62 protein-coding genes, 2 tRNA genes and 1 pseudogene are annotated in these 51,139 nt (G+C 43.6%); 28 read left to right on the plus strand and 37 right to left on the minus strand.

Annotated features, from left to right (window positions below):
* Window positions 1–130 precede the first annotated feature (130 nt).
* The gene (locus VJB08_05845; protein ID HLD43476.1) at window positions 131–328 is read right to left on the minus strand and encodes a hypothetical protein; all 198 of its coding nucleotides are present in this window, start codon (window positions 326–328) and stop codon (window positions 131–133) included.
* Between the two features lie 383 nt (window positions 329–711).
* On the opposite strand from VJB08_05845, the gene VJB08_05850 reads away from it, so the two are divergent.
* From VJB08_05850 to VJB08_05860, 3 genes are read left to right on the plus strand one after another with little or no spacing between them, the layout of a single operon-like run.
* Window positions 712–1,782 (plus strand): hypothetical protein, encoded by a 1,071-nt coding sequence (locus tag VJB08_05850; GenBank protein ID HLD43477.1) that lies wholly within the window; start codon window positions 712–714, stop codon window positions 1,780–1,782.
* Window positions 1,783–1,793: 11 nt separating this feature from the next.
* A complete protein-coding gene (locus VJB08_05855; protein ID HLD43478.1) occupies window positions 1,794–2,486 on the plus strand; it encodes an alpha/beta fold hydrolase in 693 nt (230 codons plus the stop codon).
* Window positions 2,487–2,489: 3 nt separating this feature from the next.
* Window positions 2,490–3,350, plus strand: a complete 861-nt coding sequence (locus VJB08_05860; protein ID HLD43479.1) for a M24 family metallopeptidase — start codon at window positions 2,490–2,492, stop codon at window positions 3,348–3,350.
* Window positions 3,351–3,407: 57 nt separating this feature from the next.
* Here the strand turns inward: VJB08_05860 and VJB08_05865 are convergent.
* Window positions 3,408–3,530: transfer RNA gene (locus tag VJB08_05865), tRNA-Glu, on the minus strand.
* Window positions 3,531–3,799: 269 nt separating this feature from the next.
* Between VJB08_05865 and VJB08_05870 the strand changes: the two genes are divergently transcribed.
* A complete protein-coding gene (locus VJB08_05870) occupies window positions 3,800–4,864 on the plus strand; it encodes a tetratricopeptide repeat protein (protein ID HLD43480.1) in 1,065 nt (354 codons plus the stop codon).
* Window position 4,865: 1 nt separating this feature from the next.
* Here the strand turns inward: VJB08_05870 and VJB08_05875 are convergent, their stop codons facing one another.
* From VJB08_05875 to VJB08_05885, 3 genes are all read right to left on the minus strand, one after another.
* Window positions 4,866–5,675 (minus strand): hypothetical protein, encoded by an 810-nt coding sequence (locus VJB08_05875; protein HLD43481.1) that lies wholly within the window; start codon window positions 5,673–5,675, stop codon window positions 4,866–4,868.
* Window positions 5,676–5,747: 72 nt separating this feature from the next.
* A complete protein-coding gene (locus tag VJB08_05880; protein HLD43482.1) occupies window positions 5,748–6,719 on the minus strand; it encodes a hypothetical protein in 972 nt (323 codons plus the stop codon).
* 139 nt (window positions 6,720–6,858) lie between these two features.
* Window positions 6,859–6,973, minus strand: a tRNA-Ser gene (locus VJB08_05885).
* A gap of 77 nt (window positions 6,974–7,050) precedes the next feature.
* On the opposite strand from VJB08_05885, the gene VJB08_05890 reads away from it, so the two are divergent.
* Both VJB08_05890 and VJB08_05895 read left to right on the plus strand, forming a co-directional pair.
* The gene (locus VJB08_05890; protein HLD43483.1) at window positions 7,051–7,686 is read left to right on the plus strand and encodes a DUF120 domain-containing protein; all 636 of its coding nucleotides are present in this window, start codon (window positions 7,051–7,053) and stop codon (window positions 7,684–7,686) included.
* On the plus strand, window positions 7,686–7,880 hold the full coding sequence (locus tag VJB08_05895) for an NUDIX domain-containing protein (protein HLD43484.1): 195 nt from the start codon (window positions 7,686–7,688) through the stop codon (window positions 7,878–7,880). Before VJB08_05890 ends, VJB08_05895 begins: the two co-directional genes overlap by 1 nt.
* Here VJB08_05895 and VJB08_05900 read toward each other — a convergent pair.
* The 12 genes and pseudogenes from VJB08_05900 to VJB08_05955 form a co-directional block, all read right to left on the minus strand.
* On the minus strand, window positions 7,860–8,237 hold the full coding sequence (locus VJB08_05900; protein HLD43485.1) for a response regulator transcription factor: 378 nt from the start codon (window positions 8,235–8,237) through the stop codon (window positions 7,860–7,862). The genes VJB08_05895 and VJB08_05900 overlap by 21 nt on opposite strands.
* Window positions 8,238–8,331: 94 nt before the next feature.
* Window positions 8,332–8,643: a 30S ribosomal protein S10 gene (gene rpsJ / locus VJB08_05905; protein HLD43486.1), complete on the minus strand. Its 312-nt coding sequence runs from the start codon at window positions 8,641–8,643 to the stop codon at window positions 8,332–8,334.
* Between the two features lie 65 nt (window positions 8,644–8,708).
* On the minus strand, window positions 8,709–9,995 hold the full coding sequence (gene tuf / locus VJB08_05910; GenBank protein ID HLD43487.1) for a translation elongation factor EF-1 subunit alpha: 1,287 nt from the start codon (window positions 9,993–9,995) through the stop codon (window positions 8,709–8,711).
* Between the two features lie 431 nt (window positions 9,996–10,426).
* On the minus strand, window positions 10,427–12,610 hold the full coding sequence (locus VJB08_05915; protein ID HLD43488.1) for an elongation factor EF-2: 2,184 nt from the start codon (window positions 12,608–12,610) through the stop codon (window positions 10,427–10,429).
* Between the two features lie 3 nt (window positions 12,611–12,613).
* The gene (gene ndk, locus VJB08_05920) at window positions 12,614–13,093 is read right to left on the minus strand and encodes a nucleoside-diphosphate kinase (protein ID HLD43489.1); all 480 of its coding nucleotides are present in this window, start codon (window positions 13,091–13,093) and stop codon (window positions 12,614–12,616) included.
* A 183-nt stretch (window positions 13,094–13,276) separates the two neighbouring features.
* A complete protein-coding gene (locus tag VJB08_05925; GenBank protein HLD43490.1) occupies window positions 13,277–13,909 on the minus strand; it encodes an MBL fold metallo-hydrolase in 633 nt (210 codons plus the stop codon).
* The gene (locus VJB08_05930) at window positions 13,906–14,082 is read right to left on the minus strand and encodes a 50S ribosomal protein L24e (GenBank protein ID HLD43491.1); all 177 of its coding nucleotides are present in this window, start codon (window positions 14,080–14,082) and stop codon (window positions 13,906–13,908) included. Before VJB08_05930 ends, VJB08_05925 begins: the two co-directional genes overlap by 4 nt.
* Window positions 14,082–14,294 (minus strand): annotated as a pseudogene (locus VJB08_05935) (30S ribosomal protein S28e). The gene VJB08_05930 and the pseudogene VJB08_05935 overlap by 1 nt, the downstream one beginning before the upstream one ends.
* A gap of 193 nt (window positions 14,295–14,487) precedes the next feature.
* Window positions 14,488–14,823 carry a ribosomal L7Ae/L30e/S12e/Gadd45 family protein gene (locus VJB08_05940; protein HLD43492.1) on the minus strand — a complete coding sequence of 112 codons (336 nt, stop codon included), beginning with the start codon at window positions 14,821–14,823 and terminating at the stop codon, window positions 14,488–14,490.
* A gap of 334 nt (window positions 14,824–15,157) precedes the next feature.
* Window positions 15,158–16,201 carry a hypothetical protein gene (locus VJB08_05945; protein HLD43493.1) on the minus strand — a complete coding sequence of 348 codons (1,044 nt, stop codon included), beginning with the start codon at window positions 16,199–16,201 and terminating at the stop codon, window positions 15,158–15,160.
* Window positions 16,202–16,267: 66 nt separating this feature from the next.
* The gene (locus VJB08_05950) at window positions 16,268–17,233 is read right to left on the minus strand and encodes a GTPase (protein ID HLD43494.1); all 966 of its coding nucleotides are present in this window, start codon (window positions 17,231–17,233) and stop codon (window positions 16,268–16,270) included.
* Between the two features lie 73 nt (window positions 17,234–17,306).
* Window positions 17,307–17,912: a Yip1 family protein gene (locus VJB08_05955; protein ID HLD43495.1), complete on the minus strand. Its 606-nt coding sequence runs from the start codon at window positions 17,910–17,912 to the stop codon at window positions 17,307–17,309.
* Window positions 17,913–18,159: 247 nt separating this feature from the next.
* Between VJB08_05955 and VJB08_05960 the strand changes: the two genes are divergently transcribed.
* Window positions 18,160–18,474, plus strand: a complete 315-nt coding sequence (locus tag VJB08_05960; GenBank protein HLD43496.1) for a YbjQ family protein — start codon at window positions 18,160–18,162, stop codon at window positions 18,472–18,474.
* 1 nt (window position 18,475) lies between these two features.
* Window positions 18,476–19,228: a slipin family protein gene (locus tag VJB08_05965; GenBank protein HLD43497.1), complete on the plus strand. Its 753-nt coding sequence runs from the start codon at window positions 18,476–18,478 to the stop codon at window positions 19,226–19,228.
* Window positions 19,229–19,460: 232 nt separating this feature from the next.
* On the opposite strand, the gene VJB08_05970 is transcribed toward VJB08_05965, so the two are convergent.
* The 5 genes from VJB08_05970 to VJB08_05990 form a co-directional block, all read right to left on the minus strand.
* Window positions 19,461–19,787, minus strand: coding sequence for a hypothetical protein (locus VJB08_05970; protein HLD43498.1), 327 nt, complete (start codon window positions 19,785–19,787; stop codon window positions 19,461–19,463).
* A 185-nt stretch (window positions 19,788–19,972) separates the two neighbouring features.
* Window positions 19,973–20,224: a hypothetical protein gene (locus VJB08_05975; GenBank protein ID HLD43499.1), complete on the minus strand. Its 252-nt coding sequence runs from the start codon at window positions 20,222–20,224 to the stop codon at window positions 19,973–19,975.
* 146 nt (window positions 20,225–20,370) lie between these two features.
* Window positions 20,371–21,033, minus strand: coding sequence for a hypothetical protein (locus tag VJB08_05980; protein HLD43500.1), 663 nt, complete (start codon window positions 21,031–21,033; stop codon window positions 20,371–20,373).
* A gap of 66 nt (window positions 21,034–21,099) precedes the next feature.
* Window positions 21,100–21,642 carry a hypothetical protein gene (locus VJB08_05985; GenBank protein HLD43501.1) on the minus strand — a complete coding sequence of 181 codons (543 nt, stop codon included), beginning with the start codon at window positions 21,640–21,642 and terminating at the stop codon, window positions 21,100–21,102.
* Entirely contained in the window at window positions 21,639–21,827 is a 189-nt protein-coding gene (locus tag VJB08_05990) for a hypothetical protein (protein ID HLD43502.1), read from the minus strand. Before VJB08_05990 ends, VJB08_05985 begins: the two co-directional genes overlap by 4 nt.
* A 175-nt stretch (window positions 21,828–22,002) precedes the next feature.
* On the opposite strand from VJB08_05990, the gene VJB08_05995 reads away from it, so the two are divergent.
* Both VJB08_05995 and VJB08_06000 read left to right on the plus strand, forming a co-directional pair.
* Window positions 22,003–22,518: a 30S ribosomal protein S6e gene (locus VJB08_05995; GenBank protein HLD43503.1), complete on the plus strand. Its 516-nt coding sequence runs from the start codon at window positions 22,003–22,005 to the stop codon at window positions 22,516–22,518.
* Window position 22,519: 1 nt separating this feature from the next.
* Window positions 22,520–23,749, plus strand: coding sequence for a translation initiation factor IF-2 subunit gamma (locus tag VJB08_06000; protein HLD43504.1), 1,230 nt, complete (start codon window positions 22,520–22,522; stop codon window positions 23,747–23,749).
* A gap of 13 nt (window positions 23,750–23,762) precedes the next feature.
* On the opposite strand, the gene VJB08_06005 is transcribed toward VJB08_06000, so the two are convergent.
* Both VJB08_06005 and tpiA read right to left on the minus strand, forming a co-directional pair.
* Window positions 23,763–24,272, minus strand: coding sequence for a hypothetical protein (locus VJB08_06005; protein ID HLD43505.1), 510 nt, complete (start codon window positions 24,270–24,272; stop codon window positions 23,763–23,765).
* A 128-nt stretch (window positions 24,273–24,400) separates the two neighbouring features.
* Window positions 24,401–25,138 carry a triose-phosphate isomerase gene (gene tpiA / locus VJB08_06010; GenBank protein ID HLD43506.1) on the minus strand — a complete coding sequence of 246 codons (738 nt, stop codon included), beginning with the start codon at window positions 25,136–25,138 and terminating at the stop codon, window positions 24,401–24,403.
* 233 nt (window positions 25,139–25,371) lie between these two features.
* On the opposite strand from tpiA, the gene metG reads away from it, so the two are divergent.
* Genes metG through VJB08_06050 form a run of 8 tightly spaced genes read left to right on the plus strand, consistent with a single transcriptional unit; the run spans window position 25,372 to window position 34,239 of the window.
* Window positions 25,372–27,081 (plus strand): methionine--tRNA ligase, encoded by a 1,710-nt coding sequence (gene metG, locus VJB08_06015; protein HLD43507.1) that lies wholly within the window; start codon window positions 25,372–25,374, stop codon window positions 27,079–27,081.
* 12 nt (window positions 27,082–27,093) lie between these two features.
* Window positions 27,094–28,770 carry a pyridoxal-dependent decarboxylase gene (locus VJB08_06020; protein HLD43508.1) on the plus strand — a complete coding sequence of 559 codons (1,677 nt, stop codon included), beginning with the start codon at window positions 27,094–27,096 and terminating at the stop codon, window positions 28,768–28,770.
* Complete coding sequence (locus VJB08_06025; protein HLD43509.1) at window positions 28,767–29,627, plus strand: hypothetical protein; 861 nt, start codon at window positions 28,767–28,769, stop codon at window positions 29,625–29,627. The genes VJB08_06020 and VJB08_06025 overlap by 4 nt, the downstream gene beginning before the upstream one ends.
* Complete coding sequence (locus tag VJB08_06030; protein HLD43510.1) at window positions 29,620–30,651, plus strand: hypothetical protein; 1,032 nt, start codon at window positions 29,620–29,622, stop codon at window positions 30,649–30,651. The genes VJB08_06025 and VJB08_06030 overlap by 8 nt, the downstream gene beginning before the upstream one ends.
* 2 nt (window positions 30,652–30,653) lie before the next feature.
* Window positions 30,654–31,802, plus strand: coding sequence for a glycosyltransferase family A protein (locus VJB08_06035; protein ID HLD43511.1), 1,149 nt, complete (start codon window positions 30,654–30,656; stop codon window positions 31,800–31,802).
* Window positions 31,799–32,815, plus strand: a complete 1,017-nt coding sequence (locus VJB08_06040; GenBank protein ID HLD43512.1) for a PHP domain-containing protein — start codon at window positions 31,799–31,801, stop codon at window positions 32,813–32,815. Before VJB08_06035 ends, VJB08_06040 begins: the two co-directional genes overlap by 4 nt.
* A gap of 5 nt (window positions 32,816–32,820) precedes the next feature.
* On the plus strand, window positions 32,821–33,654 hold the full coding sequence (locus VJB08_06045; protein HLD43513.1) for a class I SAM-dependent methyltransferase: 834 nt from the start codon (window positions 32,821–32,823) through the stop codon (window positions 33,652–33,654).
* A gap of 36 nt (window positions 33,655–33,690) precedes the next feature.
* The gene (locus VJB08_06050) at window positions 33,691–34,239 is read left to right on the plus strand and encodes a 2'-5' RNA ligase family protein (protein HLD43514.1); all 549 of its coding nucleotides are present in this window, start codon (window positions 33,691–33,693) and stop codon (window positions 34,237–34,239) included.
* A 3-nt stretch (window positions 34,240–34,242) separates the two neighbouring features.
* Here the strand turns inward: VJB08_06050 and VJB08_06055 are convergent, their stop codons facing one another.
* The 5 genes from VJB08_06055 to VJB08_06075 all read right to left on the minus strand — a co-directional run bounded on the left by VJB08_06055 (window position 34,243) and on the right by VJB08_06075 (window position 38,022).
* A complete protein-coding gene (locus tag VJB08_06055) occupies window positions 34,243–35,019 on the minus strand; it encodes a dihydroorotate dehydrogenase electron transfer subunit (GenBank protein ID HLD43515.1) in 777 nt (258 codons plus the stop codon).
* A complete protein-coding gene (locus VJB08_06060) occupies window positions 34,998–35,831 on the minus strand; it encodes a Bro-N domain-containing protein (protein HLD43516.1) in 834 nt (277 codons plus the stop codon). Before VJB08_06060 ends, VJB08_06055 begins: the two co-directional genes overlap by 22 nt.
* A gap of 162 nt (window positions 35,832–35,993) precedes the next feature.
* Window positions 35,994–36,416 (minus strand): HEPN domain-containing protein, encoded by a 423-nt coding sequence (locus tag VJB08_06065; GenBank protein ID HLD43517.1) that lies wholly within the window; start codon window positions 36,414–36,416, stop codon window positions 35,994–35,996.
* Window positions 36,413–36,937, minus strand: a complete 525-nt coding sequence (locus VJB08_06070; protein ID HLD43518.1) for a nucleotidyltransferase domain-containing protein — start codon at window positions 36,935–36,937, stop codon at window positions 36,413–36,415. The genes VJB08_06065 and VJB08_06070 overlap by 4 nt, the downstream gene beginning before the upstream one ends.
* A gap of 314 nt (window positions 36,938–37,251) precedes the next feature.
* Window positions 37,252–38,022: a DpnI domain-containing protein gene (locus tag VJB08_06075; protein ID HLD43519.1), complete on the minus strand. Its 771-nt coding sequence runs from the start codon at window positions 38,020–38,022 to the stop codon at window positions 37,252–37,254.
* A gap of 96 nt (window positions 38,023–38,118) precedes the next feature.
* Here VJB08_06075 and VJB08_06080 point away from each other — a divergent pair, with 96 nt between their 5' ends.
* From VJB08_06080 to VJB08_06105, 6 genes are all read left to right on the plus strand, one after another.
* Complete coding sequence (locus VJB08_06080) at window positions 38,119–38,340, plus strand: hypothetical protein (protein HLD43520.1); 222 nt, start codon at window positions 38,119–38,121, stop codon at window positions 38,338–38,340.
* Window positions 38,341–38,463: 123 nt separating this feature from the next.
* The gene (locus tag VJB08_06085; protein ID HLD43521.1) at window positions 38,464–38,643 is read left to right on the plus strand and encodes a hypothetical protein; all 180 of its coding nucleotides are present in this window, start codon (window positions 38,464–38,466) and stop codon (window positions 38,641–38,643) included.
* Between the two features lie 111 nt (window positions 38,644–38,754).
* The gene (locus tag VJB08_06090) at window positions 38,755–39,711 is read left to right on the plus strand and encodes a Fic family protein (protein HLD43522.1); all 957 of its coding nucleotides are present in this window, start codon (window positions 38,755–38,757) and stop codon (window positions 39,709–39,711) included.
* Between the two features lie 165 nt (window positions 39,712–39,876).
* On the plus strand, window positions 39,877–40,077 hold the full coding sequence (locus VJB08_06095; protein HLD43523.1) for a hypothetical protein: 201 nt from the start codon (window positions 39,877–39,879) through the stop codon (window positions 40,075–40,077).
* Window positions 40,074–40,316 (plus strand): hypothetical protein, encoded by a 243-nt coding sequence (locus VJB08_06100; protein ID HLD43524.1) that lies wholly within the window; start codon window positions 40,074–40,076, stop codon window positions 40,314–40,316. The genes VJB08_06095 and VJB08_06100 overlap by 4 nt, the downstream gene beginning before the upstream one ends.
* Window positions 40,309–40,950, plus strand: coding sequence for a hypothetical protein (locus VJB08_06105; protein HLD43525.1), 642 nt, complete (start codon window positions 40,309–40,311; stop codon window positions 40,948–40,950). Before VJB08_06100 ends, VJB08_06105 begins: the two co-directional genes overlap by 8 nt.
* 3 nt (window positions 40,951–40,953) lie before the next feature.
* On the opposite strand, the gene VJB08_06110 is transcribed toward VJB08_06105, so the two are convergent.
* The 5 genes from VJB08_06110 to VJB08_06130 all read right to left on the minus strand — a co-directional run bounded on the left by VJB08_06110 (window position 40,954) and on the right by VJB08_06130 (window position 45,723).
* Window positions 40,954–41,871 carry a dihydroorotate dehydrogenase gene (locus VJB08_06110; protein ID HLD43526.1) on the minus strand — a complete coding sequence of 306 codons (918 nt, stop codon included), beginning with the start codon at window positions 41,869–41,871 and terminating at the stop codon, window positions 40,954–40,956.
* 43 nt (window positions 41,872–41,914) lie between these two features.
* Window positions 41,915–42,448, minus strand: coding sequence for a hypothetical protein (locus VJB08_06115; GenBank protein HLD43527.1), 534 nt, complete (start codon window positions 42,446–42,448; stop codon window positions 41,915–41,917).
* Entirely contained in the window at window positions 42,441–43,040 is a 600-nt protein-coding gene (locus VJB08_06120; protein HLD43528.1) for a hypothetical protein, read from the minus strand. Before VJB08_06120 ends, VJB08_06115 begins: the two co-directional genes overlap by 8 nt.
* 364 nt (window positions 43,041–43,404) lie before the next feature.
* Window positions 43,405–44,250, minus strand: a complete 846-nt coding sequence (locus tag VJB08_06125; protein HLD43529.1) for a hypothetical protein — start codon at window positions 44,248–44,250, stop codon at window positions 43,405–43,407.
* A 54-nt stretch (window positions 44,251–44,304) separates the two neighbouring features.
* Window positions 44,305–45,723 carry a dihydroorotase family protein gene (locus VJB08_06130; protein ID HLD43530.1) on the minus strand — a complete coding sequence of 473 codons (1,419 nt, stop codon included), beginning with the start codon at window positions 45,721–45,723 and terminating at the stop codon, window positions 44,305–44,307.
* On the opposite strand from VJB08_06130, the gene VJB08_06135 reads away from it, so the two are divergent.
* From VJB08_06135 to VJB08_06145, 3 genes are read left to right on the plus strand one after another with little or no spacing between them, the layout of a single operon-like run.
* On the plus strand, window positions 45,716–45,970 hold the full coding sequence (locus tag VJB08_06135) for a hypothetical protein (GenBank protein ID HLD43531.1): 255 nt from the start codon (window positions 45,716–45,718) through the stop codon (window positions 45,968–45,970). The genes VJB08_06130 and VJB08_06135 overlap by 8 nt on opposite strands.
* Window positions 45,971–46,015: 45 nt before the next feature.
* On the plus strand, window positions 46,016–46,588 hold the full coding sequence (locus tag VJB08_06140; GenBank protein HLD43532.1) for a nucleotidyltransferase domain-containing protein: 573 nt from the start codon (window positions 46,016–46,018) through the stop codon (window positions 46,586–46,588).
* A gap of 31 nt (window positions 46,589–46,619) precedes the next feature.
* A complete protein-coding gene (locus VJB08_06145) occupies window positions 46,620–47,099 on the plus strand; it encodes a HEPN domain-containing protein (GenBank protein HLD43533.1) in 480 nt (159 codons plus the stop codon).
* A 73-nt stretch (window positions 47,100–47,172) separates the two neighbouring features.
* Here the strand turns inward: VJB08_06145 and infB are convergent, their stop codons facing one another.
* The 3 genes from infB to VJB08_06160 form a co-directional block, all read right to left on the minus strand.
* Entirely contained in the window at window positions 47,173–48,912 is a 1,740-nt protein-coding gene (gene infB, locus VJB08_06150; protein HLD43534.1) for a translation initiation factor IF-2, read from the minus strand.
* A 197-nt stretch (window positions 48,913–49,109) separates the two neighbouring features.
* Entirely contained in the window at window positions 49,110–49,652 is a 543-nt protein-coding gene (locus VJB08_06155; GenBank protein ID HLD43535.1) for a HEPN domain-containing protein, read from the minus strand.
* On the minus strand, window positions 49,640–50,272 hold the full coding sequence (locus tag VJB08_06160) for a nucleotidyltransferase domain-containing protein (protein HLD43536.1): 633 nt from the start codon (window positions 50,270–50,272) through the stop codon (window positions 49,640–49,642). The genes VJB08_06155 and VJB08_06160 overlap by 13 nt, the downstream gene beginning before the upstream one ends.
* Window positions 50,273–50,739: 467 nt before the next feature.
* Here VJB08_06160 and VJB08_06165 point away from each other — a divergent pair.
* Window positions 50,740–51,139 (plus strand): ATP phosphoribosyltransferase (locus VJB08_06165; GenBank protein ID HLD43537.1); only part of this gene is annotated, 400 nt, incomplete at its 3' end.

The raw sequence follows: 51,139 nt of genomic DNA on the forward strand, positions 1-51,139 counted from the left end.
TCGCTCGGCAGCGCCAGGTTCGCCATGCGCAAGTCAGGCAGAATAGCGACATTCTCCGAGGGAGGCGACCCTCTTGTCGCTGTGCCGCCGCTCCGTTATAATGGCTTACAAGAGGGCGCTGCATGACTTTTCAATGCCACCGGTTCCCCTGGCTCAGTAGAAAGTCCGGCATCATTTTTGCGAACTTCTTCAGTTTCATCAGCACTGCTGACAGAGGGTAGGCCCCTTCGGGGGTGTCAGCAATCACAGATACAATCACAAGCGAGCCTGATGCCGATTGACTTTCTACTGAGCCGGTTCCCTGGCTCTGCAGAAACTCTTTTCTCATTTTGGCTGTACCCGCTTATTTGGAAACTTGCTGCTTTAGATTTAACCCAATCAACTGCATTCAAAATCTGCTCCGCAGCTGCCGCCAGCTCGCAATATGCTAATCCCTTTGTATAAATCGGCATTCGCCCCGTAAGGGACTTCCCCCCGATGTCGATGCGATGCTTTTGGTTATTGAAAATTCGGGGTTTAAGACGCGGGGTTTAGCCCGAATTTTCAATCCCGAAAACCGCACGATCAAAAACCCCGACCTTTAGGTCGGGGATTAGTGCGGTTTTCGTTATTTTGCTCGCACAAAAGGCGGCAGCCCTGATTTTGAATGCAGCTTAACCCAATCAAAAACCTTATATAACCTCGGCGTGTAGGCCAAGTCAGAGGTGAATTGTGAGGATCACTGATAAGCTTCTTATCACTCCAAAGGAGATTGAGCCTTCATTTTCAGAGTGGAAAGTCCAGGGAGTCTTTAATCCTGCAGCAGTCAGGCTGCCTGATGGAAAAATCCTGCTGATGGCCAGGGTTGCTGAGCAGCATCTTCATAATGGAAAGGTCATCCACTGCCCGATGATCACTGACAGCGGTTTCTCCTCAGAAGCAATCCCGATGAAGATGGTGAGAAAAAGAACAAAGACGCATGTGTACCTCAGAAACGGGGTTTGCCGCCTCACCACCTTTTCGCATTTTCGAACCATCACCCTCAATGAGGATGGCCTTCATGTTGAGCATGCAGGCAGGAATCCTGCATTCACCGGCTTGCCTGGAGAGGGAGAATATGGAGTAGAGGATCCAAGGCTCACAAAGCTGCAGCACAGGTATGCCATGACCTATGTTGGGGTTTCCAGAAGAGAAGGTATCTCCACGTTCCTGGCGCTTTCTGACGACCTTATATCCTGGAAGAGGCAAGGAATCATCTTCAGGGAGCAGAACAAGGATGCAGTGCTGTTTCCTGAGAAGATCAAGGGAAAGTATGTTGCTTTGAACAGGCCTGAAGGGACATTTGCCAAGCCCTCAATCTGGATTTCGTATTCTCCTGACCTCATCTACTGGGGCAGGGAGAAGAGCCTGCTGCAGCCAAGGAGCGGCTGGGAGGAAAGCAGGATCGGAGCAGGCACGCCTCCGCTCAAGACCCCAGAAGGCTGGCTCTGCATCTACCATGGCATGCGTGAGCAGAAGCAGCAACATAGGATTATTCGGAGCTACAGCGCAGGCGCTTTTCTGCTTGACCTGAAGAATCCTGAGAGGGTGCTTGCGCGATCATCAAAAGACATCCCTCTCATAAAGCCGAACAAGCCCTATGAGCAAAAGGGATTTATCGCAAATGTTGTGTTTCCGACAGGAGCAGTCATGGGCATCAATAAGAAGGATCTTTTGATCTATGCAGGCGGAGCTGATGCTGTGATCAGCGTGAAAAAGATCCGCTTGAAGGACATCTTTAACCACATGGAGTGGGCAAGGTGAGGCAAGCCCTCATGCTCTTGGTATCGGCAGTGCTTCTGTTTGGCTGCAGCCAGGGCAGAGAGATGCAGGAAGCTGGGAAGGGCGTGAACATGGGCAGCATCAAGGATATTCAACTCATAACAGAAGATGGAATCAGGCTTAAGGCAACTGTGTATGAGGCTGATGGGCCGGGTGTTGTTCTGCTGCACATGCTTGATAAGAACAGGCATGACTGGGATGCTTTTGGAAGGCAACTGCAGTCTCTTGGTTATCACGTCGTCTCTGTTGACTTGAGGGGCCATGGAGAAAGCGATTTGACCTGGAAGGATTTTTCTCCAAAAGAGTTCAATGATATGGTTTTGGATGCTAAGGCAGCTCAGCAGTATCTGGGAAAGGATGTTGCTGTAATCGGAGCGAGCATCGGAGCAAATATTGCATTGAATTTTGCCTCTGATGATTCTGTGAAAACTGTGGTCCTGATGTCTCCTGGATTAGAGTACAAAGGTGTGAAGAGTGAGGAAAGCATTGAAAATCTAGATAAGTCTGTCCTGATCATTGCTGCTGAAGGCGATACCTATGCTGCTGAGTCTTCCAGGAAGCTGCATTCTTTGAATTCAAATGCAGAGCTGAAGATATACGATGGAAAAGAGCATGGAACAGGGCTGTTTGGGAAGACAGATGTTGATAACGTTATGATTCAATGGCTGAAGGAGCATATTAGGTAAGTGATGGACATGTGGACAAAGCAGCAGATTAATGATCATACAAAAGCTGCAGAAATCTTAGTAAAGATAGTTAACGAGGCTTTCGGTATTCTTCGGCAAGGAATCAGCGAATACCAGGTTATGCAGTTTATTCTCAAAAGGTTTAAGCAGGAAGGCCTGAAGACAGACAGGAAGGTTGTCATTGTTGCCTTCAATGCAAGCGCTGCTCACCCTCACTACTATCCAACTCAGAAGAAATCCAAGAAGCTCAGGAGGAATTCTTTGGTTTTGATTGACATCTGGGCAAGGCTGAATAAAAGAAAGGCTCCATTCGCAGACATCACCTGGATGGGATGGTATGGCGATAAAGTTCCAAAAAAAATTAAAAAATTATTTAATCTAATTATTGAAGGGAGGAGCAACGGGGTAGATCTCATTGAAAAAAAACTAAAAAATAAAACGATGCCGACAGGGTCAGAAATTGATTTGGAGGTATATCGGCTCATTCCAAAAAAATATAAAAAAAACATCCTGCATCGGACTGGCCACAGCCTTGGAACAACATCTCCTCATGGGATTCATGGAAGAGTGAGGTATTCGAATAAGAAGGCGCTGCATACGAATTTGGGGTATACCATTGAGCCTGGGCTGTACTTCAAGGGAAAATACGGGTTCAGGACCGAGATTGATTTCTATATAACTCCTGAGTATAAGCTCGTGGTTACTGGCGAGGCGCAGAGGGAGATGGTCCTCTCGGGAAAGAAGCCCCTCTCTTATTTTTATGGAGTGCTGAGCAAAAAATCTGCCGCAGAACGCGAAAAGAACATGAAGATATTCAGAAGGAGTTTCAACAAAAGGTGTCTGAAACGCATCTCTGATGCATGATCTTGGATACTTTTCCTATCGTCGAGATTCTTTAGGAAGAACTTAGCTAAAAAAGAATGCTCCCGCCGGGACTTTCACTCACTTCGTTCGTTCCGTCCATTTCGGAACGCCGAAATAGATTTGAACCCGGGTCGAAGCCTCGAGAGGGCTCCATGATTGACCGGACTACACTACGGGAGCATATGCCGGAAAAGTCGATGTTGGTTTATAAGTGTTTTTATCCGGCGCCATTGAAAAGCCGCTCACTTCGTTCGGCAACGCCGATTTCGCCATGCGCAAGTCAGGCAGAATAGCGACATATCCCCGAAGGTGGCAACCCCCTTGTCGCTGTGCCAACTTCTGTTTCAATGGCTCACAAGGGGCGTTGCATGACGTTTCAATGCCGCTTGCGCCATGTATCTCCTGGAGAATAATTAAGTTTAAATAGATTCTTCTCTTGTCGTGCAGCCATGGTTATCAAGATGCTGAAGTCTGCGCTGGACAATCAGAAACGGAAGTGGAAGGAGTCCCAGCTTGAGAAAGAAAAGGTCAAGCAATACCAGGAAAACGAGCAGATCCAGGCAGCAGAGCAGATCAGGAGGGACGCAAAGAGGCTTGCTGTCCTGAAGCAGTATGAGACTGCCATTGCTGAGTTCGGGAAGGCATTGGAACTCTATCCTGTGGCAGATCCTTCCAGGAACAATACTCAAGACGACATCATGATGAAGGATGTTAATCTGTTCTATTTCAAATGCTATTACAATATGGCTTTGTGTTACTCCTACCGCCAGGACGTAGACCAGGCCATCAAGTTCTATGACCAGGCCCTGAACCTGAATGTGGATGAGACAAGCAAGATCATGGCTCTGCTTGGAAAAGGAACTGAACTTTCAAAGAAGCGCAACATTCTCCTGGAAAAAGGGGATACGCTGGCAAAGGCGCATAAACTCCTCCTCTCCGAGGCCTATACATGCTTTTCCGAGATTGTGAACACGGACAGGAACCACATCGATGCCTGGTATCAGAAGGGCTATCATGAATACCTTATGGGAGAAGTGCGGGAATCTGTAAAATCCTTTGACGAGGTGCTTCGCCTGAACAAGAGGTATGAAAACAAGGCAAATATCCCTTTGTTTGACTCAATGAAGCGTGAAAAGGGCATCAAGGTCAAGTCTACCTATGAGCAGGAGCCGTCAGAAGCCTTCTTCAAGACTAAATCAGGCCATCAGGTCAGGAACAGGGCAGAGATGATGATCGCAAACTTCCTCTTTGACAACAACCTTCTCTTCCAGTATGAGACTATTGCTGGCTGGGCAGATGCTTCTGATTTCCGGCCAAGCTTCTACCTGCCCAAGTTTGACCTGTACGTCGAGCATTATGGCTACGACAATATGAAGGGCTACAAGAAGATGATGCAGCAGCGTATACGGGAGTTTGAGAAAAAGAACAAACGGATTGTCTATACTGTCTCTGCGGATGAAAGGCAGATGGAAGATGCCCTCCGGTCAAGGCTGAAGCCGTATCTTGGCGGCTGAGTCACTCTTCTTCGGCAAAGAAATCAATCATCTTTGAAAAAAGGCCTTTGCCTTCCGGCTTGGCAGCATTGGATCCTGCAGAAGGCCTGCGGCTTTTCTTGCTGGCAGGTTCAATTTTGGCTATACTTTTAGAATCCAGCCTCTTCCCAAGAGCCTCAATCGCCTTTTCAGCTGCCCTTGCCTGAGCCCGTGTATCTTGAATATCAGCTTCCTCATCCTTGATGCTTTTCTCAACATCCTCGATCCTTCTTAAAATGCTCTCATCAGGCTTGGAGACTTTTTCCCGCTTCTTGGCCTCAGATTGCTTGGCCAGCTGATCCCAGATCACTTTAAACTCGTTCTCTGTGGATGATTTGAATTCATTGATGCCTGCTTCAATGGCTTTCTGGCTCTTCATAGCCTTCTCGATTGCCTCAATCCTCGCAGTATCCGGAGACCTATTCCTGAGGCTCTTCTCGATTGCCTCAATCCTTGCAGTATCAGGAGCAGCTTTCCTTGCCCTCACTTCTTCCCATACCCCTGCCAGATCCTTCTCTAGAGATGCCTTGAAATCCTTGAGGCTGGCTTCTGTGCCCCTTCGCTTCTTTTCCATATCCTGGATCCACTGCATCTGCTCATCGCTTGGATACTCCCGAAGAACAGAGTCTGAAACAGTCTTTTGGACCTCTTCAATCCTCTTGCCGAGATCCTTGACGTCTTTCTTGATGCCGGAAAAAGCCCTTTGGAGACTTGCATCCCTCCTGGCATCTCTCTCCCGGAGTTCAATGATATCTCTCTTCACAGCATCAAATGCAGCTTTGACAGGTTGCATAACTACTCTGGAATAGTATATAAATATATAAAGATATCGGAAGAATCAGAGAGCCTGAGAAGAAGAAACCGCTCATGCATCCGGTTTCTGCAGATGGGTTGTAGACGGAGGATGCCCTGAAGGCGAAGCTGAAGGCGTATTTGGGATGGCAGAAATGCGGTTCCTTAGGATTCCCTTTATTCTTAGATTTTGAAGATCATTATTTGCCATGACCATATCTTGAATAAAATACTTCTGAAAAGAGGGGCCCTCCAATATAAGTGCATATGCATCATGGTATTCATGGGGAATTCGATTGAAGCCAAGCAACGAGTAGAATTCATTAAGCTGAGCCATAAGAACCGAATTCCAGATAGCATGAGTTGATTGGGACATAACACCTAGTTTATAGTACGATGCAAGCGCTTGCAGGGACTGAATGGGTTCGTTCAAAGACTCGAAAGCACCTGACAAATAGCTGCACATCCGGTTATGATAATCGGGAATGTGCAGTGGGTGAGGAAAAGATACGACAGCATCCTTAGTATGTTGAAATCCACGGATAATGCATGCATCTGACGGAAGTAACGGAGGGCGATCGACATAGGTGACTTGATACTCAATTCCGGCACATCTAAACAGTTTTCTTGGAGGATCTTGTATCCAAGGCTCGTCTGAAAATGAATCCTCTAACTGCTGCGCTCGTTGGTGAACTTCTCTAAGGCGATTTTCTTTAAGCGTAATAAATAATCTGTTTGTACGTCTCAGTTTTCCCAGATGTTTGTTGTGAGAAAATCCTACCTTTGATCGCCCACTGTAGAGCCGATTCCCATCCTTGCCGCTGCCTGCTATCTCATGGCACCATAATATCCATTGGGTGAATGCGCTCGCTTCTGAAACAATTTCTTTCCAACAATCAAAAGAAGAGGACAAGAAGTCAGAAAGATCTACCATATTTGTCATGTAGTTATAGGGAACAGATTCTAAAGACTGGAGGTCTGGGCATCGAACCATTGACTCGTAGGGAATCTTCTGCTGCAGCTCCTCTTTTGGAGGTGTTTCCATACGATTGAAGAACCAGCCGGATATTAAAAGGATTACGGGTACGCCAGTTTCCGATATTGGATTTTGTGCGGTAGACCAGGCATTGAAAATGCCGCAGCCCGGTGGTGCAACCTGCATTCCGGACCGTGCTTTGGCTGGACGCCGACGCCCGGACTTTCAAGGCGAAGCTGTGAAGCTTCCTCCATTTGAACCGGGAAATCCCGAAGGAAAGCAGGTCTCAAGCCTGCCGCAATACCAGGTTATGCGACATCGGCAGGGGTTTTCTGAATTGTAGAGAATTTATAAATCTGTCTCCCATACATTTATATAATGGTCTTACTCATTCTTGGGTATGAAGCAGGACCTGCTCATCACCATCGGGAAAGAGGTTGTTGAGAAAGGCTCTTTTCGTACCTCTACAGTCCAATTGTCAAAAAAACTAGGCTTTCCCCAGCAGAGCGTTTCTCGGCATTTGATAGGGCTAGAAAAGAGAGGGCTGATTGAGCGCGATAGTAAGGGAAAATCGATGGAACTGCGGCTGACGGAGAACGGGTTTCTTAAGCTCAAGGAGCTGTATGGCCATCTGAGCTTTATCTTTGCGAGAAAGAAGGCGATAACGGGAAAGATCGTCAAAGGGCTGGGAGAAGGAAAGTTCTATATGGGACTGGACGGATACCGGAGGCAATTCAAGGCATTGTTCAGCTTTGCTCCGTTTCGTGGAACATTAAACCTCCATGTTGATGCTGACAGGAAGCAGGTTTTGAGCCGGAGCAATCCTGTGTATATCAAAGGATTCAAGGCAAAAGGAAGGGATTTCGGAGGATTGTTTGCATATCCCTGCATGATAGAAGGGAGGATAAAAGGGCTGGTCATTGTGCCTGATCGGACCCATCATAAGCCAAACATCATCGAGGTCGTTGCAAAGGAGAATTTGAAGAAGGCTTTGAAGAAAAGGGACGGGCAGATGGTGAATGTTGAAGTTGCGTGATGGATAAGCACATAAAGATCGGTTGCGAAGTGTTTATTCTGAAGGATAATAAAGTAGTATTAGGCAAGAGGAAGAATTGCTTTGGAGCAGGAGACTGGGGTCTGCCTGGCGGCCATCTGAAGTATGGGGAAAAAATAGAAGACGCTGCAAAAAGAGAATTTGAAAGAAGAGGTTTACTTCAAATAAGTTCTTAGCGCCTTTGCAATTCCTGGCGTAAATCTGGGATCCACTTTGCCAAGGTAACCGTTTGCGCCCGATTCCAATGCTGCGTTTCCTGCCTCGCTTGAGGAGGATAGCATATAGATCGGGACTGTTGGATTCAGTTCCCTTATCTGTTTAATGGCACGCAGCCCATTGAGTTGCGCCATATGATTATCTGTAAAAACCAGATCATAGTTGCCTCTCAGGACTCTTTCAACCAAGTCTTTCCCATCAAGAGCCTGGTCGAACTCAGCATCAATGCCGTTTTGTTTGCAGATGAGCCTCATTGTAGCAACAAGAGATTCCCGTAGCTCTTTGCTATCATCAGCTATGATTACTTTTTTTGTCATTCTTCATACCCCCCTGCGTACGGGAAATACGCATGCGTTTATAAACTCTTTGATTTGGGACTACTACCAAGTTAAGAAGCGTTTGCACCAGAACTCAATTCTCAAGCATCTCAATCTCAATGTTAAGGCCGGAAGGGATGGGAACGCGCATCACAAGCCTGAGCGCACGCTCATCAATCCCAAGGTCAATGAGGCGCTTGTAGACCCGCATCTCAAAGCGGTCCCATGTGGCTGTGCCATTGCCGCAGGGACTCTTCCGTGTGGTGATCTTGAGCCTTTTGGTAGGCAGGGTAACAGGCCCCCTCATATCCACCCCGGTCTTGTCCACGATATCTCTAATATAAGAAGTCACTTCGTTGATTTTGTCGATATTTGTGCTTGCGAGCTTGATTCTTGCTTTTGGCATGGTCTCGTTGTGGATCACCGGTGTTTCATCATGGCAACAGGATTGCCATGATTGCCTATACGGCTCTAGAGCTGCTTCTTGACTACTGCAGTACACATTCCAGCTGCAACTGTTGTGCCGGAATCCCGGATAGCAAACCTTGACAGCTGAGGGATCTCTTTTTGTACCTCAATAACCAGAGGCTGAATCGGCTTACACTTAATGATAGCAGCATCTCCTGTCTTGATGAAATCGGGCTTCTCCTTGAGGATTTCGCCTGTTGCAGGGTTAATCTGCTTGACGATTTCGGTGATTTGGACTGCCACTTGTGCGGTATGGATGTGGAATACAGGAGAATAGCCAACAGTGACGACTGTCGGATGGTTCAGGATTACAACCTGGGCAGTAAATTCTGTGGCAACAGTCGGAACATTGTCAGTATGGCCAAGGACGTCTCCTCGTGCAATATCCTTCTTCCCAATGCCCCGCACGTTGAAGCCGATATTGTCTCCAGGCTCAGCCATCTGGAGCTGCTCATGGTGCATCTCAATGCTCTTGACTTCTCCAGTGATCCCCTTCCCTTCTCTTGCGGGAACAACGATGACCTTGTCTCCGACCTTCATGATCCCTGTCTCAACCCTTCCTACAGGAACAACGCCAATGCCGGTGATATTGTACACATCCTGGATCGGAAGCCTGAGCGGCAATTGGGTCGGTTTTTCAGGCAGCTTGAACTGATCCATGACCTTGATAAGAGGTTCGCCGGTATACCATCCCATCTTGGCTGATTTCTTCACAACATTCTCTCCTAACAGAGAGGCTGTCGGCACAAAAGGGACATTTGCAGGATTGTAGCCAACGGTCTTGAGCAGCTTGGACACATCTTCCTTGACTGCCTCGAATGCCTTCTGGTCGAAGTTCTTGGCATCCATCTTGTTGACAACTACGATAAGCTGCTGGACTCCAAGTGTTCTGGAAAGCCAGACATGCTCTTTTGTCTGGGCCATAACCCCATCAGTGGCAGCAACAACAATCACTGCTGCATCTGCCTGGGATGCTCCTGTAATCATGTTCTTGATAAAATCCTTGTGGCCGGGCGCGTCAATGATGGTGAAATCAAATTTTTCTGATTTGAATCGCTTGTGAGAAAGATCAATCGTAACTCCCCTCTCACGCTCTTCCTTGAGATTGTCCATGACAAAGGCAAATTCAAAGCCTCCCTTTCCAAGCTCTTCTGCCTTCTCCTTGAGCTTTCTCATCTCCTGTTCAGGAATATTTCCGGAATCATAAAGCAGCCTTCCTACTGTTGTAGACTTTCCATGGTCTACATGACCAATAAATACCAGGTTAATATGCGGTTTTTCTTTTGCCATCGTACGCCTCCGAGTGGTAGATTCTGGAGTTCCTAGCCACTTTATAAAGGTTTCCCTTTCAAATATATCTGTTCAGATGGGTTAATCGTGCGGTTTTTGGTTATTTCGCAACCAGAAAAATGAGCAGCACTTAGATTACTGCAAAGCAGACAAGAATGCAGGAGAATCGTGGGCTAATACCTTGCATGAAAGTATTTAAACTAGAAGTGGTTTTTAATGTTTGAGATGGTGGGAGAGGCTCAAAAAGGGCTAGTAGTTTTTCAGGACAGGAAAATTCGTAGACTTCGGGTTGATAATGAGTGGTTTTATTCTGTAGTAGATATTGTTGCTGTATTAAGTGAAAGCGATAATCCTACCACCTACTGGAGGGTGCTTAAACACAGGGAACCTCAACTCGTTACAATTTGTAACGGTTTGAAATTACCCGCCAATCACGCCCCAACCATCGCCTCAGTGAGCCCTTTGCGCTCCTTGATCTGCGATACGACCTTCTGCTGCAGCTCATGAGGAATCCTCTCAAACATCTGGTCGATTAAGGAGGAGTTGCCCCTGCCTCCTGTTGCAGATCTTAAATCCGAGCTCCAGCCGAACATCTCAGCCACAGGGAGCTTCGCCTTTACAATGACCAGCCCCCTCTCCGGCGCCATATCAAGAAGCTGGCCTCTCTTGTTGCCGATAATCTTGGAAATCTCTCCCATAAACTCCTCAGGCGCTTCAATGTGAAGGATCTGCATCGGCTCCAGCATCTGAGGGCCTGCAAGCATAAATGACCCCCTGATTCCGTCCCTGATTGCAGGATACATCTGGGCAGGACCGCGGTGAATAGCATCCTCATGCAGCTTTGCATCCATAAGCGTCACTTTGACTTTCGCAGCAGGCTCCTTGCAGATAGGCCCCAGGTTCATCACATCCTCAAACATATCCTGGACCATCTCTATGATCTCGCCGATATGGACTATACCTCTTGTTCCATCAATGAGGATATTCCCCTTGAACACATCCCTCACTTTATCCGCAGTCTTCGCATCATATCCGGCCTCGATAAAGTGCTCCCTGAGCTTCAGGTCTCTCTTCTTGATCCTCATCTCAGGGATCGTGCCGTCCTTGATCTTCGCATACAGGCTATCCTCCAAAGGCTCAACAACAAAATAGAGCTTATTGTGCTTGTTCGGAGATTTTCCCTCAACCTCAGGGCCGCTCTTTGTGACAGTTTCCCTGTAAACCACAATCGGAGGAGAGGTCTTCACATCAACGCCCTTCTCGGTCTTTATCCTGTTTTCAATGACCTCAAGATGGAGCTCTCCCATGCCGTGGATCAGATGCTCTCCTGTCTGCTCGTTGATCTCAACTTTGATGGTAGGGTCTTCCTTGCTCACCTGCTTAAGGACCTCCACAAGCTTCGGCAGGTCTGAGGGCTTTGCTGCCTCAATCGCCTTGGTGATCACGGGGTCGAAGATATGCTTGATGGCCTCGAAAGGCTCAGTCTCTCTTTCAGCGACAGTCTCCCCTGCATACGATCTCGCTCCCGATATCCCAATGATGTTGCCTGCTGGAACATGATCCACAATCTCCCGCTTTGCCCCGTTATAGATAAAAACCTGCTGGACACGCGCGCCGCTCTTCATCATGTGGAGGTACACCTCCGTCCCCTTCTTCATCGTGCCAGAGAAGAGCCTTCCTGCAGCAATCTCTCCTGCCTGCGGATCAATCACGATCTTGGTGATTACAAAGAACAGCGGCCCATGGGGGTCGCATTTGGTCAGCGAAACGCCTTCCGGGCTTTCTATGTCCCCATGCCATATCTTCGGGACACGGTACTCCTGGGCTATGAGGGGATTCGGAAGATGCCTCACCACCATATTCAGGACAACCTCATGGAGCGGAGCCTGCTCTGCAAGCTTTTTTTGCGCTTCCTGCTTCCCGGAGGACGTATATGCTTCAATGACATTCTTGAATGTGATCCCTTTCTTCTGCATATAGGGGATATTGAGCGCCCAGTTATGGAACGCAGAGCCAAAAGAGACAGATCCGTCTGAAACGCTGACCTGCCATTTTTCCCCGATCTCCTTGGGAGCAATCTGCTTGATGAATCTGTTGACATCGGTGATGATCCTAACAAAGCGCTCCTGCATCTGCTCCGGCGCAAGCTTGAGCTCGTTGATAAGGCGATCCACCTTGTTGATAAACAGGACAGGCTTGACAAGCTCCCTCAATGCCTGCCTCACAACCGTTTCAGTCTGGGGCATGATGCCCTCAACAGCGTCAATAAGGATGATGGTTCCATCCACAGCGCGCATCGCCCGTGTAACATCCCCTCCAAAGTCCACGTGCCCGGGTGTATCAAGAAGGTTGACAAGATACTCCTCGCCCTCGACCTCATGGACCATGGAAACCGCTGCAGTGTCAATGGTGATGCCGCGTTCCTGCTCATCAGCATGAAAGTCCATCTTCAATGCCTTTCCTGCATCCTCCTTAGACATCATCCCGGCGCCTGCAAGAAGGTTGTCTGTAAATGTCGTCTTGCCATGATCGATATGCGCAGCTATCGCAATGTTGCGAATCTGGCCTGGGATCTTCATGATCCTCAATACCTTATCAACCATCTTTTCTGCCATTGTCTAGAACACGTGTTTTTCATTCACTGTAGAATACGTATGGATCTCCCCTGGCGTAAACCAGAGCTTGATCTCCTGATCAGCATCTTTCTTGCTTTCAGATGCATGGACAAGGTTTTTTATTGCTTTCCTCTTCCTATCCGCATACTCTTGCGTGAGATGCGAATAATCCCCCCGTATCGTTCCAGGCGCAGCTGACTGGGGCGCAGTCGGCCCTATCATCTTCCTCACGCCAGCGATTGCGTGAACACCTTCTACTGCCATTGCAACGACAGGCCCTGAAGTGATGAAATCGACCAGGCCGGAATAAAAGGGCTTCTTGACATGGGCTGCGTAATGCTTTGCAGCAAACTCCTTGTCCAGCCAGACCATCTTCATTGCTATGATCTTGAGGCCAGACCTCTCAAGCCGTGAGAGAATCTCTCCGATAAGGCCTCGCTCCACTCCATCAGGCTTGATTGCCACAAATGTTCGCTCTACCATGGTTCTCCCTCTTTCTTGTTTGTTATTGGAAATTCGGGGTTTAAGACTCGGGCTTTAGCCCGAATTTTCAATCCACAAAAATCCAGGATTTTTGGGACGGAAAATTGCTTTTCAATTTTCCTGTCCCGAAAACCGCACGATCAAAAACCCCGACCTTTAGGTCGGAGATTAGTGCGGTTTTCGTTACTGGAACTCCCGTACAGCTCCGCTCTCCATTGGAATAAAATCGATGCCTGCCAGGCAGCTTTTTGGAAGCATATGGCTAGCACCAGGGAATTTCAGCATGCCGTCATGGACTGGGAAGCACGCCTTTGGATGCACTTCTTTGGCATAGTCGATCGCCTCTGAAATCCTCATCCAGGGCCCTGCTACAGGCAACGCAAGGATCTCAACTTTTTTCTTAGGGACGTAAAATGCATCTCCGGGATAAAAGAGCCTTCCTCCTATCATATAGCCAGTGTTCAAAACATCTGGAACCGTAGTATATATAGGTGCATGCCTTTCTCCGAAAGCCTCTATCGAAACACCATTTAGAGTTATACTCTGGCCGTGCTCAAGCAGTGAATAGGCAATCCCTGCCTCCTTAAGATGTTTTCCAACTCCTTTGTTCGTATACACCTCTGCCGAAGGATTTGTCTTCAAGACCTTTTTCAGCGATTCTATATGCATATGGTCAGGATGCTCATGTGTAATCAGGACTGCGTCAACATCCGCTTCTGAATTCTGCCTGTCAGTATAGCTTCCCGGATCTGTAAGAACCTTGCGGCTGGCCTCTTCCACAACAAGGCAGCAGTGGCCGATTTTTTTGATTCTCATTTCCCCTTTTTGTAGGCTTTAGTCCACTTCAGTTTTATCGGATTCCTTTTGAGCTTTAAGCGATTCTTCTCGCACTTCATGGAGCAGAAGTAGAGGACAGTTCCATCCAGCTCAACATACATCTTTCCTGTCCCTTCCCGGAGGTCCTCCTTGCAGAAGCTGCATGTTGCCATTATGAGACGTTCCCCCTCCCGCCCTTGCTAAGCTGCCGGGCCTCAAATTCTGTCTCTCTGAGCATCAGGATATCCCCCAGCTGAATCGGCCCTTTGACGTTCCTCCTTATAATCTTATGCTCATCCCGGCCTTCAAGAATCTTGCACCTCACCTGGACCACTTCTCCCCGCATCCCTGTCCTTCCGATAATCTCCTCTACCCTTGCTGGCCAGGACCTGCTGAACGACGGGCGAGCCTCTTCCGGCTTTTTCTCAGTCTGCTTCCCTTGCGGAGCAGCTCTATCCGGCTGTCTTTTCTCTGGAGCCTGCCTTTCTGCTTTTTCTGGAGCCTTTTTATCCTTCTTCTCAGCTTCCGCCTGTTTTTTCTCCCCAGTATCTTTGCCCCGTTTTAGATTGTCCATTGTTTCACTTCAGGCTATCGCTAATCTCCTTGATGGCCTTTTTTGCTTCTCCTTCTGCCACGATTGCGACTGCCACTGTCGGAACATCTAATCCAGCTGCTGCGCCCAGCTCTTCTCTGCTGGCCACGCTTACCACAGGGATCTCCTTCTCCTGGCAGAGCAGCGGGAGATGCATGGTCAGTTCAGGCGGATTTGCGTCCTTTGCAAAGACAACCAGCTTCGCCTCAGCCCGCTCGATAGCTTTGGTCACTTCATTGATCCCCTTCCGGATCTTTCCTGTCGCCCGTGCAACCTCAATCGCCTGCAAGGCATTTTCCATGACTTCTTTTGATTCTGCCATTATGACCTCCGAGGAAAGAATTCATTCCTCAAACAGCAGCGCTGTTATCATCAGTTACGAGATGGAATAGGGGGGGTTTTATAAAGGTTACTGTGCGGATGTCAAGAACCTCCAGTCACCGCTCCTTTCAGTCGCTAGAGACGGGTGGCATGATGTAGCGTGGTTCTTGAGCACACTCATTCCACCAGTGAAATACACTGACGGAATTTCATTGTTTAAAGAATTGAACCGTCAGAAGGGGTTACAGGAATATCTAAATGTTTAGAATTCAGGTAGACAGTTCTTGGAGGAGCGATTGCCGGAAGTTTGCCTGGGTTTTCTGCAATTGCCGGAATTATTTTTTGGGCATTTCCATCGCAGCGTAATTACGTGGGAGAAACCGGGTTCCAACAACTCTTCCAGCCAGAATTGAATCTAATACGTCATATCTTCTCTGCGAACCTTTTCTTCTTTCTTGATAGGGGGCATCATGGTTGCAAAATTGGCCGTTAGCTATTACTACATAAACCCCACCCAGTGCTGCGTCTCTTGATGCATCAATTTTTGAAATTACGCCGCCCCTGCCTCTTGCTGAGCTTACAGGCAATGCCTGTTCTTCTAGCCCTGCGGATATCTTAACAACTCGTATCGGATTATATTCGCTGTTTCTAAAAGATTCTGCTGTATAGATCCCATCTGTATTTGATAAGAGAACCAGAAGCGGCTTATAGCCCGCTCTTTTTAGAAATTGGGCATGGAGACTAGCTAAACCATCATTGTCCCGAAATGCTCTTTTTCCCTTTAGTAAAATATCTATTTCTTCCAAACTTCTGGCGTCATCTTCATTTATGACAGGTATTTTGCCTTCCAAAAGCCATCTTTGATATTTTTGTAATAATTTTTTTTGCGGGTCTCTGATGTCGTCATGTGTAACAAGGGATTCATTCACGAGTTGCGGATAAAAGTGGTGCCTCCATAGTTCATAGAGCAATGTTTGGCCCTCTATAGCATCTGTTCTTTTTTGTTCAGGCGTATCCTTTTCCATTTCAGGGATTCTTTCGCCCCTTCTTAGCCTGGCTTTCCTGCCCAAGCCAATAGCCCCAGATGATACAAGGAGGATATTCAAGCCCCTTTCTTCTTTTAACTGAGTTAGATCTTCTGAGATGCAGTTCATGTTGTACACGGTTCTTTGGTATCCAGCATGCGCTATTATGCTCGTGCCCACTTTAACTACAAGCGTGTCAATTCCAGAAACATCTGTGTACAGCCTGTACTTTTCAGGCTGCTCCAACTGGAGAGAGCCATCAAAAACCAGGAATGAAGCTGGGGGGCTGTCTCTAAAATATCCTCCTAGATCCTCTTGGAATTTTACTCTATCTACCTTTGGCTCTCCTGACATAACCCTGCGTTATCCATCTGCTGCTTTTAAAGTTTTCTCTATTTACTACTATTAAGTCACTATCAACTATGGAGAGGAAGAAAGACTATCCTTTACCAGCGTTAGCAATTCACTGACCCCAGAGACCGATTCATGATCTTTTTTGAATTCATCAATCGTCTTTTTATCAATGATATCCTCTTTTGAAAGGAATAGGATGACTGGCTTTCCGATCTGTTCTAATGATTCGTACAATTTCAGCTGCTTCTCAAGCGGATACGGTTCAGTCAAGTCAATCACGCAAACAAGGAGGTCAGCCACAAGCTTCATCGCAAGATACGCCTGCTTCTCTATGGAATTCATCTTGTCAAACCGGTTCAATGTTCCCGGAGTGTCCAGGAACTGGATCTTTCCCTTTGGGGTCTGGAGATACGCAACATTGATTGTTTTTGTGGTGAACGGATAGGAGCTGATCTCAGGCTTTGACCCGGTCAGGTTGAACATGAGCGTTGTCTTCCCCACATTGGGAAATCCCACAATCGCTATGGTCTTGGTCTCTGTCTTTATGGTAGGAAATCCCTTCATGATCTTCCTTGTCTCTTCAAGCAGGCTAAGCTGTTTTCCTATCTGCTTGATGATGGAAGAGCATCTTCCATAGATCTCTGTCCGGCTGATCCTCAGATTCCTGCTGTCCCTGCTTTTCCGCATTTTGCTCAGGGAAGCCCGGGAAAGCCTTTGAACATTCTCATTTGCCCATTTCAGGCCTGCCAATGCCCTCCTCACTTCCGGGACATCGAGGGTCACTCTGCTAAGCTCTTTGTAGAAAGGAGGAAGCTGCTCAAAGGAGGGGAAATCCCTCAGTACGCGAAGAAGCTGCCTTGAGAGGAGCTTTGTCGCAGTCTCCACCCTGAGAATCTCGAGCCGCCTTGCCTTGATTGCCCTGTCCTTAAACTTCTTGGAGCGGAGCTGCTGGGTGTGCTGTGCAGCGGTATTGAATGCTGTGTCAAGAAAGGCCTGCGGCTTCTCAACAGGAGGGATTGATTGGAAGTTCATACCGCCCGAATCCTGCCGGAGTATAAAAAGGTAGGCTTAAAATCTGCAGCTTTCACAACAGGGCCGCAACCTTCTAAGGCCAAGATTCCAACATTCCTCCACTCCGCAGAAAAATTAATGCAGCAAAAATCCCGATACCCAATGCAATGCTCACGGCAAGCAAAACCGGCAGCACATATGCCGCCACAAACGACCTCATCTTTGTTACCTTATGCACCTCAGCAAAGAAGAGCAGTGCTATGTGGATCTGGTAAATCAGGACAGGAATCCCTACAATCAGGCTTGCCAGGATCTGAAGCAAGCCTGTCCCGAAGATGGCGTAATAGACTCCCTGGAATGGCGCAAGAAGCATCGAAGGTGTCTTTGCATAGACTGCTGCCTGGAATGTTTTTTCATACGCCCCCTTTCCCCTGACCAGGAGGAACATCAGGTGAATGATGCCAGTGCTTATGAAGATTCCGGCGATGGAAATCCCAAATCCAAAGAGGAGCCCAAAGAACAGAGGGAATGGTGAAGGTATCGCCTGCCGCATAATCACGCCTGCAGAAAACACCACTGCAATTGCGGCAAACAGCAGAAAGTAGAGGAACGCGTCCTGGATGCCTTTCTCTTTCCTCAGCTTCGGCAGAAACGCATTCGGCTTCGAAATGATCGCAATCGCTGTCTGGAACGGGTTCATTACTATAGATATGAGAGATGCCCTTTAAATAGTTTTGCGGAGACTGAGGCTCAGTAGAAAGTCCGGCATCATTTCTTCGAGCTTCTTCAGCTTCATCAGCACTGCTGGCAGAGAGTTGCCCCATCCGGGGGTGTCAGCAAACAGTGAAGGAAGCACAAGCGAGCTCGATGCCGATTGACTTTCTACTGAGCGTGGCCGAGAGAAAGCTATATATAGCAGAGGAGGTTTGATAGGGCAGGGGGAAATCATGATTGTTGTCACGACCGAAGCGGTTGAAGGAAAGATCATCAAGCAATGTTTGGGAATGGTCCGCGGCAGCACCATCAGGTCACGATGGCTTGGCAGGGATATCATGGCAGGCCTGAAGACACTGGTCGGCGGAGAGATCAAGAGCTATACTGATATGATGAACAAGGCAAGGGATGAGGCTCAGGCAAGAATGGAAGAAGAAGCAAAAAAGCTCGGGGCTGATGCAATCGTAGCTGTCCGCTTTTCAACTGCAAATGTCATGCAGGGAGCTGCTGAAATCCTGGCATACGGGACTGCGGTGAAGCTGAGGTAACATGGCGCTTCTCTTTGGGATCAACACACTGGTTTTCATAGGTATTGTAGCGGTCCTTTCTGGACTAAAAGTGGTGAAGCAGTATGAGAGGGGCGTCAAATTTACATTAGGGAAATTCACAGGCATGATGGAGCCTGGATTAAGGATTGTTATTCCAATTATCCAGACCTGGGAGCGGATTGACATCAGGGTAAAGACCATTGATGTGCCAAGCCAGGAAGCTGTCTCAAAGGATAATGTGAGCCTGAAGGTGAATGCCGTGCTGTATTATAGGGTGGGGGACGCGAAGAAGGCAGTGATTGAGGTAGAGCAGTTCAACTATGCGGTTTCACAGCTTTCCCAGACGACAATGAGGAACATCATCGGGGAGTTTGAGCTGGACGAGATTCTTCAGAAGAGGGAAGAGATCTCAAAGAAGATCCAGAGCATTGTTGATAAGGACACAGATCCGTGGGGGATTGTTGTCACGAAGATCGAGCTCAAGGACATCGAGCTGCCAGATACGATGAAGAGGGCTATGGCCCGCCAGGCAGAATCCGAGAGGGACAGGAGGGCTCGTGTTATCCTTGCAGCAGGGGAGAAGCAGGCGTCAACTTTGCTTTTTGAAGCAGGGAAAGTCATCGGGAAAGAGCCCGCAGCCCTGCAATTGAGGCTCTTCCAGACGCTGTCTGACATCGCTGTTGAGAAGAACAGCACCATTATCGTCCCTTTCCCCAGCGAGCTGATGGATCTCATAACCAAGAAGAGCAAATAGGATTCTCTTTTCAATAAGCGGTGAAAATCAGTGCTGCCGCCCCTTGTAATCAACATAACTTCATCGAGCATCATACAACAACAGGAGCTTTGCCTTGCGAATTGGCAGGATTGAAGTTATACTCACTGACAAAAATGATTATACAAATACTCGTCAGTTCGTAATAGCAAATGACATATATAGTGTCTAAAAATTTGTGTCATTTGCTATAGATTGCGGTGCTAATCGGTGGCTAGGGTTGATTAGGGTGAGTTCTTTGTAACAACGTTCTGATTTCTTGCTCTAATCTTTCACGTCTAATCCTCGATTTATCTCGTTGATACCACGCGCCTATCGCTATGAATGCTATAAGTGTTAAGACTATTGCTAAAGTAAGAATGAAATATAGTTTGTTAAAATTAAATGCCCCAACTTGGATAAGAGAAAGCCAAATACCAATTGTACCAATGACAATACCATTAAATATTTCCCAAAAACTTGAAAATATGGTATGTGCCTTTGATATTTCTCTTTCATACTGTAGTATTAATATTTGTAAGGGGGTAGTTTCTTTTTTCATTAACGTAAATTCTTACATATCTCCAAGAACCGATACCAACACAAAAATATAAGAACGCTATCCACAAAAACAAACTCACTGAAGTTAATAATAAAATAAGAAAGAAAAATAAACCACCTATAAAACTACTTACACTAATACAGATAAATAAGAGAAGATTTATTTTTTCTTCTTTGCTCAGTATATCATTCTGAACATTTTGCATGTTTGTAGTTTTCCCCATCCAATTTATCGAGTTGTTCTTTACTTATATAAACTAAATTGGAATTATCTACATTGTTTATAGAGCACTTAAACAAGTCGTATGTTGTATTAGAAGAAACATCTAAAACATACCGACTCTCTGAAACAGCTTTATAGGTTCCATACAACCCTAAAGCAACGATACCTAGTAACAGGAACGTACCTACTACTATAGCTTCTCCTTTTTTGTCCATTGGACTATACTCATACATTTTTGGACTATTTAGTTCTTTCTTTGTTACTCTGGAGTACTCAGAATGTATAAAAACTTTTAGGTTATCCGATGAGACTAACCTAACTAAGTGACGTTTACTTAACCGTTCATTACACGTAATTAAACCTATTTGAAAGTATGGGATAAAATTAACAGCACAAAAATTAATCTCAAAGACCATTGTTCATTTGCGTAATTCGGTTGTATGCCGTGCATAACATCATTTCTAAATTCCCATAACTTTTTGTATTTCCAAACTCGAGTTTTGAATTGTTCTTTTGACATAAATTCACAAAAGTTTTTGTCGAAAAGAGCGTGTAGTTCTTTTAAAACCTTTTCCATATTAGCATAACCTTTTCCTTGAATCCGCCCTCCCTTCACAATATTCTTCTCCTCTCCAAACTTGATAAATATGCCATCTATTGATAAAAGTAATAAAGGAATTGAGACATAATAACCTTCTTTCCTGTTGTTGATGTGAGCAATTAATGCTCTGTTGATAACCTTATAGTATGGTTTAATGAACTTATTTGACCTGAACAATCTAAGAAGCTGTTTAACATCTTCTTTATCGGTTACGAAATTGTTGAATCTATTGTGAGTATGGTCATAAAAAGAGGAATAAGTTATTGGGAGTTCTCCGTGTAATATCCATTTGTGGAGAGAGTTTCTTATTTTATTATAACGTCTCTCTTGAAGCTTACCTGCCGTCTCCAATGCCTGATTTAATGCTTTAAATCTTGCACTAATCAACTCAATAACCCCAAAGATAGGTTTTCTTGGCGTCATATAGCCTATGACTTACAAATAGTATAAATACCTATTCTAATTTTTTCTTTATCGAGATTGATTCAGTTATCCCCGATTAAAAATGAAAGCTAGAACAGCAATGATTACTGCTACAATTGCCCAGAAAATGGCTACATCTTTGATGATTTTCTCCCCAGACAATTCTGAATACAGTCTTCCAACTTCTCTAAATCTTAATAATCTATCCTCCATCTCCAAAGCAGTATGGGGATTCTCCAATTCCTTTCTCAATTCCTTTATATTATCCAGCTTCTTTCTATAATCTGAATTCTTTATGAAATAATATCTACAAAATAAAAGAATCTCATGCAAACTTGAAGTCAGATTTTTCTCTTTAAATGAAATATAGGTTTGCCACACCATTATCTCATAACTATGAAGTCTTTTTCTGATTGCAGTTTGGGGCTGAAGAGGCGGCTCCTTATCCGCAAAATAATCTTTGGTTATATTCACATAATCCGAAAAGTGCTTAGTCACCTGAGAATAATAGTCTCTATAGTCCTTCAAAGATAGACGTTGAGCTGCTATCTCTTTGCTTATAGTAACTACATTTTCTCCGAATTGTAATATCTCTGAGGATAGACTCATCTTAAATAATCCTTCAATCTAATAAGGAAGTATACTAAAAGTAAGACACTTGCAATGCCTAATATCAAGGATGCTAAACTGTTAAGATTGTTCACATCAACAAATCCTTTTAATAAGAAGAATGCAAAAGCCCCATACAAAATACTCCCCCCTATGATGAAAAATAGAGTATAGTGAGGTTTCATCTTATAAGTTCCCCAATCAATTTTCCTATTTAAACCTTCCTTATCCCAGAACCAGCACCCCCTCCATTGACCTCTTCAGAAATGGCTTTATATCCAGAAGACTTACCAGCCCTCTTTTCAATAACCTTTAAATATTCCCCCCATCCCCTTCTCGGAAAACAACGGAGGATGAACTATGGCAGCATTCAAGATGACCATTGGCGATCCCAAGACGGGAAAGACGGTTCAGAAGGAAGTTAAGGATCAGGAGGCGGAAAGCTTGATCGGGAAGAAGATAACAGATACGTTCGAAGGAGACGGCGTCGGATTAGCCGGATATTCTTTTGAGATTACCGGAGGCTCGGATGACTCTGGAGTTCCCATGAGGAGAGATGTTCAGGGAACAGCAAGGAAGAAGATACTGGTCGTAAGCGGCGTTGGAGCCAGGAAGAGAGGAAAGGGAATCCGGCAGAGGAAGATGGTTGCAGGCAACACGGTTCATGCAAAGACGGCGCAGATCAACCTGAAGGTCCTTAAGATGGGCAAGGAAGACATTTTCGCTGGAGCCAAGGAGGCAAAGAAGGCAGTGAAGGAAGCCAAGCCCGAGGCAAAGGAAGCAAAACAACCTGCGCCAAAGCCCGAGGCAAAGGAAGATACGCGCCCTGAGCCAAAGCATCAGGCAAAGCTAGCAAAGGAGGAAAAGGCCTCTTAGAATGTCAAAGAAAAAGGAAGGCCAGCCGGAGATTAACATTGGCTTGTTCGGCCATGTTGATCATGGTAAGACAACACTTCTTCAGCGCCTGAGTGGCAAATGGGCTGATACGCATTCTGAAGAGATTAAGAGGGGCATCACGATTCGCCTCGGCTATGCCTATATCGAGATACGGAAATGCCCGAAATGCAGCACCTATACTGTAAAGGAGGAATGCCCTGAATGCAACGAGAAGGCCGAGCCAGTGAGGAAGATAAGCTTTGTTGACGCTCCCGGGCATGAAAGCTTAATGGCAACGATGCTTGCAGGCTCTGCAATCATCGATGCAGCATTGCTCCTTGTGGCAGCCAACGAGGACTGCCCCCAGCCGCAGACGCGGGAGCATTTAATGGCTTTGGAGATCCTCGGCATCAAAGATATCATCATTATCCAGAATAAGATTGACCTGGTGGATGAAAAAACCAGCCTCAAGAACTACAATGAGATCAGGAGCCTGCTCAAGGATACTGCCTACGCTGATGCCCCCATCATCCCTGTGAGCGCGCAGTTTGGGGTGAACATCGACCTGCTGCTTGAGGAGATAGAGGGCAGGTTCAGGACTCCAAAGAGAGAGGCAGGCAAAGATCCCCTCTTCTTGGTCGCACGGAGTTTTGACGTTAACAAGCCAGGCACAGAGATCGCAAAGCTTCAGGGAGGCGTTGTTGGAGGCACGGTGATTCGTGGAAAGCTCAAGATAGGCGATGAGATTGAGATCAGGCCTGGAAGGCTTGTTGAGGAGAAGAACCAGAAGGTGTGGAAGCCAATTCTCTCAAAGATCGTGGAAATTCAGAGCGGAGGAGTTTCCTTAAAAGAGGTTGTGCCCGGAGGATCAGCTGCCCTGCAGACCTCCCTTGACCCGTTTCTGGTGAAGTCTGACTCTCTTGTGGGGGGCATTGTCGGCCATGTGAAGAAACTCCCTCCGGTCTGGGAGGAACTTCATTTGGCTCCGAAGCTGCTCAAACGTGTTGTTGGTGCAAAGGAGGACCTTGCCGTTGAGGAGCTGAAGATGAACGAGGTATTGATGCTCAACGTGAATTCTGCGGCAACTGTCGGAACCATCACAAAGGTAGGAAAGGACATTGTTGAGGCTGTCCTGAAGCTTCCGGTCTGCGCCGAGAAGGGCAGCAGGGTGGCGATCTCAAGAAGGATAGGGAACAGGTTCAGGCTGATTGGATATGGGGTTATACAATAGCTGACTAAGAAATTTAATCTCTCAGCACATACTTGCCATTTTCTTCGAAAACAATCGCTCCTCTAAACGGATCGTTTTCCTGATAGAGATGTAAGTTGTACATGTTATTGAGTATTGCATCTAATTCTTCTGCTGCTCTTTCATTAGTTTTATCAGGAACCGTAACCTGTATTGTATACCTTAGCTCTCTATCTCCGATTTCTTGTTTTGTCCTTAATCTATCTTGAGTGCTCATTGCGCTAGGAAATCGTATCCGGGATTTAGCACTTTCATAAGCTGGCATTAATAGGGGATCTCCTTCTAGTCCGCCTAACCCTTCTGTCAAGGAAAGTTCTAATTCAGACGGAGTTTGAGTAGCCTCCCTGATGAAAGGCAGATACCCTTCAATTTCTCCTTTTGAAGCATTACAATCAAAAAATCCGTACGCTTTTCCGCCTGGTTTAGCCGTAGGGCTCGTATTTACTTTCCTGCCCTCTCTATCAACGAATGACATATCCATTGGGTATACCTTTGTAGCTGCCATACCCTTACTATGGATTGTCTAGTATATAAACCTTTCAATTTGTAACTACTAAAAAGAGACTATAAACTCGGGTTGAGCCTGCTACCGTAGAGTGTTTTAGGGAGCACATCTTTCTTATCAAATCTTGCTTAGGGAGCACAGTTCGCAATCTTCACGAAATGGCCTGGAAGCAGGGATTCGTGCCCTACCAATAATCCGTCGATTGCTGCTTTTTTGAGAAAGGAAGGGGCGTTTCTTGGAGTGACGCTTCCTCCGTAGAGGATTGGTATCTTTTTTGCTGTGGCTGCTGAGCTTGATTTTGCCAGAACAGAGCGGATGAATTCGTTGGTCTTTTCTGCGTTTTCAGGGGTGTCTGGCGTATGTGAGCCTATAGCCCATAACGGCTCATAGGCGATGATGATGTTTTTTAGCTTGTGGGTTCCTTTTAATGCTGTGAGGAGCTGATTCCTCAAGACATGCGAGGCCTGGCCTAATCTTCTCTGCAGGCCTGTCTCACCGATGCAGAGGATAGGAGTGAGGCTGTGCTTCAGGCAGGCCCTAAGCTTTTGATTAATGAGGCGGTTATTCTCATGGAGGATAGAGCGCCTCTCTGAATGGCCGATGAGCACGTACTTTACATTAAGTTCTTTCAGCATCAAGGGAGAGATCTCTCCTGTAAACGCTCCTCTTGTTTCGTAGAAGACATCTTGGGCTCCTAAACGTATGTTGGTTTTTTTGAGAAGAGGGGCGATTGGGCAGATGTCTGTGTACGGAGGGCAGAGGACGATGGTACGCTTTGTTTTTATTCTTGGAAGGATTTGCTTTACGAATGCCAAAGACTGCTTCTGGGTCTTGTGCATCTTCCAGTTGGCGACAATGTACTTCATGCCATACTACTTGGGAACTGGGTTTATAAGGGTTTCGAGGTCCGGCAGGGTTACCTCTTCCGATGAGCGAAGCGATACATCAAGAACAGGTATCAAGTGGGAGTTCGTTTCCAAACCGAAGGCTCTTTTTGTTAATGCAATCGGGGGAGTTCCGTTAGTTAGGTTCTCGTGGACCAAATATCACTCACAAGTAGAAACATTTTTAAATACGCGGATATGTCTAATACAATAAGATGTTAAAACAAAAAATCCTAGTTACAGCTGCGCTTCCGTATATTAATAATGTTCCTCATATGGGGCATATTGTTGGATCTCATCTGCCAGCAGATATATTTTATCGATATTGCAGAGCAAAGGGCTATGATGCTATTTTTGTGGGTGGTTCAGATGAACACGGAACCCCATCTGCTGTGGCAGCAAAAGAACTGGGGTTGCATCCTCAACAATTAGTAGATAAACTTCATAATATTCATAAAAAAGTTTATGAAAGACTAAATATTGATTATACAAATTATTCTAGAACCTCAAATTTATCACATCACAAAACCGTACAGGATTTTTTTAATGTCATTAATGAAAACGGATACGTTAGTAAAGGAAGTATGAGAATGTATTTTTGTGAAAATGATAATATGTTTCTTCCAGATAGGTTTGTTGTTGGAACATGCCCAAAATGTGGTTACGAATCTGCTAATGCCGATCAATGTGAGAGCTGTGCATCAGTTTTGGCTCCAGACGAATTAGTTGATCCACATTGTAAAAGTTGTGAAGCAACACCTATAATGAAGGAATCAGAACATTTGTATATTCGTTTAGATCGGTTGGCAGAAAGTCTAGATAAGTGGATAGAAGGAAATAAAGGGACTTGGAGATCTCAAGTTTATGGAGAAGCCAAAAAATGGATTAGAGAAGGATTGAGAGAACGATCAATAACTAGAGATTTAGAATGGGGTGTGAAAGTTCCATCGGAAGCGTTGGAGAATAAAGTGTTTTATGTTTGGTTTGATGCACCAATAGGTTATATGACTTTCACGAGAGAGATTGGTGAAGACGTTTTCGATGAATATTGGAGAGATCCAGAATCAAAAATATTTCACTTTTTAGGAAAGGACAATATACCATTTCATACTGTTTTTTGGCCTGGTATGCTAATAGCGCATGGTGGATTTAATTTGCCATTAAATGTAGTAGGTTCTAATTATCTAAATTTTGAAGGACAAAAATTTTCTAAAAGCAAGGGGGTCGGCGTATTTTGTTATAATCTGTTGGACTCAGATATAGATATAGATGTTCTCCGTTCTTATTTGACAACGGTAATCCCAGAAACAAAAGAATCTGACTTCAAGTGGGGGGAGTTTAGAACTATCACTAATAATGAACTTATTGGTAAGTTAGGCAATCTCTTTAATAGAACCCTGAATATGATTTGGAAGAATTTCGGAGGACAACTAAATTACAGTACGTTATCAGACCTAAATGGTATTGACAATCATTTGATAGAAGCGATAAAGACAGAACCATTATCTATAGGCGACCTCTTCTTTGGAGTGGAGTTTAGAGAAGCCTATAGAAGGATTATGCAATATGCTTCAGAAGGGAATGTTTATCTCCACAAAACCGCGCCATGGAATTTAATAAAAGAAGGCAGGGAAGAAGAGGCAAAGAAATCTCTTTATCTCGCTCTAAGCTTATGTAGATCTTTAGCTATTGTTTCAAGCCCCATATTGCCTGAAAGTATGCAGAGATTATGGACTGATCAGTTAAATCTTCGCGGTTCTTTGTCAACTCCAGGAATTTGGGATGAAGCTACTCAAATAAGTATTCCATCTGACCACACAATAAACAAACCAGAACCATTATATGCTAGAATAGACGATAAGAGATTGGAAGAACTAGAAAAACATCTATCAAAACCCCACTCACTGGAAGAACTAGTTAAGTAAGCTAGCATCAAAATGAATAAAAATGAAATATACGAGAGAATTAAGCAATACTTCCCGCTTCAATTTACTGAGAACCACATTTCTGAATACTTAGTACGATGTCTTAGGGCCGTTGCTCAAAAGATAGATTCCGATGATTTGGCAAGGTTGAATGGTTCTGCTGGTAAATCTGAATTCAAAGGTTTAGTTGAAAAATATTCATCAGTCCCAAAGGTTGGAGAGCCTGCAGAAGAGGTCTTAGAAAGCATTGTTAATGATTTGTTCTCACGTGTTCCAAGATGGCGGAGTCCGGAACTACAGTATAATGTCGGAACTGCCGTAAATTCGGTTGCTTTAGCGGCTTATGTCTTAGCATTAGAGGAGAATATCTATGCGATAAATGATGGCCTAGCAGGAAACTCTCTTGTAGCAGAAGAAGCTGTTTCTAGCATATTAGCCAGAGATCTTGCGGGTGTTGAAAAAAAAGCAAGAGGCTTCTTTACATTTGGAGGGACTGCTACAAACTTATATGCTAAAAAATTGGGCATAAAGAAAGCCGTCCCAGGATCCTCAAGGAAAGGCAATACTGAAGGAATTAAGGCAATGGTCACAAGAGACTGCCACTTTTCTCATGACGTTTCTATTGATTGGCTAGGCATTGGCAAAGATAACACAATAATAATTGAGCCAGGAAGTGACAGAAGAAGTAATCTGGATGATGCCGAAAGAAAAATAAGAGAGGCGCTTGATTCTGGTGGAATACTAACTTCCATAGCAGTTAATGGGGGTACGACATACAATCACATTGTTGATGGTATAAACGGATTTGTCGAACTTAGGGATAGGATTGTCCAAGAATATTCTTTAAGTTACACTCCTCACGTCCATGTTGACTCTGTAATCGGATGGTCATGGCTATTTTTTAGAGGATATGACTTTGAAAATAATCCGTTAGATATTAATCAAAGAGCTTTAAACATGATTAGAGAACAGTATGGACGAATTTCTCACATTAATATGGCAGATTCATGGGGTGTTGATTTTCATAAAGGCATCGGTGCCTGCCCAGTAGATTGCAGCGTTTTCATGGTTAATGATGAACGGGATTTGAGATATATCTCAAAGAAGGGAGAAATTGACATTCATCATCTAGCTGAAGAATTTAGTTTCACAAGCCCAGTAGATTTTACGTTAGAAACTTCTCGATCAGCAGGTCCTGCTTTATCAGCACTAGCCTCTCTTCGTCTTTTGGGATTAAACGGTTACAGAAGAAATCTTGCTAACTTGATAGAGCAGACCGTAGTCATGAGAGACTCGTTGCGTGAACACAAAGACATGTACATTTGTCACGAAGAAGCCTCCTTAGGTTTTGTGACAATGCTTCGGTTTTATCCTCCCGAACTTATGCGAGACCCGAGATTATGTATTGAACTCTCCGACCCATCTTTGGATACAAAAAACATCAGCGAACAAGTTAACAAATATATGAAGGAATTTTTCACATGGGACGAATCTACGAGAATGAGGGCGGGACGCGGTGTGGAGTATTCTATCAGTTCCGGTTATATTACTTTATCAAATGGTGCAAAAATAACTGGTGTAAAATTGTATCCTGTATCACCTCATTTTAATGAGCAATATGCAAGGAAGGCTGTTGAAACAATTGTATCGCAGAAGAAAATATTTGATCAACAAGTTAAGGGAAAATGAACCAACCCCAAAAAGAAATCAGTAGCTTGCTTGATTATTCTCATGAGGTGACTGGACTTGACCAATTTATTTTATATGGGGGAACTCCGTTAGATTTAATGATTCATGGAAGCTATCATGATATTGATCTTGCAACTCAAGGGAAGAGTGAAGAATGGATTACTGCGTTAAATAAACAATTTTCAGCGAAAGGATTTGATGTAATTCAACCAAGAAGGCCGTATCAAATACGTAATGGCTCCGTAGAGGTTATCTTAGTTTATGCCAAAAATGATGCTAATTTTTTTGATGTTTGTTTTATGGAAGACTTAAGTTTAATTGGACTATTTGATATAGAATCATCTTACTGGAAATATCCGAAAAAAGAGCATGTTGACCAATATAATGCACTTGAAGCATTAGCGTCAAAGTGTATTAGGCCAATAAGATCATTTGAATCAGAAAACCCATTATTGTGGTTCTCACGATTTGTACGTCTTTGTTCAAAATACAATTTTCAAATGACCAATACCTCCCATGCTCCAATAATTGATGCAATAAATTCAAGAGTTGGTTATGATGAACAGACTGTTAGTTCACCCCAATATTCCTCAGCAGTATCATCTGTTTTCAGTGCAATATTGCGAGCAAAAGACCGTCAAAAGTTTTCTAGTGAACTTATTGAAACCGGGTTGATACGTAAGCTTCTACCAGAACTGGATAAATTTTTAAGCAGAACGAATGAAGACGTGCTGATCAGAATTAGAAACAGAGAAGAATTTTGTGGCATTTTAAGAGAAAACCTTTCACCTGAAGAAAGAGTAGATCTCGACAAAAAGTTACAGGAGTTAAGCTACAGAAGTTGGGAAAATGAGTGATAAAATGGAAAAAATTGAGTATTTATTACATTTGCCAAGTGAATATCAACTTATGTTAGCAAGTTTTTTCGTTACTAACCCCGTTGCTTTACAAAGAATGAAAAAACAATGGGTTGAAAGAGATACTGAACACAAAGTAAGAGGAAGAACAGACGCACAGTCTAAAGAATTTAGGAATGATCTTCTTGGTGGGGCTGTTTGTCTTTTTGATCCGAACAGAGTTGATTTGGGTTTTCTGGCAGAAGTTAATGTGCCAACCGCATCTGGTTTATACTATCCTCCTTCAGAGAAGGCTCTATATGTTGGAAGTAATATGTATGTGAAGAAAGTTCAGAGAGGAAAAGTTGTTGACACATTAAACAATAATTTGTTCTGCGATGTACACACAATTGAAGAAGGACCAGATAAGAAATTGCTTATCGCTTCCACGGGTGTTGATGGGATTCTCCTAATAGATCCTAAAAGTCCTCAGCGAGTGATTTGGGACTGGCTGGCTACAAAGCATGGATACAATAGAACGCCAGATGGAAGAAGAAGAAAAATTGATAGGGGGGTAAATTATCAAGAGGTTTATTCAATAACACCAGATCACACCACCCATCTAAATACGGCTATTTTTCACAACGGCAGGATTTATGCTTGCTTATTCCACCAAGGTTCTCTGGTTGAGATTGATCCAGATACAAGGAAGCATGATGTTGTTCTAGAGGGAATGATCTGTCCCCATCATATTAAGCCAAGAGAAGGGGGGTATATTATTTCAAATTCAAGAGCAAATAAGGTGCTGTTGCTTGACGGAGGATTTAATGTCACAAGAACTATAGATGGTGATTTTGATTGGGTTCAGGATGCTACCCCACTAGAAGATAATAAATACTTGATTGGCGATTCTAATAATAATAGGTTTGTAAAAGTTGATGAACATGGTTACAAAATCGATGAGTTAAGGTACGAAGAGAGGAAGATGTTTTGCTTTCTACCAATCAAAAAACAAGACGTTGTGGAGATTTTTGGGGCATCATAAAAATGTCATTAACAATAATCATCTCGGCGCTTAATGAAGAACAAAATATTGAAGCTGTTTTAAGTAAGCTAGAGAATCAAGTTGATGAAAAAGGGAATGTGTTAGACAAAGATAAGTATAATGTACTTGTAGTTGATAATGGAAGCAGTGATGATACGGCAAAATTAGTCAGGAGATTTAGTGAGCAGAGCGAATTGCACATTGGAATGACGTATGAACCAGTTCAAAACATAATCACTGCAAGAAGAGCTGGTGTTCGAGAATTGCAAGCAAATAAATTTTATGCCAACACTAGATTTCTAGCTTTTTGTGACGCTGATGTTTCTGTCCCTGGCGAATGGATTAGTTCAATGATGACAGGATTTAAAGATAGAGGCACTGGAATTTTATCATACAACGGCTCGTTTCCACACAGTTTTTGGGAAAAAGTACCCAGACTTGTTGAAAAATACGTCTTGGAGGTAGGAACTTTATTCTTTCCAATGGAGACCATAACCTATTATGAGGTGCATAAAAGAGATGTTAAGTTTACTAGACAGATATACTCTGATTTTGTAAGACCGCCAAGCGGTGGTTTTTATGCCATTAGATTAGATCATTATAATTCTGTTAATGGTTATGAGAGAGAGTTTACTGATGATGGTAAAGAGGTTGATGGGCCAACATGGAGACTATACATCAAACTGATGGGCGCAGGAGCTAATCTTAAATTTATTCCTGATATTGAAATGATTAATAGTGAAAGAAGGTTATTAGGAGCCCCCGAGAAATTCTTCAGAGTCCAGGAATACGATCAACTAAGTGATCTTAGGCAGGATCTGCGAGAAAGAAGTGACAGCCAGTACAGTTTTGTTGATAATTTAGCGAGTTCTATTGACTTTACCCCTGTACAAAGATATGTGACTCAATATTACTTGTTATTTCCATGCGTTAATAGACCAGAACTTATAGGATTGAATGAAACGTATTTTGGCTCATTAAAAAGAGCTGTAGAAACAGATATTCTTCAGTGGAGATCAAAGAATAACCGTGCAAGAGGACAGGATGTTTTTAGATTTTGTGATGAGTTAACTGACAAATACTCTGATAAATTATGGCATGAAATACCAACTGGGAGGGAAGAAGCTCAGCCACCAAAATCCAGAAAATGAGAATAATAGAAGATGATCAGGTACATTCAAAAGCTTCTGATGGTAATTGGAGACCATCACAAGTAGTTGAAGAAGCAAAACAAAGAGGTCTCCAAGCAATTGCTCTTACTGACCATGACACTACTTTTGGTGTTCCTGAAGCCCAAGAAACTGGAAAAAGGGTTGGAGTAATTGTGCATAGTGGTATCGAAGTTAATTCTTCCTATCAAGACTCAGATGTAACCTTAGATAGTTTAGATATATTAGGCCTAAAAATGAATCTAGATTTAATTCAGCCACTTGAGAGTAAACTGTCTGTCTATAGGCATGATGCACTTGATAGGATCATAGATAAGCTTAATCAGTATATCTCTTCAGAGGAGTTTGAAAGAGATGATAGGGAGAAAAGGTACTCTCTTAAGAGTCCAAGAGTAATAAGCGTCGACGATCTCATTACCTGGAAATGTGAATGGAATGATTATAAATGTGAAGTGCCATACATTTCTGATTGGGAAATTGCATTTTATGCCTTTGGTCGTTTCGCTCCTCACTTGAATTTAGAGAAAAGAACATTGGGTGGGGACAGAAGTGTTATGAAAGAAATAATGAGAGAATATCCATTTTTATTCCAAAGAACAACCAGGAGGCCATCCTGGGAAGAAGCGATGAGAGAAATTAAAAATGCCGAAGGTTTAGCTGTATGGAGTCATCCCGGGCGGGCACTTTATTATCAAGAAAGCGGGCTAATTAAAGAATGGGAACTCGACGAAAATGGATGGTGCTTACCTGAGAGAAAGAAAAGTCCATTTGCCGTAGCACAAAAATTAGCTGAAAAAGGATTGGATGGGATTGAGTTGTATTATTATGCTGGAAATGATACTCTTCATGGTCATATACAAGAACAGATCAACAAGTATTTTAAATTAATGGCAGAAACATTTGGACTTATGGTCACTTATGGATCTGACTGCCATGGACCGCGATTAAGAGAACCGTATATGGGGGTATTTGGTTCTTCTACGCTGATATTGTAATCAAGATGGAAATCATAAACAAAACCATGGACCGGGGAGATTTGTTTACTGATGAATCTATGCCCGCAATAAACCGGATTGATGACTTGATTCGTGACATTTACTCTAGGGGATTGAATATCACAAACTGGTATGGTTTTATGACAGACGACAGAGAAGCTGAAAGTCTGCAGGGTGTTGGGATAGACAATAGAGGTTCAGATTATGAGCCGCTCACAGGAGTTGTTGATGATGGAAGATTTCCATGGTACTTATATTGGGAAACATGTACCGTCCTGGCAAACGGCCCTAAACTAAAAAAAGACCATGTTGTTTTAGATGCAGGAGGAACTTCTTCTTTATTTAGTTGTTATCTTGCTTCTCGAGGAGCCGAGATGCATTCGATAGATTTTAATGAGGAAATTGTTGCGAACGGCAATAAGTTAAGCCAAGAGATGGGTTGGAATATGTCCTCATACCATATGGATATGAGGACACTGGATTTCCCTGACGAATTTTTTAATCACGCTTATTCGATTTGTGTGTTTGAACATTTAGAGTCTAGAGTAAAGCAACTTGCATTAGAGGAGATTGCAAGATGCTTGAAACCAAAGGGGATGTTATCAATAACTTTTGATTACAAAAATCCTGCTCCTGATGTCTATCCAATTGGGCCGGATACAAGTTCTGAGAATAGACCCTCAACAACAGAAGATATTGGGAGGGCATTTCTTTCAACAGGGCGTTTTGAGTTAGTAGGAAACAAAGAATTTTTTGATAACGGGAAAACATATTTAATGAACCCTAAATTTGGCAACCGTCCCTATACTTTTGGAGCGATATTTTTACAGAAAAAATAGTAAACTTATTAAATAAGATTAAACATAATTGTAAAAATGGATATCGGATTTGCAATACTTTTAGAGGATGAATGTTACAACTACTCTCGTAAATTAGAATTAAAACTATGTGAAAAATTCGGTTTATGCTGGGGCTTGAAGCAAAGTCCACACATAACCATTAAGGCACCATTTGAAACAGACAAATTAGGCCCATTTGTAAAATATCTGAAGAGCTTGGCAAAAGAGATATCTCCATTTGAAATCGAATTAGAAGGGTTTAATTACTTCGGGAATAAAGTTATTTTTCTTGATGTAAAGAGAAACAAGCAGCTTAAAGAGTTGCATTTTAGAATCTTAAGAGATTTACAAAGTAAGTTTAGTATCAATCCGCACGAATTGGAAGGTAAACATGTAAAATTTCATTCTAGTATTGCTACTGGCGACGTGACTGAGGAAAAGTTTAGGAAAGCAAAGCAATATCTGAAGAAATATCATCCAAACTTTAAGTTTACAGCAAAGACTATGGGGATTTTTTATTATCTTGGTGAAGATGCTGGATGGATTATAGTAAGAAGGACAAAGTTTAATAGAGATAGAAAATAGTTTTTAGTGGCTGTAATATTCCTTCAGCGTCGCTTTTCTTCCTGAAGGAGTATATGCGAAAGCGCCGAACTCTTTCATGTTTTTTGCTTCCTTGAAGCTGAACACAGGCCCGTCCTTGCATACTAACCTGTCATCTACCATGCACTGGGCGCAGATTCCGTAACCGCAGGCCATGAAGCGCTCTAAGGAGAGTTCTCCCTGAATGCTGTGTTTTAACCCTAGTTCCATCACTTTTTTCATCATGACCTCAGGTCCGCAGGCGTAGATGAAGTCTATTTTTTTGTTTTTTAATTCGTTTTCCAATACCGCTGTTGTAAAGCCTTTAAATCCAAAGCTGCCGTCATCAGTGCAGAATCTTGCGTTTTTAAAGCGGTCTTTGTATAATAATAATTCCCTGGTTCTTGCTCCATTGATGATGATTGGATTGTTTAATTCTTCTATCAAGGTTGCCACTGAGGCCATGCCCAGGCCGCCTGCTACGACTATTGATTTTCCCTTCTTTATCGAGAACGGTTTTCCATAGGGGCCTCTGATGCCGAGCTTGTCTCCTGGCTTTAGGGTTATTAGTTTCTTTGTGCATTCTCCCTTTGCTTCTACGGTTATTCCTATCTGGTCTTTGGAGTGGTAGGATAACGCGAACGGCTTCTCATCAATGCCAGGAAGCCAGAGCATTATAAATTGGCCTGGCTGGTAATCAATCTTATGGTTCAGGAAGAGGGTTGAGACGGTTTTGGATTCCTTCTTTACTTTCGTGATTTTTAGGACTTTTGGGATTTCCATTTCAGGCTTCTCCTTTTCTGCGATTCAGGCTGTTGCAGATAATTCTCATCCGTAATAACCTTATCTCCGGATTCAAGCTCAAGATTCTTTCGTGCATCTCCAGCTATCTTACCTCCTTTCCTGGCAGCACTTTTATTCTCAGAGAATCCTAATGCATTTCTGCTTCGTGCGATCTTTGTTGTTGATGCTTCTCCCAACATTGTGAAGATAATCTCGAGATCAGTCATATGGTCCCTTAGATTCTCTTTTTTAAGAGATTTAAGCTTTTTGTATTCATCAACCGTCTTGCCAAACGTTGCCTTGCTGATTTCGTTTGTAAGAATTGCATATTCTTTGTCTTCTTTTACTCCTCGTTTAGACCATTCGTCAGTTAATTCCTGCCTTACTGCAATGCCCCTGACCCTCTTTTCTATCCAGTCATCAGAATAGCCTTTTTGCTTGTACAACTCCTTCATACGCTTTTGTGTAAGTTCTGGATCTTGTATTTCCTCCACACGCTCATAACCGACTTGCGCAAGCCATTGCTTAAAGGGCTCGGCCTTTGGGGATGGGATGGACTGGATTATACGGAACATGTTCTTTGTATTTGCGCAGTCTGTAGCGTAGGATTTACCATCAGCTGAGGGTAATTTCAGTTGTAAACAATATGTTAACAACTGACTTTCTCTTCCTTTCAAAACCCCCCAGTATTGCCTGGGGCTTGGGCTGTCAGTGAGTGCCTGAACTACATCCACCACAGAGAAATACCACTGATTTTCATGCCAGATTCTTCTTATCCGCTTGTCTTGGAAGACGACTAAGGCTTTGTCCATTCTTGCCTGAACCCTCTCTTTATAGCAAATCGCACAAATTTTGGAACATTTATCCTGCGATTTGCTAGTTACTAAATCTCACAATATGTTCATAAATTAATGAGATTTACTATTAGATGGGTATTCCTGGTTTTATAATGGTTGCGGTGGTGTTGGGATGGCTTATTTCTTTAAAAATTTCCTGGCCATCTCGTGAAATTCCCTGCATATCCCAAGGTCAAACTCTGCAGTCTCTCTAGAATAGGAATAATGGTAATCAGCATCTTCTCTTGCACTCATCGCAGCCTTAAAATCGTTGATATGCCTGCTCTCAATCTTTCCATTTTTGTTTAAGTGCTCCAATACAGCAATGACTGCAATGTGTTTTTTCTCAATATAGCCCTGATCGTAAAGGACGGCTTTGGCGGCATGAAACATGGAATAATAGCATTTCACAATACTCCATTTGTAATCCTCATCACTGAGCGCTTTTTCAGCTTTCCCAAGGTCATAGGCTGACTCATTTAATTCCTTTTCGCTGAGCTCCTTATCTGGGCTCGTTTTTATCAGGAATCTCTTTTCAATGCATTGCTTCAGGCTTATCATACAAGCCTCACCTTGTCCTTCTCAACCCTCTCATAGAATGCCTTGTCCTGCTTGGCCATCTTTGACCATTCCAGGTCTGTGAATATGTTAAAACTTATCTTTCTTCCCATCTTTCTCTCCAGGGATTCCATATCGCGTATGATCTCTGTTCTTCTGGCCTTTCCTATGATCAAGAGATCCATATCACTGTCTGTACTGTAGTCTCCTCTTGCGCAGCTTCCATACAGGTATACCTCTGAATTCTCTGGCTTCTTTATATCGCTTAATCCCATCAGGATATTTATCTTCTTGAGTTCGGTAATCACCCCGTTATCATTGTTGATGTTCACCATGCGGCTAGAGCCTATTGTCTTTCTTGTTATGAATCCGTTTTTTTCAAGATAGTACAGCCATTTTATGACTGTGGCTTTTGATATCTTTGTTTTTTGTACCAGCTCTCTCTGGAGGACGTCTTCATGGTCTACAAGGTATTTTAGAATGAGGAGTATCTTCTTGTTGCCGAATAGGTCTTCCAGCTGCATGATGAGATTAGGACTGGTTTAAGTATTTAAACCTTTTGGTATAAATGGATAGACCTAATGGTTTAATTGGTTTGACTCATAGTTTGTGAGTTCTTCAGATTTTCTTAGCCTGCTTGGGAGGCATCTTTTGGATGACTGCAAAAATGCTAAAATGTGGTCACCCAAGAGCAAAAGAATTCTTTACAACCTCTCCTGCCCTAACCTCTTATTAATAATCGCATGATATCTCTTCTCCTTGTCTATACCGATGGAATTCCTGTTAAGCATTGGTATGCGCAGCATATCCATTAAGCTAAAAAGACCCTAACACAAAATCATCTCAACGCTATATACTTCCCCCTTTCTCTAAAACTTACTATTCCTTTATCTCTCAGAAACTGCAATTGCTGCCTTATTTTTGCTTTGACATGCTGATTTTCGGGGTGATCTTTTGCAAGCTCTTCTTCATATTCATAGACCTCTTTAAGCGAAAACTCCTTTTTCTCCAGTGCATGGATTACCCGCAGGACATCAAGAGTCCAGCCCCTTTCAGGCAGAGTAGTGTCTTTGATGAAGCTGACCTTCTTCCACTGATTATGCACAGTCGTCTTATCGTATATTTCTTTCTCATGGATTATCTTTATTATTCCTTCTGGCGGAATTTTATTTAGCAGTACATTACAGCCAATCCATCCAGCTCTTCTGGCCCTCTGCGAGAGTGGCTTCCTTTTCTCAATAATGGTCTCGGTGAAAAAGAAGTAAGGCAATAAGAATAGGTTTTCAATGTAATAATCAGTATTATACTTCAGAAGGAAGAAATTTGGCCTGATATCGTGCTTGATAGAGTCTATCATTAAAGTATAAGCACCATCAAGAATCCTTTTTCCAAACTTACTCTTTTGACTCTTCAACTGGAATTGCTGGTTGCATTGAGGGCAGAAGAAATCTGCCACAGGCTGGTTATTTGGAAATTTATTTATCTCTAAATGAGAACATGCTGGGCAGAACATATTATTGCCCATCCAATTCTCAGTGAGAACCCGTATTCTTTGGGAATTGCTTTTGTATCTGTCAAATACTTCCTCTTGGTAAATACTGAGTTCCATTCTCATTCCATTATGTTGATGGTTAATAAATCTTATCCAAGATCGCTCCCCAGCCTATGATCATTCTTAAATAGATCCTCTGGATCAGCTTGTTTAATGAAATGCCCGTACTGCAATTCAAAAACCAAAGTAGAGATTCTTACAACAGAAAGAGGCCAGGTTAGGTGGCTGAATCCAAAGATAGGAGATAATGGCGCAATAATCGAGTTAGGAAATAAATGGGAATATGAAGGCGGAGAGACTCTAGAGGATACAAGATATGAAATAAGGTGCGTTAAATGCGGCAAAACAATAAAACATACTGATACCTTGGCGTAGTGTTAGGATCCGAAAAAAGGTGATCAACATGAAAATCACCCAAACCATCCTTGAAAAAACGTTCATCATCGAGCATAGAGGAAAAGAGTACTATGTCAATTTCGCGACTCTGATGGATATGTTATGGAACTAAGAGAGGGCGAGAATTGGCAAATAAATGATGAAGATGGCAACGAGCTTGATGTGTATGTCTTCCAACCTACTCCAGGAGAATTGAAGCAGAAATATAAAGAAGTAAGATTATTCAACAAGCTTGTCCGCTTCTGCATCAGGCATTTCAATGATTATCGGCCGGAATTATAGGCTTCTTATATACCCAAGCACGGGAGGAATCCTTTGGGTGACTACAAAAACAACCAAATGTAGTCACCTAAAATAGCAACATTTAAATATGTAGTCACCTCTATTAGAGGTATGCATATTGAAAAGCGAAAGGTTGGAAAGAAGATTAAGTATTTTCTTTCACATTCCTACAGAGAAGGCAAAAAAGTCCACAAATTCAGGAAATACATCGGGCAGAACTTAAAAATACAATTATTGGAAGAAAGAAGAACAATCGCTGAAAAGCTTATTTTGGAGGAGATACACCGCTACAAAATCATAAAAGACCCGCTCCGGGTGCAGCTTTCAGACGAAGAAATCACTGCAATAAGAAAACTTGAATTCAAGATACCGATAAAGCTAAGGCATTTGTCTGAAGGCCAATGGAAAGAATTCTCAGAGATATTCACCTATAACACCAATGCCATAGAAGGAAGCAAATTAAACCAAAGAGAGGTGCAGGATCTCCTGGAAAAGGATAAATGGCCCGACAAGTCAAAAGGGGATATTGCAGAAGCCTACGGAGTGGATGAGGCATTACGGTTTATCAGAGGGACCAAGGAGCATCTATCCATAGAACTTAGCAAAAAAATACACAAGATTGTCTTCAAGAATTCAAAGCCATTTGCCGGGAAATTAAGGAAAAAAGGCGAAGAAGTTGTTGTTATGGACAGCAGCGGGAATGTTGTCCATGAAGGAGCCCCCCAACCCCGGATCAGCCATTTATTGAATGAGCTGGTTTCATGGTATGACAAGAACAAGACAGCATATCCTGCCTTGGTTCTTGGCGCAGTGATCCATAACCAATTCGAGAATATTCATCCGTTCAGGGATGGAAACGGCAGGGTTGGCAGAATCTTGCTGAATAATATCCTGATTAAGCACAGCCTGCCTCCAATTAATATAGACTTAAAAAATAGGATGGAATACTACTCATCATTGCAGTCATATGAAAAGAATCACGATCTAAGGCCTACTATAGATCTTTATTTGAAGGAGTATGCAAACTTAAGAAAAAAGCTGGGTGGCCACAAAACAAGGAAAATGTAGACACCTAAGCTTGTCCGCTTCTGCATCAGGCATTTTAATGATTATAAGCTGGAATTATAAGAAGGTATTCTGAAATCTTGAGGCAACCGGGTTAAGTCAACACGCGTGTGTTGACTTAACCGATGATTGCAAAGGCTTTTAAATGTAAATGGGATTAGATACTGTATGGTGGGCACTCGTATCAAGGACAAGAGGGGCAGATTTATAGGTATTTTCGGAAATGTGCCTGAAACATTGAGGGATGATATTATAGTTACTTTGGACAAGAAGCCTTACACTTGGAACACTGCCTTTTTGGAGATCAAGGACAACACCAGTCTGGGAAAGAAACTATTAAAAAGACTGGAGGAATTGGATATCCTATGAGCGCTAAAATATCTGAAAGCATGAAAGAACTGGTTATAACCAAGATAGAGTCACATATGCCCTCTCACCTCAAGCTTTCTATAGGCTCTTACGGGAATCTCAGCAAAGAGGAGATGATAGAGCATGTCAAGAAAGGGGATGAGATAGGCCAGCAGATTGTCAGGGTACATATGTCCTTCTTGAAGGCTGTTGCAAGCGGGGAATTTGCCAGAAAGATGGTTTCTGTGGAAAATGGATAAAGGAATGATTATAACCCTGCCTCGTAACGATTACGTAACTGAATACATTTCACAATATTCAATAGAAATCATAAATCAAGCTCGGATTAAGGGGGTGCCTGTCAAGGAATTAAAAGACAAGAATGCAAATAGGGAGGAATTTGAATCTGTTCTCAGGAAGCTTAACTATTCCCTGATAGTCTTTAATGGGCATGGGTCTGAAGTATCTATAGAGGGACAGAATGGGGTTCTTGCGGACAAAGCGAACTCATCCTTACTTAAAGAAAGAATTACCTATGCACGATCCTGTAGTGCTGGGAGTATCTTGGGAAGGATCTGTATGAAAGATTCCAAGAAGGGATGTTTTATCGGATATACGCTTCCGTTCATGTTCTATGTGGATTCGAATTGGATTTCAACTCCCCGGAAGGATAGCGTTGCTCCTTTATTTCTAGAGCCGTCAAATTTGGTTGCTATCTCTCTGTTAAAAGGGAATTCAGCTCTTCACGCGCATGAAAACAGTAAGAAACAGATGTTAAAGAATATTAATAAAGTTTTAAGGAGGGGAGGTAATGAATCCTTTTTGTTTGCACAAGCTTTATGGAATAATTACCTAGGCCAAGTGCTCATAGGTAATCCATCTGCAGTAATGTGATTTTTACTGTGATTGCTTATGCCCTTCTCCAATCAATTGTTTTATGCCTGAATAGCCTCTTTCTTTCATCCATGCTTCCATCTCAGAGCAGACTTTCTTAAAAACATCCATCCCTCTATAATGCACTGCAGTGCCAATCCCCAAAGCAGTAGCTCCTGCCATGAGCATCTCAATAGCATCTTTGCCGTAGGTTATCCCTCCGGTTCCGATAACAGGAATATCAACTGTTTCATAGACTTGGTAAACGCACCTTACTGCAATCGGCTTTATTGCAGGGCCGCTTAATCCTCCTGTCTTGAAGGAAAGGACCGGCTTCTTAGCATCAATATCTATAAGCATGCCGGGCCCTGCTGAGTTAATAGCAGTAATAGCGTCAGCTCCTGCCTCTTCCGCTGCCTTGGCAACAGATGCAATATTCTCTGTAGGAGAAAGCTTGGCTGACACCGGAATCTTTCCAACTGCGTTTTTCACAGTTTCAACCACTTTTCCCGTCATAGAAGGATCAGTGCAGAACAGGACATCATTCTTTGAAGTGTTCGGGCAGGACATGTTGACTTCGATCATCTCTGGCTTTTTTTCAGCAATAAAGGAAGAAATTTCTGAGAACTTTTCAATAGTTGGTGCATATATTGATGCGATCAATGGGAAATCCCTTTTCCTGAGCTCCTGCCATTCCTCCTCCATGTTCTTATATCCTGGCCCAGGCAATCCTACGCAATTGATCATCCCATGCTCCCAGACCAATATCTTGGGATTCTGGTGGCCTTTTCTCTCAACCATGCCGATGGACTTCATGGTTACAGCTCCTGCCCCTCCTTCCTTCACCACTCTTTTGAGGATAGGAGCGCCCATTCCGAGAATTCCAGAAGCTAATATTGTCGGGTTAGAAAGGGTTATGTTGCAGAGCTTGGTTTGGAGCATAGAAACAGGAAATGCTGGCTTGATTAATAAAGGTTTGGTGGGCTCACTTCATAAGCTCTCTTGGAACTTCAAACTCCTGTTCAGAATACACGATATCCTCGGTCTGGGAGATGCATCTTTTGCAGATATCCATCATCATCGAATACTTCTCTATGATCTCCTGGCTTTGCACCGAAGAACCATATCGCGCATCCTCCCTTTCATCTACGATGCTTCGTTGTTCCTTTTCGCTATGCACAGTAATCCGGTCAATGAAGTCTCCATCATAGTCTATGAGGCCTTTCTCCTTAATGTATTTCAGGAACAATGCAGTGCATCTCTGGCTCCTGCTCTCTACTCCGAATTTCGCAAGGATCGCCAAAGCGCAATAGTACAAAGTGTAAAACCATTCTTCAGGAATCTTGTAATCCAGTCGTCTGGCCTTGAATAAATCGCACGTGGCAAGATTTGTTTTTGCCTTGCTGATGTATTCTTCCGCTTTCTTATCATTTCTCCTGACGATCAGCAGCCCTTTGTGCTTCTTTCCTTTCTCTTCAGCCTTTTTGGCATTTACAAAGCAGTCTCTTGTCTTATCCATGTATCTTCCTCATAATCCTGATAAAACTCTCCTGTCCAAACAGGACAACTCCTTTTTTCACTGCGGCAATAAAGGCTTCATTGGGCTTCTGAAGCTCTTTCCTGAATTCTTTCTCGGTGAAGTGTACTGCATGGATCTTCCTGTCTGCTGTCCTCTGGATCGTATCCAATGCCTTCTGTATCGGGGTGAATTTGTCTTTTCTTGCAACTCCAATGATATCTATATCATGTGCCTGCTTAGGAGAATGGAGAATGCTTCCGTAAAGGATGAGAAAATCAGTCTTGGATCCAAGTTCTGCAAAATCTGCCTGCCATCTCCTCTGTTCCATGGCTTCCTCCGCCAGATACAAGGCAAGAGCTTTTTCCATTAATGTGCTCTCCCAATTGAGGCTTATCGTATAGGTGCTTGTCTTTCCGCTTCCGATGGGGTTGAGATTGATGTATCTTTTCCTCTCAAGCTTCTTGAGAACCTTCCACATGCCAACACGGCTCATCTTCAATTCTCTGGCAAGAGACGTGATGGTGTGATGCATTGAGGGGTCTTTAAGTAAAGCTCTTAGCACGGATTTGGAGATGTTTTTCTCTATTTCCATTTTGTTAATAACTATTAACTAGATGTTGACAGGTATATATAAACGTTTCTATTCTCAGGTGGCATTGAAAAGTTGCTCGCTTCGCTCGGCAGCGCCAGGTTCGCCATGCGCAAGTCAGGAAGAATAGCGACATTCCCCGAAGGGGGCAACCCCATTGTCGCTCTGCTGTCTTATTTTAAGATGGCTCACAAGAGGGCGCTGCATGACTTTTCAATGCCACCTATTCTCAATACCCTACTGGAAGATGGAATGTCATAATAACCACAGTACCCTCAACGCGTTCAAGATGGTTGGGAAATCTCAATTTGACGGAGACTTTACGGGATCATACCGGGATACCGCAGGAGGAATGATGTTAAACTTTCTACAGATGCTGCACCACCGGCAGGCTCTTCACAGGCGCTCCGGAAGCATAAGAAACATATCTCTCGGCAAGCGACTTCGTGGGAGGGTTCATCCTGTCAAGGATCTTGAAATGCCGTATCCCTAAATCAAGATACTGCTGGATCTGCTCAGGCTCTATCCTGACATTGTCAATCGATTCCATGGTGTGGGAATCGCATAAGCCCAGGCCTTGCAAATGGCTCAGGCAAAGCTCCCCAGGATCCTCTCCCTCAATCGCTCTCCTATTCATCCCGCTTATAAGGTCATAATGCTTCGGTATCTTTCCGCAGCCCTTGAAGCAGAAGGAGTTTGCAATCAGCTCTATCTTCCCCACAGGCAGCCTTCTTATAAATTCTCTTTTATCATTCAGCTGTTCTGGAAGAACGACAACATCAAACTCACTGCAGAGCCCGAGGATTGATTTTTCAGTCAGCGGATTGTAGATTCTGGAAGCTCTTCTTGTGAATTTTGGAAAATTCTGCTTGATGAATCCATGCAAGCTATCATTCGCCAGGATGACTCCGTTTTTCCTGGAATGGCAGCTTTCCAGGAGATTGAGAAATGCCTTGTTCTCAAAATCCTTATTTTCCACTAGTGTTGTGTTGAGAACGAAGTTAAAGCCGAGACCCGAATCATTGCATCGGTGGACAAACCCAATAAGGTCTTGCGTTGAAATCTGGGGAACATTGAAGAATTCCCTTCCTCCATCGAACGGAATATCAGTCGAAATTCCGAAGAGAGAATCTATCCTCCCTCCGTACTTTTCGTTAATCTCCCTGGAATCTTCTATCTGCTCGTTCAGGAAGGATGCAGCAAGCGTGAACATGGCAAAGCCCAAGCAATGGCGATATATAAAGATTGGGTTTGTGGCTTGCATAAATCAATTCATGGATGAGACTTCCTTTCCCTTGTTCTTATGCACCCCTCCCTCATCAAACACGACGTTTCCATTGCATATCGTCATGACAGGCCAGCCCTTCAGTGTCATTCCATGATACGGGCTCCATTTGCATTTGGTGTATTGCTTGCTGTTCTCTATTGTTCTCTCTCTATCGATGTCAACGATCACCAAATCAGCGTCATAGCCTTCTTTGATAAATCCTTTGTTTCTTAATCCAAAGATTGCAGCAGGATTGTTGCAGCAGAGCTCTATTATCTTTTTCAATGGTATTTTTTTCTTGTGATATGCGTTTAATAATAATGCCAGATAATTCTCAATGCCGGGAACTCCTGAAGGCGCTTCATGATACGGCTTTTCCTTCTCTGATCGTAGATGAGGAGCATGGTCTGTGCCAATTACGTCTATGGTTCCCTCCTTTATTCCTTCCCAGAGGCCGTCAACGTCTGCCTGGCCCCTCAGGCTAGGGTTCATCTTTGCGTAGTTCTTTTTTAGTTCCAAATCCTTGGCTGTGAGAAACAAGTGGTGGGGAGCTGTTTCTATGAAATATCTTTTATTTTTTAATGGGTTGGGAGTATTTGAGGCTTCATTGGCGATGTTTGTTGTTTCTTTTCTTGAATTGTTTTCATTGATTGCTTTTTTGTTATTTATTTTTTCTTTTTTACTCATACTATCTGATTCTTTGATTTTGGTGGGGTCATTGGCTTTTTTTAAGAGCTTGAGGGCATTGGCTGTCGAGACATGGCAGAAGTAGTGCTTGGACGGCGTGCCTTTGATTATGTTCAATATTTTTTTTATGGCAACGATCTCTGCCTCTGCTGACCGTATATGGGAGTGGACGGAGTGGTCAGTCCTGCGCTTTAATGCCTCAGTGTTCTTGTCAATGGTTTCCTGATCTTCTGCATGCCAGAGGATGAGCGGAACTGCGTTTGCAAGCTGCCTGAGGTATTTTGGGTCAGAGACCCCCATGTTTCCTGTTGAATGGCCGAAGTACACCTTGACTGCAAGCCCGGATGCTTTGGCCTGGTCTAGATTCCCTAAAGCAGCTCCGAAATGGAACCCGTAGCTGATGATGGACTTCCTCGCAGCCCTTCTCTTCAGCTCTAAGGCTTTGAGGCTTGTTGTTGGGGGAGAGCTGTTGGGCATGTCAAAGACTGTGGTAACCCCTCCTGCTGCTGCAGCGCAGCTTCCAGTGTAGAAATCCTCTTTTGCCTTCTGGCCTAAATCCCTAAAATGGGCATGAGGGTCTATCAGCCCGGGAAAAACATAGCTCCCTTTCGCATCAATCTCTTTGGCTGCATGCAGGCGCTTTCCAATGCGAGCTATCTTTCCTGCCTTAATCAGGATGTCTCTTTCAGAGAACTCTTCTCCGACGAGTATACAGGCGCTTCGGATGAGCATGGAAATCTATAATACCTGCTACTTTATAAAACGTTCCTCCTCCCTCCTTTGCCACAACGCGCATGAGATTTATGATGCTCTAGAGAAGAAGCCGGCTGAATTTGGTCATATGATCGTGCACGGAATAATAACGGATATTGTAAGGAAAAGAATCTTCATGCAGCCAGTTGAGCCAAAGAAAGGCAATGCAGCAAGGCCTCGAAAGGTTGATGAGCGTTTTCTGGAGTATTTTTCAAGGAAAGAATAGAAAAGTTTATATATATGGTATTAAACCATAATAGTATTACCTAAGATGGATAATGAAAAACTGAATATACTTAAACTGCTGATTGAAAACCAGGAAGATCCCTTCAGCATAAGAAGAATCTCACAACTAAGGAAGATTAACTATAAATCAGCGTATTACGCATTAAAAAAGCTGCAACAGGAAGGCATCGTTAGCCTTAAGCATTCTGGAAACACCACCCTTTGCTCTTTTAACATGGCTTTCAATGATTCTGTCTTTACCGTCGAATCTGAGAGAAGGAGGGGGCTTTTGGAAGACAAGAATCTTTTAGTGATGTACAACGACTTGCGCAGAGTAAACGTGCCATTTATATTGCTTTTGTTTGGAAGCTATGCTAAAGGCAGGCAGACAAAGCATTCTGACATAGACCTGCTTGTAATCACAGAAGATTTTAAGCCAATAGGGCAGGCATTATCGCGTTTCCCTTTAAAGATTCACACAACTGACATAAGATACAAGGATTTTATGGAGATGCTAAAGAGCAGGGAGTTTACGGTTGTAAGCGAGGCAATAAAAAGGAATATAATCCTGATTGGTATAGAAGAATATTATAGGGTGATGGAAAACGCTAACAGATAAACGGATAAAGGAAGCAAAAGATAATGTCAAAATGTATCTTTCAGACGGTCTTTTGACAAAAGCCGATTTTGACAGGCAGGTGTTTACTATACTGGAAAAGAATGCAAACGAAAGCCTGAGCGTGGCTGAAATTCTGTATAACGGAAAACACTCATGGCTTTGGGTAATCGTGATCTCTTATTATTCAATGTATTATATTGCCAATGCAGTTTTATTTAAGATGGGATATAAAGTTGGGGAAAAGATTTCGCATAAGGTTACAGCTGACAGCCTTATTGCTCTTGTAAGGGATAAACTTAAGGGGTCATTAATAGAAGAATATGAAGAGATGCAAAAGGAGGCTCTTGCCGGGATAAAAGCCGATGAGCTTATGCAGGCTTTTGATTATGAGAGGGAAAAGAGAGGAATCTTCCAGTATACGACAAATGAGAGCGCAAAAGAAGCAAAAGCAAAGACTTCACTTGAGCGCGCAAAAGAATTTGTCATTGAAATGAAAAAATTAGCTGCTTAGAGCTGAATTACAATCATTTTTGATCTGTAAGCCGGTTTCTCACACTTGGTAGCAAAACAAGAGCGACGAAGTCTCACACCCCCCACACCGGATTCTCCTTTCGCATGATTGTTGCGATCTCCTTCAGGACATCGATCTGGTCCTTGGAGAGATATTTCTTGAGCTGCTTCAGCTTCCTGAACTCATCCTCTGTAATGGAAGAGTAGAGCACCTCTCCCTCCTGGATCTGCCTCCCGACAACAACCCCTGAAAGCGAGACAGCAACCTGCTTTCCGCGATCCGCAGTTGGTATATTCTCCTGATCCGCCTGGATCCCTTTGGCCCGTGTGAACTCTTTTCCATCAGCCTTCATCAAAGGAGTGTCAGTTGCAAGCGTTCCTGCAAGGATATCCACCCCTACAACAGCAGGATTGCTCTGCCTGAAGACATAGCCTTTCATAAGCTGGATCTTGCACGGCTTCGTTATCCCTTCAAGCTCCCGCTGCTCTCCCTCCTTATGCATGCTCGCTTTCCATTTCTCATAATCCTCAAGGAGCCTGTAGATCACATCATGGGTGATGATCTTGACTTTGTCAGACGCAGCAGCCGGAACATTGAAGCCAAGGATAACTGCAGTCAGGGGATCAAGATTCGACTCAGCATCTGCAATATCTGATTTTGAAATCATGCCTACAGAAGCCTTCCGGACAGGAACAGACTTCTCCTTCAATAGCTTGGCAAGAGCCTCTAAGCTTCCCAGCGAGTCTGCCTTGAGGATGATGCCTTGCTGGTCTGTCTGGATCAGCACCTCCTCGACTTCCCTCTGGACTTCCTCTTTGACCTTTTCTACCTCTCCCTCGCCGCAGCCCCGAAGCGGCGCGCCTGCAAGGCTCTTCTCTATGCCAACCGCCAGGATCTTCACTCCTGTTGCAGCCCTCACCTCCTGGACAGGCTTGAACTTGCTCTTCTTATCCCTCATCTCACTTAACGGAGCAGGCTCAAATAATCCTTTGACCTTTGTTGCAAAGGCTCCTTCAGCGCTTCCAACCACAATGATGTCATTCTTCTTTAACGTTCCATCATAGATGATTGCGTCAACAGTTGCTCCAAGCCCTTTCTCCTCCTTAACCTCAAGAATTGTTCCCTGGCACTTGCCTTCAGATACCGTAAGCTGGCTCTCGAGAAATCTTCCTCCAAGCCCCATCAAGACCATGAGCAGCTCCGGAATCCCTGCCCCTGTGCTGGCAGAGGTGGGGATGATGGCTATTTGTTTTGTGTAATCAAGGACGCGGTCAAAGCGCTCAGACTCAAATCCGTATTCAGAGAGTTTTCCAACAATAGTATACAGCTTTTCATCCAGCCTCTTCTGGACTGATTCGTGCTGCTTTGCAATCCGTTGCAGGGCCGATCCTGATGCCTTCTGCCATCCGGAAATCTGGTCAATCTTGTTTGCTGCAACAACAAATGGCGTTTTGTAGGATTTCAGGATGTCGATGCATTCGATGGTCTGCGGCATCACTCCCTCATTGATATCAATGACAAGGACGGCAATATCCGCCAGATTCCCTCCTCTCTTCCTTATCGTTGTAAATGCAGCATGCCCCGGAGTGTCAATAAACAGGATTCCAGGCACAAGGATCTCCTTTTTTATGGTATCAAGCAATGGCCCGCATATCTTCTGTATCATCCTCAAAGGAACGATAGAGGCTCCGATTGCCTGCGTGATGGCTCCAGCCTCCCTCTTCACCACAGAGCTCCCTCTGATATAATCCAGGATGCTTGACTTGCCGTGGTCAACATGGCCTACAACGGTTACGATGATCTGGCGTTTCATACCTGTACTGAGTTCAAAGTGGAGTTATAAAGGTTGCGGCGAGCCTGTGAAGATGATTTATGAAAATAGAACACTCACTTCTTGAAATACTTTATAACGGAAAGTGCCTCTGAACAACTGTGCGTTCCCCCCTTTACCCAACACCCTGTCTCCGGGCGATCCAACAAAAGCTCCTCCGCGCTTTCGGCTATCGGCCTTCAGCTTAATATTTCCTCAATTCTGGTAATAAACTCTTCCGCATCCTCCAGGCTGCTGGCCGCATTTTCCCCTGAAATCGCAGGAGTTGCATCATATTGCGCAGTTTCTCTTCGTGTTTTGGTTTGGATAAGTTTATTGATCAACTCCTCACTCAACACATATGCTTTCGTCAATTGCTGGATATGCTTAGCTTCCAGATTCTTCTGTTGATGAACGTAGTGGCGTTCCAAGACCGCGATAGTAGCAGCATGGCTTTTGGACTTAAATCCAAGTCGCGCCAACGCCGCCAGCGCAGATACATACATTGAATAATATGAGACAATAATCACCCAATCGTACGTTTCAAAATCAGAGGCAAGGGTAAGAACTTTCTTTAACTCCTCCTGTCCGGAAATCTTAAACATTAAATTCGCAACCGTATAATTTTTTCTTGCTTTTCCCAGGAAGGGTTTTTCAAGTTTTGTGTATTCCTGATCTTTGAGCAGCTGTTCCTTGCGTAGGTAAGCATCAATTTTCTTCTTCAAAATGTCTATTCTTGCCATGCAACTAACCTCCAAAACTGTTCTGAGCCGTACAGCGGGATTCCGTAGTCTCTGGCTTCTTTTCCAACATTCATCTCCTTAGATTTGAGCATTTTTTTAAATTCTTCTAGGTCAGCTATGAGGGGGCCTATCTTTAGATTATAAGAATACTGATAACTTGCGCATTCTCGCTCTATTGCCTCTCGCGCCGTCTTATTTTTGATATCGCTTACCATAAACAAGAGGTCGGCATCTGAGATTTTTGTAGCCGTACCTTTTGCATAGCTTCCAAACAGGACAATAGAATGGATCTCAGCAGTAAATGCTGCAGTTATTCTGGAAATCAGGCCTTCGAGAACAGCTTTTAATTTAGGATTGGCTTTATACAATGCCTCTTTTTTTGTTAAATCCACTTCTTGGAGAAAATAACGGCATCGAGGGCTGTCAAGATTGAGGAAAGACTGTTTTGCCCTGCCAACCGTTTTTACAATAATGGCTTTTTCTTTCTCTAACTCAGTGATATGGTTATACGCCGGGCGATATCCTATCTTTAGCTTCTTAGAGAGTTCTAGGATAGTAAGCCCTCTGCCAAGTTCTTTTCTCAGCCTTCCGATTATTTTCAAAGCAGTTTCTCTTCTCATATTATTCACTTAATGAATAACATTATTCACTTTAGTATATAAAGATTGCTATTCTGGGGGCTCAGTAGAAGCTGAGCTTTCCACTGGTGTTTCACCGGTGGCGTAACCTTTTTCTGCAGCCCCCGTCTCATTTCAGTAAGGCTGCAAAGAAGAGGACCAAAACCAACGTACGCCTTTTGGACACTATCCGTATAGAGTTAAAGGTTTGAGTCAACCTGACGAGTAGGTATGATCCGTCTTCCTGCACTAGGTTCTAGATACTTTGAACTCTAAAAAACTTTCAGGTGATACTATGAAAACAAATCCAACCAGATACAGCTCTGCTGTAGGAGAGATATGGGTTATGGCAACATTCAAGGTCAAATACTGCCATAAGGTATTTGACATACGGGCAGTGAGAGAACTCTGCCTTGTTCTCTTTTATGGGGCATTTGCCTTCTATGGTATACGCTGGAGAAAGATAGCCTTTGATTCAGATAAGGGGGATTTTTGCCGGAGAAAACAAGCACGTTACAATAATCAATTCAGATGGAGTCACAGAAGGATACATAGCCAAAGGAGCTGATATTATTGTGGATGCAGCTCAAACCGGAAATTCTCTTGAGGAGTATGGTTTGAGGGAGCTTGAGCAAATTATGGAATCAAGCGCAGGGCTGTATGCAGGGAAAACGTGTACAGGATGGAAAGAGCAAAAGGCGCATCAGATCTTTGAAATGCTGAAGGGCACCGTAAATGCTAAAACATATTCTGACCTGGAATTCAATGTTCCAGATTCCAATCTTGGCCAACTGGTGGAATCGCTCTCCAGAGAAGGAATGTTTGCAGACGAGCCTACCATCTCAAGAGGGAAGGATTTCTCTGCCGTAA

The sequence above is a fragment of the Candidatus Nanoarchaeia archaeon genome, assembly GCA_035290625.1.
Taxonomy (GTDB): domain Archaea; phylum Nanobdellota; class Nanobdellia; order Woesearchaeales; family DATDTY01; genus DATDTY01.

Excerpts from the sequence above, each read along its gene's own strand:
- VJB08_05960 (HLD43496.1), top strand. The coding sequence starts at position 18,160 with ATGATTGTTGTCACGACCGAAGCGGTTGAAGGAAAGATCATCAAGCAA.
- VJB08_05890 (HLD43483.1), top strand. The coding sequence starts at position 7,051 with ATGAAGCAGGACCTGCTCATCACCATCGGGAAAGAGGTTGTTGAGAAA.
- VJB08_05870 (HLD43480.1), top strand. The coding sequence starts at position 3,800 with ATGGTTATCAAGATGCTGAAGTCTGCGCTGGACAATCAGAAACGGAAG.
- VJB08_05990 (HLD43502.1), bottom strand. The coding sequence starts at position 21,827 with ATGAAACCTCACTATACTCTATTTTTCATCATAGGGGGGAGTATTTTG.
- VJB08_06060 (HLD43516.1), bottom strand. The coding sequence starts at position 35,831 with ATGGACAAAGCCTTAGTCGTCTTCCAAGACAAGCGGATAAGAAGAATC.
- VJB08_06130 (HLD43530.1), bottom strand. The coding sequence starts at position 45,723 with ATGCTCATCCGAAGCGCCTGTATACTCGTCGGAGAAGAGTTCTCTGAA.
- rpsJ (HLD43486.1), bottom strand. The coding sequence starts at position 8,643 with ATGCCAAAAGCAAGAATCAAGCTCGCAAGCACAAATATCGACAAAATC.
- VJB08_05980 (HLD43500.1), bottom strand. The coding sequence starts at position 21,033 with ATGACGCCAAGAAAACCTATCTTTGGGGTTATTGAGTTGATTAGTGCA.
- VJB08_06080 (HLD43520.1), top strand. The coding sequence starts at position 38,119 with ATGAAATGCCCGTACTGCAATTCAAAAACCAAAGTAGAGATTCTTACA.
- VJB08_06055 (HLD43515.1), bottom strand. The coding sequence starts at position 35,019 with ATGGAAATCCCAAAAGTCCTAAAAATCACGAAAGTAAAGAAGGAATCC.
- VJB08_05915 (HLD43488.1), bottom strand. The coding sequence starts at position 12,610 with ATGGCAGAAAAGATGGTTGATAAGGTATTGAGGATCATGAAGATCCCA.
- VJB08_06075 (HLD43519.1), bottom strand. The coding sequence starts at position 38,022 with ATGGAACTCAGTATTTACCAAGAGGAAGTATTTGACAGATACAAAAGC.
- VJB08_06140 (HLD43532.1), top strand. The coding sequence starts at position 46,016 with ATGGATAATGAAAAACTGAATATACTTAAACTGCTGATTGAAAACCAG.
- VJB08_05925 (HLD43490.1), bottom strand. The coding sequence starts at position 13,909 with ATGAGAATCAAAAAAATCGGCCACTGCTGCCTTGTTGTGGAAGAGGCC.
- VJB08_05995 (HLD43503.1), top strand. The coding sequence starts at position 22,003 with ATGGCAGCATTCAAGATGACCATTGGCGATCCCAAGACGGGAAAGACG.
- VJB08_05940 (HLD43492.1), bottom strand. The coding sequence starts at position 14,823 with ATGGCAGAATCAAAAGAAGTCATGGAAAATGCCTTGCAGGCGATTGAG.
- tpiA (HLD43506.1), bottom strand. The coding sequence starts at position 25,138 with ATGAAGTACATTGTCGCCAACTGGAAGATGCACAAGACCCAGAAGCAG.
- VJB08_06155 (HLD43535.1), bottom strand. The coding sequence starts at position 49,652 with ATGGCAAGAATAGACATTTTGAAGAAGAAAATTGATGCTTACCTACGC.
- VJB08_06070 (HLD43518.1), bottom strand. The coding sequence starts at position 36,937 with ATGCAGCTGGAAGACCTATTCGGCAACAAGAAGATACTCCTCATTCTA.
- VJB08_06005 (HLD43505.1), bottom strand. The coding sequence starts at position 24,272 with ATGGCAGCTACAAAGGTATACCCAATGGATATGTCATTCGTTGATAGA.
- VJB08_06085 (HLD43521.1), top strand. The coding sequence starts at position 38,464 with ATGGAACTAAGAGAGGGCGAGAATTGGCAAATAAATGATGAAGATGGC.
- VJB08_06120 (HLD43528.1), bottom strand. The coding sequence starts at position 43,040 with ATGGAAATAGAGAAAAACATCTCCAAATCCGTGCTAAGAGCTTTACTT.
- VJB08_06025 (HLD43509.1), top strand. The coding sequence starts at position 28,767 with ATGAACCAACCCCAAAAAGAAATCAGTAGCTTGCTTGATTATTCTCAT.
- VJB08_06035 (HLD43511.1), top strand. The coding sequence starts at position 30,654 with ATGTCATTAACAATAATCATCTCGGCGCTTAATGAAGAACAAAATATT.
- VJB08_06020 (HLD43508.1), top strand. The coding sequence starts at position 27,094 with ATGAATAAAAATGAAATATACGAGAGAATTAAGCAATACTTCCCGCTT.
- VJB08_06040 (HLD43512.1), top strand. The coding sequence starts at position 31,799 with ATGAGAATAATAGAAGATGATCAGGTACATTCAAAAGCTTCTGATGGT.
- VJB08_05895 (HLD43484.1), top strand. The coding sequence starts at position 7,686 with ATGGATAAGCACATAAAGATCGGTTGCGAAGTGTTTATTCTGAAGGAT.
- VJB08_05930 (HLD43491.1), bottom strand. The coding sequence starts at position 14,082 with ATGGCAACATGCAGCTTCTGCAAGGAGGACCTCCGGGAAGGGACAGGA.
- VJB08_06095 (HLD43523.1), top strand. The coding sequence starts at position 39,877 with ATGGTGGGCACTCGTATCAAGGACAAGAGGGGCAGATTTATAGGTATT.
- VJB08_05880 (HLD43482.1), bottom strand. The coding sequence starts at position 6,719 with ATGGAAACACCTCCAAAAGAGGAGCTGCAGCAGAAGATTCCCTACGAG.
- VJB08_06045 (HLD43513.1), top strand. The coding sequence starts at position 32,821 with ATGGAAATCATAAACAAAACCATGGACCGGGGAGATTTGTTTACTGAT.
- VJB08_05860 (HLD43479.1), top strand. The coding sequence starts at position 2,490 with ATGGACATGTGGACAAAGCAGCAGATTAATGATCATACAAAAGCTGCA.
- VJB08_06000 (HLD43504.1), top strand. The coding sequence starts at position 22,520 with ATGTCAAAGAAAAAGGAAGGCCAGCCGGAGATTAACATTGGCTTGTTC.
- VJB08_06030 (HLD43510.1), top strand. The coding sequence starts at position 29,620 with ATGAGTGATAAAATGGAAAAAATTGAGTATTTATTACATTTGCCAAGT.
- ndk (HLD43489.1), bottom strand. The coding sequence starts at position 13,093 with ATGGTAGAGCGAACATTTGTGGCAATCAAGCCTGATGGAGTGGAGCGA.
- VJB08_05845 (HLD43476.1), bottom strand. The coding sequence starts at position 328 with ATGAGAAAAGAGTTTCTGCAGAGCCAGGGAACCGGCTCAGTAGAAAGT.
- VJB08_05945 (HLD43493.1), bottom strand. The coding sequence starts at position 16,201 with ATGTCAGGAGAGCCAAAGGTAGATAGAGTAAAATTCCAAGAGGATCTA.
- infB (HLD43534.1), bottom strand. The coding sequence starts at position 48,912 with ATGAAACGCCAGATCATCGTAACCGTTGTAGGCCATGTTGACCACGGC.
- VJB08_06115 (HLD43527.1), bottom strand. The coding sequence starts at position 42,448 with ATGGATAAGACAAGAGACTGCTTTGTAAATGCCAAAAAGGCTGAAGAG.
- VJB08_06125 (HLD43529.1), bottom strand. The coding sequence starts at position 44,250 with ATGTTCACGCTTGCTGCATCCTTCCTGAACGAGCAGATAGAAGATTCC.
- VJB08_06050 (HLD43514.1), top strand. The coding sequence starts at position 33,691 with ATGGATATCGGATTTGCAATACTTTTAGAGGATGAATGTTACAACTAC.
- VJB08_06105 (HLD43525.1), top strand. The coding sequence starts at position 40,309 with ATGGATAAAGGAATGATTATAACCCTGCCTCGTAACGATTACGTAACT.
- VJB08_05970 (HLD43498.1), bottom strand. The coding sequence starts at position 19,787 with ATGAAAAAAGAAACTACCCCCTTACAAATATTAATACTACAGTATGAA.
- VJB08_06090 (HLD43522.1), top strand. The coding sequence starts at position 38,755 with ATGCATATTGAAAAGCGAAAGGTTGGAAAGAAGATTAAGTATTTTCTT.
- VJB08_06135 (HLD43531.1), top strand. The coding sequence starts at position 45,716 with ATGAGCATGGAAATCTATAATACCTGCTACTTTATAAAACGTTCCTCC.
- VJB08_06160 (HLD43536.1), bottom strand. The coding sequence starts at position 50,272 with ATGAGAAGAGAAACTGCTTTGAAAATAATCGGAAGGCTGAGAAAAGAA.
- VJB08_05955 (HLD43495.1), bottom strand. The coding sequence starts at position 17,912 with ATGAACCCGTTCCAGACAGCGATTGCGATCATTTCGAAGCCGAATGCG.
- VJB08_05950 (HLD43494.1), bottom strand. The coding sequence starts at position 17,233 with ATGAACTTCCAATCAATCCCTCCTGTTGAGAAGCCGCAGGCCTTTCTT.
- VJB08_05975 (HLD43499.1), bottom strand. The coding sequence starts at position 20,224 with ATGGACAAAAAAGGAGAAGCTATAGTAGTAGGTACGTTCCTGTTACTA.
- VJB08_06100 (HLD43524.1), top strand. The coding sequence starts at position 40,074 with ATGAGCGCTAAAATATCTGAAAGCATGAAAGAACTGGTTATAACCAAG.
- VJB08_05985 (HLD43501.1), bottom strand. The coding sequence starts at position 21,642 with ATGAGTCTATCCTCAGAGATATTACAATTCGGAGAAAATGTAGTTACT.
- metG (HLD43507.1), top strand. The coding sequence starts at position 25,372 with ATGTTAAAACAAAAAATCCTAGTTACAGCTGCGCTTCCGTATATTAAT.
- VJB08_05900 (HLD43485.1), bottom strand. The coding sequence starts at position 8,237 with ATGACAAAAAAAGTAATCATAGCTGATGATAGCAAAGAGCTACGGGAA.
- tuf (HLD43487.1), bottom strand. The coding sequence starts at position 9,995 with ATGGCAAAAGAAAAACCGCATATTAACCTGGTATTTATTGGTCATGTA.
- VJB08_06065 (HLD43517.1), bottom strand. The coding sequence starts at position 36,416 with ATGATAAGCCTGAAGCAATGCATTGAAAAGAGATTCCTGATAAAAACG.
- VJB08_05965 (HLD43497.1), top strand. The coding sequence starts at position 18,476 with ATGGCGCTTCTCTTTGGGATCAACACACTGGTTTTCATAGGTATTGTA.
- VJB08_06145 (HLD43533.1), top strand. The coding sequence starts at position 46,620 with ATGTATCTTTCAGACGGTCTTTTGACAAAAGCCGATTTTGACAGGCAG.
- VJB08_05855 (HLD43478.1), top strand. The coding sequence starts at position 1,794 with ATGCTCTTGGTATCGGCAGTGCTTCTGTTTGGCTGCAGCCAGGGCAGA.
- VJB08_06110 (HLD43526.1), bottom strand. The coding sequence starts at position 41,871 with ATGCTCCAAACCAAGCTCTGCAACATAACCCTTTCTAACCCGACAATA.
- VJB08_05875 (HLD43481.1), bottom strand. The coding sequence starts at position 5,675 with ATGCAACCTGTCAAAGCTGCATTTGATGCTGTGAAGAGAGATATCATT.